Raw genomic sequence first — 55745 nt, 5'->3', positions numbered from 1 at the left:
CGATGTCCTCGCCCAGCTCGGTGAGCGTGCCAGGACCGTTGAGGGGAAGCTGGTCGACCCGGCCCACCGCGTCGATGGCGGCCGAGATCTCCCGGTCGACCGGCGGCACGATCTGCGAGCCGTCACCCCAGTAGACCTTGTAGCCGTTGTCCCTGGGCGGGTTGTGGCTGGCGGTGACCGTCACGCCCGCGTCGGCCCCGAGCTGGCGGACGGCGAAGGCCAGCACCGGCGTGGGCAGCGGGCGCGGCAGCAACGAGACGTGCAGCCCAGCGCCGGTCAGGACGGCGGCGGTATCCCTGGCGAACACGTCGGACTTGTGCCGGGCGTCGTAGCCGATCACGACGTGCTTGCCGGCGCCCAGCACACTGGCCAGACCGGCGGCGGCGCGCATGACGGTGACCCGGTTCATCCGGTTGGGGCCCGCGCCCAGCTCGCCGCGCAGGCCGGCGGTGCCGAACTCCAGCTTGGCCTGGAACCGCTCGCGCAGGGCGGGCAGGTCGTCGTCCTCCAGCAGGTCGGACAGCTCGGCCCGGGTGTCGGGGTCGGGATCCTGGGCCAGCCACTGGCGGGCGCGGCGCAGCAGGTCGGCGTCCACGGGCGGGAGCGGGACGTCCCCGTCGGCCTCCGGCGGGATGCCGGCGGTCACAGGCGGTCCACCACCTTGGCCAGCAGCACGCCCATGCGGGCGGCCGTGGCGCGGCCCACCTCCAGGACCTCCTCGTGGTTGAGCGGCTCGCCGGACAGGCCCGCCCCCGGGTTGGTGACCAGGGAGACGCCGAGCACCTCCAGGTTCGCCTCGCGGGCGGCGATGGCCTCCAGCACGGTGGACATGCCCACCAGGTCGCCGCCGAGCGTGCGCAACATCCGGATCTCCGCCGGCGTCTCGTACGTCGGGCCGCGGAAGGCCACGTAGACGCCGTCGGCCAGGGTCGGGTCGATCTCGCGGACCAGGGCGCGCAGGCGGCGCGAGTAGACCTCGGTGAGGTCGATGAAGGTGGTGCCGGTGATCGGGTTGGCGCCGGTCAGGTTGATGTGGTCGCTGATCAGCACCGGGTCGCCGACGTTCTGCGTCTCCGGCCGCAGGCCGCCCGCCGCGTTGGTCAGCACGACCGTGCGCACGCCCGCCGCGGCCGCCGTGCGCACGCCGTGGACGACCGCGTCGACGCCGAGGCCCTCGTACAGGTGCGTGCGGCCGAGGAAGACCAGCGCGTGCCGCCCGGACGGTGTGCGCACGACGCGGATCTTGCCGCCGTGCCCGGCCACGGCGGGGGCGCGGAAGCCGGGCAGATCGGTGAACGGGATCTCGGCCACCGTCTGCCCGATCGCGTCGGCGGCGGGGACCCACCCCGACCCCATGACGAGGGCCACGTCGAAGGTGTCGAGGCCGGCCGCGCCGGTCAGGGCGGCGGCGGCCTCTGCGGCCAGGGTGTATGCGTCGTTGCTCACATCTCAGTAGTTTAGGAGCAGCCTGTCCAGAACCCGCACCCCGAACTGCAGCGCGTCCACCGGCACCCGCTCGTCCACGCCGTGGAACATCGAGGCGAAGTCCATGTCGCCGGGCAGCCGCAGCGGCACGAACCCGAACCCGCGCACGCCCAGGTCGGCGAAGAAGGTCTTGTTGTCGGTGCCGCCCGACATGCAGTACGGCACCGCCCGCGCGGTCGGGTCCTCGGCCTTCAGCGCCGCGATCATCGACTCGACCAGCGCGCCGTCGAACGTCGTCTCCAGCGCGATGTCGTGGTGCACGAACTCGCGGCGCACGTTCGGCCCGATCAGCGAGTCGACGGTCTTGAAGAACTCCTCCTCGAAGCCGGGCAGGAAACGCCCGTCCACGACGGCGGTGGCCTGGCCGGGGATGACGTTCGACTTGTAGCCGGCGTCGAGCTGGGTCGGGTTGGTGGTGTGGCGCAGCGTCGCGCCGACGAACCGCACCAGCGGGCCGAGCTTGTCCAGCAGCGGGGCCGGGTCGTCCTCGTCGAACGGCAGGCCGAAGGCGTCGGCGACCTCGGTGAGGAACTGGCGCACGGTCGGCGTGTAGGTGAGCGGCCACTCGTGCCCGCCGAGCCGGGCCACGGCCTTGGCGACCTCGGTGACCGCGTTGTCGGAGTTGAGCATCGAGCCGTGCCCGGCGGTGCCGTCGGCGACCAGCTTCATCCAGGCCAGGCCCTTCTGGGCGGTCTCGATCAGGTACAGCCGCAGCGACGGGTCGACCTCCAGCGAGTAGCCGCCGACCTCGCTGATGGACTCGGTCACGCCCTCGAACAGCTCGCGGTTGTTGGCCGTGAGGTACTTGGCGCCGTACACGCCGCCGGCCTCCTCGTCGGCGACCCAGGCGAAGACGATGTCGCGGCGCGGACGGCGTCCCTCGCGCTTCATCTGGCGCAGCACGGCCAGCATCATCGCGTCCATGTCCTTCATGTCCACGGCGCCGCGGCCCCAGATGTAGCCGTCCTTGACCTCGCCGGCGAACGGGTCGACCGACCAGTCGGCGGCGTTGGCGGGCACCACGTCGAGGTGGCCGTGGACGAGCAGCGCGGGCAGCGACGGGTCGGTGCCCTCGACGCGGGTGACCACGTTGCCGCGGCCCGGCTCGCTCTCGACGTACGTCGCCTCGATGCCGACCTCGTCGAGCCTGGCCATGACGACCTCGGCCGCGGCCCGCTCGCCGGGGCCGCTGCCGTCCCCGTAGTTGCTGCTGTCGACGCGGATCAGCTCCACGCACAGGTCGGCGACTTCCTTCTCGGCAGGTGTCATGGCGTCTTCTCCAGGGTGAGCAGTCCGGACTTGTGGAGGTGACCGCGCTTGTACGCGCGGGTGATGAGGGTCAGGTCGCTGTCGGTGATCTCGTCGAGCCGGCCGAGCACGTCGGTCATGAAACGATAGAGGTCGGCCTCGTGGGCCACCGCCACCTGGACGATGAGGGAGTGGGTGCCCGAGGTGGCGGCGCAGTAACGCACGTTGGGGTGCTCGGCCAGGCGCCGGCCGGTCTCGCCCAGCCCGTACGGCCGCACCTTCAGCCAGAGCATGGCCTCGACCTCCAGCCCGAGCAGCGCGGGCTCGACCTCGGCGCGCGGCAGCAGTAACCGCCGGTCGATGAGCGAGCCGACCCGCCGGCGTGCGGTCGGGACGGACAGGTCGAGCCGTTCGGCGATCGTGGTGAAGGCGGCCCGGCCGTCGGCCGCCAGCAGCTCGGCGATCTCCTTCTCCAGCGGCGACAGGCCGTCCTCGTCGGGCAGGTCGGGGGGCGGCGGCGCGGGGCGCAGCTCGGCCACCTCCCGCTCGGTGAGGAAGGGCGCGTGCCATTCGGCCACGGTGGTGAACGTGTGCAGCACGACCTGGGTCTGCGTCTGGAGCACGCCGTCGATCTCGCTGATGTCGTGGGCCAGGATGGTGTGCAGGTCCTGCCGGGACGGCGGCACCAGCTCGCAGGCCAGGTCGGCGGCCCCGGTCAGCGCGTAGACCGACCGCGTGTCGCGCCGGTCGGTGAGCGATCTGGCCACCTGGGCCGCCGTGCCGGGCCGCACCTGGACGTGCAGGTGCGCGGGGCGGCCGTGGCCGGTGCGCAGGTCGTCGTAGATCGCGGTGACGCGGACGACGCCGTCGGCGATGAGCCGCTGGAGCCGGCGGGCGACCGTGCGTTCGTGCTCGCCGACCGCCCTGCCGATCTCGCCCCACGAGGCGCGCGGGCTCACCTGCAGCGCGGCCACGAGCCGCCGGTCGAGAACGTCCACCTGCAACCGCTTCCGTGTCGGGTTTGTAAATAATTGCCCAGACATTTGACTGTTTCGGTCTTCCGAATGCACAGTAAGCCATTACTCCACGTGTCAGCAAAAGGAGCACATGCCGTGTCGACCTCCCCCGTCGTGCAATCGCCGCTCGGCATACCGAAGAGCAGGGTCCGTCAGCTCATGGCGGCCAGCATCGGCAACGTGGTCGAGTGGTACGACTGGTACGCCTACACCTTCCTGGCCACGGTCTTCTCGGCGCAGATCTTCCCCGACAGCTCCGGCAACAGCCTGGTGCCGCTGCTGAGCTCGTTCGCGGTGTTCGCGGTGGGCTTCTTCATGCGGCCCCTGGGCGGCCTGCTGGTGGGCGCGTTCGCCGACCGGTACGGCCGCAAGTCCGCGATGACCTTCACCATCATCCTGATGGGCGGCGGCTCGCTGCTGCTCGGCCTGACCCCCACCTACGAGGCCGTGGGCCTGCTGTCGCCGGTCATCCTGACGCTGGCCCGGCTGATCCAGGGCCTGTCCGTGGGCGGCGAGTTCGCCGCCGCCACCACGTTCCTCGTCGAGTCGGCCCCGCCGCGCCGCCGCGGCCTGTTCTCCTCCTTCCAGTACGTCAGCACCACCATCGGCCAGCTCATCGCCTCCGGCCTGGCCGCGGTGCTCACCTCGACGCTGGTCAAGGAGGACATGAGCTCCTACGGCTGGCGCATCCCGTTCCTGGTGGGCGCGCTGCTCAGCCTGGTCGGCCTGTGGATCCGCAAGGGCGCCGACGAGACCTCGGCGGTCGCGGAGGAGATCCAGCGGGGCGAGGCCAAGCGGCCGGGCATGTTCGAGTTCCTCAAGCTCCACCCGAAGTCCGCGCTCACCATCGTCGGCATCACCATCGCCGGCACCGTCGCGTACTACACCTGGACCAGCTTCCTGCCCACCTACGCGCAGATCACGGTCTCGTTCGACAAGGCCGAGTCGCTCCAGGTCGGCACGATCTCGCTGGTGTTCTTCATGCTGCTGCAGCCGCTGCTGGGCCTGCTGTCGGACAAGATCGGGCGCAAGCCGATGCTGATCGCGTTCGGGCTGGGCTTCCTCATCCTGCCGGTGCCGCTGCTCGGCCTGCTCACCGACTCCTTCGCCAGCCTGCTGGTCGTGCAGATGATCGGCATGGTGTTCCTGGGCTGCTTCACCTCGGTCTCGGCCGCGGTGAACTCGGAGCTGTTCCCGACCCGGGTGCGGGCGGCGGGGGCCGGGTTCCCGTACTCGCTGACCGTGGCGATCTTCGGTGGCACCGCGCCGCTGATCGGCACCGCGCTGCAGAAGGCCGGCAACCCCGAGATGTTCCCGTGGTATATGTCCGCCCTGGCGCTGATCTCCACGCTCGTGTACGTCTTCGTGCTGCGCGAGACCAAGGACGAGCCGCTCCGCTAGGGCGCCGAGGTGCAGGGGCGCTCCCGAAGCTCCTTGACGTAGTCGTCGGGGGCGCCCGCGCGCTCGGCCGCGTCGGCCAGGTTGCACAGGTAGCGGGCCGAGGGCAGGCCGCCCTCGTAGCCGTCGAGCACGTAGAACCAGGCGACGACCTCGCCGTCGAGGGTCTGCACCCGCAGCCGCACCTTGTGGTAGGCCCCGCGGACCGCGCCCTCCCACTGGTCGAGCGAGGTCTCCTCCCACTCGGGCACGTCGTAGAGCACGACGAAGACGTGCTCGTCGGGGTCCTCCACGATGGTGGCGAGCGAGCTCTCCCACTTGCTGTCGGTGCGCCCGAAGGTCAGCCGCCAGCCCGTCAGCCAGCCGACACCCCAGATCGGGGAGTGCGGGGCGCGCATGGCCATCTGCTCGGGATCCATGTTCATCCCGTAGGAGCCGTAAAGCCGTAGATCATTCGGCTTCCCTGATTGATCCGAAAGCCACGCCACGATCCACCCCTCTCGCCGGGTGCCGCTCGTCATCCAGCTACCGCGCCATCCTGCCACGCTGACCCGGCGTGTCGGTCCATCAAGCCGGGCACGGAAGGCCCATGTGTCCCCCATGTCCGCCGGAACGTGATCCCGTCATGGGTCGGTTGCGGCTTCCGGGGGCACGTGCGGGAGAATGGGACACGTGACGAGGATCGTGATCATTGGTGGCGGGCCGGGCGGCTACGAAGCGGCGCTGGTGGCGGCTCAACTAGGCGCACAGGTCACGATGGTCGAGCAGGACGGGCCGGGCGGGGCCTGCGTGCTCACCGACTGCGTGCCGTCCAAGACGCTGATCGCCACCTCCGTCCGCAAGCAGGCCCTGCTCGACGCGCCCTCGCTCGGCGTTTCGTTCTCGGGCGGCCCCGACGGCGACGCCGGTGTGGTCGGCGTCGACCTGCCGCTGGTCAACAAGCGGGTCAAGGAGCTGGCCCAGGCCCAGTCGGCCGACATCGCGACCCGGGTCGAGGCCGAGGGCGTCGAGATCGTCAAGGCGCGGGGGCGGCTGGTCGATCCGCAGGTCGTGCGCGCGGGCGACCGTACGATCAGGGCCGACGTGGTGCTCGTGGCCACCGGCGCGACGCCGCGCGTGCTGCCGGGGGCCGAGCCCGACGGCGAGCGCATCCTCACCTGGCGGCAGCTCTACGACCTGGAGGAGCTGCCCGAGCACCTGATCGTGGTCGGCTCCGGCGTGACCGGCGCGGAGTTCGCCGGCGCCTACCGCTCGCTCGGCGCTGAGGTCACGCTGGTCTCCAGCCGCGACCGGATGATGCCCAACGAGGACGCCGACGGCGCCGAGGTCCTGGAAGAGGTCTACCGGCGGCGCGGCATGAACGTCATGGGCCGCTCGCGCGCCTCCTCCGTCAAGCGCACGGCCGACGGCGTGGTGGTGACCCTGGAGGACGGCCGCACGGCCGAGGGCTCCCACGCGCTGATGACGGTCGGCATGGTCCCCAACACCGGCGGCATCGGCCTGGAGGAGGCCGGCGTGCAGCTCGACCGCAACGGCTTCGTCAAGGTCGACAAGGTCTCGCGCACGTCCGCGCCCGGCGTCTACGCGGCCGGCGACTGCACCGGCGTGCTCATGCTGGCCTCGGTCGCCGCCATGCAGGGCCGCATCGCCGTGTGGCACGCCCTGGGCGAGGCCGTCCAGCCGCTGCGGCTGGCCACGGTGGCCTCCAACATCTTCACCGATCCCGAGATCGCGGCCGTCGGCGTGGCGCAGCGCTCGATCGAGGCGGGCGAGATCGACGCGAACGTGGTCAAGCTGCCGCTGGCCACCAACGCGCGGGCCAAGATGCAGGGCTTCAACGACGGCTTCGTCAAGCTGTTCTGCCGCCCTCACACCGGCATCGTGCTCGGCGGCGTGGTCGTGGCCCCGCGCGCCTCGGAGCTGATCCTGGCGGTGTCGCTGGCCGTGCAGCAGCGGCTGACGGTCGACCAGGTCGCCCACTCGTTCGCGGTCTACCCGTCGCTGTCGGGCTCGATCACCGAGGCGGCCCGCCGCCTCATGCAGCCCGAGGCCGCCATCGGCATCTAGCCGTCCCCTCCTCAGCGCGCGCGAAGCCGTGCGGGTCGCCCTGACCCGCACGGCTTCTTGCTGTCCGCGCTTGCTTCCGCGGTAATTGGATAGTACTGTTATCCAAGTTCGGATAACGGTACTATCCAATGGGGTGTTCCGGTGACGGTGATCGTTCTCTTGGTGGCCACGCTGGGCTTCCGGCTGCTGGGCGTGCTCGGCGTGCGGCGGTTCGGCACGTGGCAGGTGTCGGTGGCGCACGGGCTGGCCGTCATGGTGGTCATGACGGGAAGCGCGCACTTCGTCCCTGAAGGGGTGACCTTCATGCCGAACCACGGCGACCTGGTGCGCATGGTGCCGCCCTTCGTGCCGTTCCCCGCGGCGGTGGTCTACCTGACCGGCGTGCTGGAGCTGGCCGGGGCGGTCGGGCTGATGCTGCCCGCCACCCGCCGGGCGGCCGGGATCTGCCTGGCCCTGCTGTTCGTCGGCCTGCTCCCGGCGAACGTCTACGCGGCGGTCTCCGACGTGCCCTTCGCGGGCGGGGAGGCCACGCCGCTGTGGGAGCGCGTCCCGGAGCAGGTGCTGTACATCGCCGCGGCGCTCTTCGCCGCCGGGCGGCGGGCCGTGCCCGGCCGGGAGGGAGTGCGGCCCGTGCCCGCCGCCCGCTGACCCGGCCTCTCCTCCGCGGATGGACCGGTCAGGGCTTCCAGGCCGGGTCGCGGCCGATCAGGCCGAGCAGCCGGTCGAACGGCGGGGCGTCGTCCGGCACCGCCACCGGCGGCCCGAACGCCCCCCTCTGCCGGCCCATCTCCACCGACTGCTCCGTGAACCCCAGCGCGCGGGCGACGGCCTCGGCATCCGGCTCGTACGCCTGGTCGGTGGCCCTGGCCAGATCCCAGCCGTGCACGACCATGTCCACCAGCCACAGGTGGGCCACCATGGTCATCGGCAGGCCGCCCAGCGCGGCGCACGTGCCCTCCCACGCCTGCGGCCGCGACCAGGCGGCCAGCATGCGCTCGGCCCGCTCGGGGAAGTCGCCCGCGTACGGGCCCTGCTCGGTGCGCTCCCCGCCGTGCGCCAGCGACGCGAACATCTCCGCCACCCACTCCAGGTGGTTGACCAGCGCCTTGACGTCGAACTCCGCGCACGGCGTCGGGGAGCCGAACTGCTCGGGCCGCACGGCGGCCACCAGACCGGCGGTCCGGTGGGTGGCCCGGGTCATCAGCGGCATCATGTCTTCCATGGCAGACATGATGTCCCGCCTGCCTCGGGCACGGCTTGTAGAAACGCGACAGCGCGGCTGGGTCAACCCCTACGCGGGGCTGGCCGCCTTCGACTTCGCGCGCTGGGCGCCGTCGCCGGAGCTGGCGGCGTACGTCGCCCACTTCTGGGTCGTCACCTGGACCGACCTCGCCGAGCCGTACGAGCAGCGCATCCTGTCGCACCCGACCGTGAACCTGACGATCGCCCAGGACTTCCACCGGATCGCGGGGGTGATCGACGGCGGGTTCTCGTACACGATGCGGGGGACCGGCCGCGCGCTCGGCACCCGCTTCCGCCCCGGCGGTTTCCGGACGTTCCTCGGCGGCCCGGTGTCCGAGCTCACCGGCCGGTTCGTGGAGATCGGCGAGATGTTCCCGGCCACCGGCCCGGCGCTGGTCGAAGGCGTGCTGGCCGAGCCGGACCCGGGGGCCGCCATCGCGCTGGTGGAGGCGTTCCTGCTGGCGCTCGGGCCGGCGCCGGACCCGCCGGCCGAGGAGGCCGCGGCCCTGGTAGGGCTGGCCGAGGACGACGTGACCGTGACCAGGGTCGACGAGCTGGCCGCGCGGGCGGGCCGGTCGGTGCGCTCGCTGCAACGGCTGTTCCGGGACTATGTCGGCATCGGCCCCAAATGGGTGATCCGCCGGTTCCGGCTGCACGAGGCCGCCGAACGCGTGCGGCAGGGCCTCGACCTGGCCACGCTCGCCGCCGAGCTGGGCTACACCGACCAGGCCCACCTGACCCGCGACTTCACGGCCGCCGTGGGCATGCCGCCCGCCGCCTACGCCCGGCTCAACCCGCACGCCTGACGCGTCACCATTCGCGGGTGGCGATCAGCTCCTCGACGTCGGCCTCCGGGAAGCCGTAGGTGGTGGCCACGAACCAGAACTCCTCGGCGATCGCCTCGCGCGCGACGGTCTCGATCTCGCTGCCGGCCTCGTGGAACTCCTCGTCGAGCGCGTTGAACTCCTCCGTGGCGGCATGCGTCAGCGCGTAGAGGGAGGCCAGGTCGCCGGGCCGCTCGGTCTCGACGCGCTCGCACAGCCGCAGCAGCACGGCCCTGCCCTTGTCGACGACGTGGTCGGGGTAGTAGCCGTCGTCGTAGAGGGCCTTGAGGAAGGCGTGGCCGATCACCTGCGGATGCGTGGGGGACAACCCGATCTCCATTTCGTGCGGACGCGGTCGGACGCGGTCGGACGGCTCGATCATGCCCGCCGCCACCGACAGAATCCGCCGGACGCGCCCAGGTCAGCGCATCAGCTCGTACGCCGCGTACGCCGTGATCCCGTACGCGAGGTGCGGGACGACGTCGGACACCCACGCGCCCGCCGGCCACTCGCTCGGATGGGTGACGTCGAGCAACGTCAGCGGCACGTTCGAGCCGGACATGGCCAGAGCGGTGAGCGCCAGCACCCCGACCGGCCACGACCTGCGCCGCCCCGACAGGAACCCGTAGGCGATGGCCGAGGCGACGCCGGTCGCGTACCCCATGAGCGAGCCCAGCGCCTCCGTGCGGTTGGCGGCCCGGTCGCCGTCGCCGAGGTCGGTGTGCGTCAGGCCGGACAACTTCGCCACGGCCTGCCGCGGCGTGCTGCTGGCGGCCCGCGCCCGGACGAGCATGTCCAGGTAGGAGACGGTGTTGAGCGCCGTGGTGCCCGCGGCTCCTGCGATCAGTCCCTTGACGAGTGTGTGCATGCCCTGGCCGCTACCCCGACCGGCCCGCCCGTCACCCGCACGCCGGACCTGGGGACCGGCGCGCGGCCGGCGGGCCGTACCGTGGCAGGGTGAGCGCCGATGGAATGTCCGCCGCGCTGTCGCCGTACGTGACGACGCTGGCCGCCTACGACCTCGGGCCCGGTTCGGGCGGGGTTCATCGCGGGCTGCCGTCGTCCACGCTGTCGGTCACGATCCCCGAGGACGGCCCGGTCGACATCGCCTGGCTCGGGCGGCCGGGGCCGGCGCGGCGGCTGCGGGCCGCCGTGGCCGGGCTGCACCTCGACGCGGCCGAGCTGCGGCAGCGGGCGGGCACGCGCGGGGTGTGGCTGACGCTCACCCCGCCGGGCGCCGCCGCCCTGCTCGGGGTGCCCGCCTCGGCGCTGGCCGGGGAGGTGGCCGACCTCGCCGACGTCGTCCCGGCGCTGGCCGACCTGCCGGAGCGGCTGGCGGGCTGCCGGTCCTGGGCCCAGCGCCGCGCCCTGGTCGAACACCGCCTGCTCGCGGGGCTGGCCCGCCACGGCGACCGCGCCGCCCGCCGCACCTCGCGGGCCACGCTCGCGGCCCTGTCCGGGACCGCTCGGGTCGAGGAGGCCGCCCGGCTGCTCGGGTGCTCGCGGCGGCACCTGAGCGGGGCGGTGCGCGGCGAGTTCGGGGTGACGCCGAAGGAGTACCAGCGGCTCGTCCGCTTCGAGGCCGCCCGGCGCCGGCTGGTGGCCGCCGCGCGCTCCGGACGGACGGCGCTCGCGGAGGTGGCCGCCGCCTCGGGCTTCGCCGACCAGGCACACCTGACCAGGGAGTGGCGCGCCATGGCCGGCTGCACGCCCACGGAGTGGCTACGCGCCGAAGGCCCACCCGCCCCGCCGCCTCCCGCCCCACGCTGACACCCCGGGCCTGCGACACCCGCCGTGGTCCGTGCCCATTTGTTCAAGACCCCGGCCGCCGCGCGCCGCCACGATGGCCGCATGGACCTGCACTTCGTTCCTCGCCTGATCGTGCCCGACCCCGACCGGGCGTCCGCCTTCTACCGGGACACCCTGGATGCCGAGGAGGTGTTCCGCGCCGCGCCGGGCGACGACGGGCGGCCCACCGTCATCGAGCACCGCCTCGGCAGCGCCGCCTTCCGGGTCTCGCCCGCCGTCGCCGACTGGGGCTGGCTCTCGCCGGACGACCTGGGCGGCTCCCCGGTGCTCCTGGAGATCGTCGTCGCCGACCCGGACGCCGTCGGCGAGCGCATGACCGCCCACGGCGCGCGGATGGTCGTGCCGATCGAGAACCGGCCCTACGGCCTGCGCTCCGGCCGCCTCCGCGACCCGTACGGCCACCTGTGGATCCTCACCGGCGACCTGCGCTGAGACGCCGGGCGGCGCGGTGGCCCTTTATTCCCGCTGGTCCGGCCTGTCATGCTGCTCGGCATGGACGACATGGCTCAGGCGCACGTCCGCATCCGGCCCTACCGCGAAGAGGACCGTCCGGGGGTGCTGGCGCTGGCTCCCCGGCTGGCGGAGGGGGTCGCGGCCTGGCGGGACCCCGGCGCGGCCGTACGGGCGGCGGAGCGGTGGCTCGCCGGGTCCGTCGCCGCGGCGGGGGAACGACGGGGAGCGGTCTTCGTCGCCGTGCGCGGCTCCCGGGTGGTCGGCGTCGTCTCGGTGGACCGGCAGCGGCACTTCACCGGCGACGAGGACGCCTACGTTGGCGAGCTGGCCGTCGCCCCGGACGCCGTCCGCGCGGGCCTGGGCCGCCGGCTCATGGCGGCGGCCGAGGACTGGGCCCGTGACCAGGGGCTGCGCCACCTCATCCTGGAGACGGGCGCCGCCAACACCACCGCCCGCCGGTTCTACGCCGCTCTCGGCTACAGGGAGGAGAGCGTGCGGCTGGCCCGGTCGCTGGACCGCGCCGTCCAGACCCGGCTGAGCTGAAGCACGCTGCCGGCGAACAGCAGCACGCCCAGCGGCACGTGCAGGGTCGTCACGTGCGCGATGCCCAGCGCGACCTGGGCGCTGACCAGCACCAGGAACCCGGCCGCGTGCATGATCGGCTTCGGCGACCCGCCGCCCGGCCGCCACGCCAGGATCGCGGCCACCAGGTGCAGCACCGCCACGACGAACACCGTGTACGCGGCGGCGCTGTGCAGCGGCTGCCCGTTGGGCACCGACAGCAGCAGCCCGGCGGTGACCGGCGCGGCGAACAGGGCCAGGGTCTGCAGGATGATCGCGACACGTAGCAACATGGGGTACTCCTCGACCGCCGGATGACGGCGGTCCGCTTCTGGGGCTTGCCTTCGACAAGTCCGACGACGTGACCGCCGGAAATGTGAGGTGGCGCGGTGACCTCACATCTGGGAGCGCCGCCTCGTCGGACACACTAGGGCAAAAGCGACTAAGGGAGTCGTCCACATCATGACCACCGCACCCGACCCCGGCCTGGACGCGATCATGAGCGAGCGCCGGCAGCTCATCAACCTCGCCTACCGCCTCCTCGGCTCGCTGGCCGACGCCGAGGACGTCGTCCAGGAGACCTACACCCGCTGGTACGCCATGTCACCCGGGCAGCAGGAGGCCATCGAGTCGCCGGGCGCCTGGCTGACCAGGGTCGCCGGCCGCATCTGCCTGGACGTGCTCGGCTCGGCCCGCGCCCGCCGCGAGCGCTACGTGGGCGAATGGATCCCCGAGCCGCTGCCCGACCGCACGGAATGGGCCGGCGACGACCCGGCCGACCGGGTCACCCTGGACGAGTCGGTCAACATGGCCTTCCTCGTCGTGCTGGAGTCGATGACGCCGGCCGAGCGGGTCGCGTTCGTCCTGCACGACGTCTTCCGCTACCCCTTCGCCGAGGTGGCGGCGATCGTCGGCCGCACTCCGGCCGCCTGCCGCAAGCTGGCCTCCTCCGCCCGGCACCGCATCGACGCCGCGCGGACCTCGGTGACGCCGGCCGCCCGGCAGGCCGGCATCGTCCGCGCGTTCAAGCAGGCGTGGGAGGCCAAGGACATCGACGCACTCATCGCCCTGCTCGACCCCGGCGTGGTCGGCGTCGCCGACGGCGGCGGCGTGGTCAGCGCCGTGCTGCGGCCGATCGAGGGCGCCGCACGGGTGGCCCGCTACGCCGTCGAGATCGCCACCCTGGCGCCGGCCATGACGCTGCTGGAACGCACCGTCAACGGCCGCCCCGGCCTGGTGGCCCAGCGCGACGGCGTCACCGTGATGGTCATGGCGTTCGACGTGACGGAGGGCCGGATCAAGCGGCTGTGGGCGGTGCGCAACCCCGACAAGCTGCACCCCTGGACGGCGGCCTGACCCTCACATTTCCGGACGCTGCGTCGTCGGACCTTCGAGACAGGATTCGCAGAAGAAGGGAAGCCGATGTCCACGACGACCGAGCAGGAGAACCCCCAGTCGCGTCTGCCCGATCCCTCCCAGTTCTTCCCCGAGCTGGGGGAGATCGCGGTGGCCATGACCAAGGCCACCCGCAACGGCGCGATCCCGGGGAGCACCGTCGGCCTGGTGCAGCTGCGCGCCGGGCAGATCGTCGGCAGCACCTACCACACGGTCCGGCAGGCCGACCTGCTGCGCCGGGCGGGGGAGCCGGACGAGCGCCTGACCGCCGTGGCGTCGTGGCGGGACGCCCCCTACTTCTCCGCCGCCGAACGGGTGGCGCTGGAGCTGGTGGAGGCCGTCCTCACCGCGAACCCGGCCGGGGAACGCGTCCCCGACGAGCTGTACGCCAGGGCGGCCGAACACTACGACGACAAGGCCCTGTGGACGCTCGTCCTGGCCATCAGCCAGATCTGCTTCTTCATCCCCGTCGCCGTCATAGCCAAGCCGATCCCCGGCAGGCCCCCCGGCAAGAACTACACCGGCTGACGCCGGGCGGCTACGCGACCGGGGCGGCGGTCCCGGCGAGCAGGCGGCCGACCTCTTCCCGGTCGGCCTTCCTGCCGTAGCCGGCGAACTGGAACGTCTCCTCCTTCAGGAACTCCGCCCAGTGTTCGAGCACGAACGCCCGTCCGGCGGCCACGTCACCGGGCGGGGGAGCCTGGTCCAGGAAGCCCCGCTGCCACGGCGCGAACTCCAGGAACTGGGAGGCGTGGGCCAGGCACGCGTCGAGCTTGGCCGTCAGCACCGAGGACACGTCCACCACCACGTCGGGCCGGTGGACGGGGGCGGAGGCGTAGTCGGTCATGAGCAGGCACACCGGCATGCGCCGCAGGGCCGGCTTGCCCACCTCCAGATTGCGCGTCATCGCGAACTCCACCGCGTGCGCGGCCAGTTGCCCGGCGGCCCGGTTGTCGGGGTGGCCGCCGCCGTCGGCGTGCAGGGCGATCACCAGGTCGGGCCGCCAGGCGCGGATCTGCGCCAGCACCCGCAACCGCAGCTCGACGGTGGGTTCCAGCATGCCGTCGTGCACGTCGAAGATCTCGTAGTCCACCACGCCCAGCGCGTCGGCCGCGCGCCACGCCTCCTCGGCGCGGCGGCGCGCCAGCGGGCCGCGCTCCAGCTCGTGGTGCCCGGCGTCGCCGTTGGTGAGCGTCAGGAACTTCACCGCGTGGCCGGCCCGTGCCAGCAGCGCGGCCGTGCCGCCCGCGTAGATCTCGGGCTCGTCGGGATGAGCGGCGATCACGAGGGTTCTCAACATGTGCGTCCTTAGGGGTTGGATTCACCGGTACGACCGGCCGTACCGGCTTGGAAGACCCGCTCGCGGGTCAGGTCCAGGGCGTAGCTGAGAGCGCCGCCGAGCACGGCGTTGCCGTTCACGGCGCTGAGGGCGACGGTCACCGGCACCAGCGGCGTCGAGGCCAGACGGTCGGCGACCCGCGCCCTGAGCGGCTCGCCTCCCGCGACGCACAGCGGGCCGGCCAGCACGACCAGGCCCGGGTCCAGCACCCCGATCGCGGCCGTCACGCCGAGCGCCACCCGCGCGGCGGCGTCGTCGAGGAAGCCCTGGGGGGCCTCGGCCAGCGTGCGGCTCACGGCGGTGAGCGTGGGGTCGCCGGGCAGGCCGTGCGCCTGCGCCAGCGCGGCCAGCGGCTCGGCGCCGAGCAGCGCGCCGAGCGGCCCGCCGTCCTGCCCGTAGCGGCGGCCGGTGGTGACCGGGTCGGGCACGATGACCGAGCCGACCTCGCCGCCGCGCCCGGTGACGCCCCGCCACAGCGCGCCGTCGAGCACGACTCCCGCGCCGACCCCGCCGCCCACCCAGAACAGCACGAAACTGCTGTCGTCGTGCTCCTGGAGCTCGCGGATGGCGACCAGGTTGACGTCGTTCTCCAGGCGCACGTTCCCCGGCAGGTCGTCCAGGCCGGACCAGCCCGACAACTGGACGGCCTGCCGCAGCCGCCGGCCGTCGGCCTCCACCACTCCCGGCACGCCCACCACGACCTGGTCGAGCCGGTCCAGGTCGAAGCCGGCCGCGGCGACCGTCTCGGCCAGCAGCCGCCGGGCGTCGCCGGTCGCCTCGGCGCGATGGGTGCCGAGCACCCGGCCGGTCAGGTCGGCGACCGACACCTCGATCGAGCTCGTGGTGAGATCGACCCCCGCGACGCGCGCGGCCGAGCCGTCGAGCTGCCACATCTGCGCGGCCGGCCCGGCGTTGCCCGGCTTGAGTCCGGCCTTCCTGGCCAGCCCGCTGTTCTCCAGCCTGCGCAGCACCTCGGCCGCCGACGCCTTGGACAGGCCCGTGTGCAGTTCCAGCTCGGCGCGGGTGAGGCCGCCGTGCTCAAGGAGCAGGGTGAGCGCGGCGCGCTCGTTGAGCGTGCGGAAGACGGTGGGGTTTCCTGAAGACATTCCTACTTCAGCGCTCCTGAGGTCAGCCCGGACTGGATATGTCGCTGGAAGACGATATAGATCAGCACGACGGGAAGCACCGTCATGCTGAGCGCGGCGAACAGTCCGGGCCAGTCGGCCTCGTACCCGGCGATGGTGGAGATGTCGGCCACGCCCTGGGTGATGACCCACAGGCTCTTGTCGCCGGGCAGCAGGACCAGCGGGATGAGGTACTGGTTCCACTGGCCGAGCACGTTGAAGATGGTCAGGCTGACCAGCGCCGGGCGGGCCATGGGCAGCATGACCTGGAAGAACGTGCGGGTGTGCGAGGCCCCGTCGATCATCGCCGCCTCGGCCACCGCGTCCGGCAGCGCCCTGAAGAAGGACGTCAGGAAGAACACCGTGAACGGCAGCGAATAGGCGATGTAGACCAGGACCAGGCCGACGTGGCTGTTGAGCAGCCCGAGCCCGTCCACCACGAAGAACAGCGGCACGAGCGCCAGGAAGACCGGGAAGGCCATGCCGGAGACGAACAGGAAGTAGACCAGCCGGTTGCCCGGGAAGCGGTAGCGGGCCAGCACGTACGCGGCCATCGAGCTGAGCAGCATCGTCCCGGCCACGCCGAAGAAGACGACGATGACCGTGTTGAGCAGGTAGCGACCGATGTTGGCCCGCTCCCAGGCCCGTGCCCAGTTGTCCCAGCGCAGCTCGCCGGGCAGTTGCAGGGCGTCGCCGAAGATCTCGGCGTTGCTCTTGAACGAGGCCAGCAGGGTCCACAGCAGCGGGGCGATGATGAGCAGCGCCCAGAGGCCAAGAACAGCGTGGATGCTGATTTTTCGGAACATTTCAGTAGACGACCTTCTGGCGGCGGGTCACGCGCAACGTCAGCGCGGCGAAGGTGAGGGTCAGGAAGAACAGCGCCACGCCCATGGCCGAGGCGTAGCCGAACCGGGAGTAGGAGAAGGCGTTCTTGTAGATCTCCGTGGCCAGCACGGTGGTCGCGCCGTCCGGCCCGCCCTGCTCCACCGACAGGACGTTGACCAGCGCGAACCCGTCGAACGCGGCGATCCCCAGATAGACCCAGGCCACCTGGACGGTGTCCCACACCAGGGGCAGCGTGATGGAGAAGAACGTGCGCAGCCGCCCGGCGCCGTCGAGGGCGGCCGCCTCGAACACGTCCTTCGGAATGGCCGCCATCCCGGCCGAGAACAGCACGACGTAGAAGCCGACCGCCTGCCACACCATCACCGCGATGATCGACCACAGCGCCAGGTTCTGGTCCGTCAGCCAGCCGACCGGCTCGACGCCCAGCTTCGCCAGCGCGCCGTTCAGCACGCCGCTCGCGTCCGGCCGGTAGACGGCCTTGAACAGCACCCCGACCACCGCGACCGCCAGCACCTGCGGCAGGAAGAAGATCACCCGGTAGAACCGGGCCCCCGGCGTGCCCGCCGAGTCGCCGAGCAGGTAGGCGAAGACCAGCGCGAGCGCGATGGTCGCCACCGGCAGCGTGACCAGCAGGATCGCGTGGTTGCGGACCGCCTGCCAGAACGTGTCGTTGCCGAGCATCCGCCGGAAGTTGTCCAGGCCGACGAAGTTCAGGTTCGCCGACACCCCGCGCCAGTCGGTCAGCGCGATCTGGAACGCCTGGACGTACGGGCTGATCACGAACACCGCGTAGAGGACCACGGGCAGGGCGAGGAAGCCCGCGACGAAGCCGTGCCGCCTCATCGCTCAGACGCTCCTGGTCTGCTTGGCGATCGCCGAGTCCGCCTTGAGCTCGTCGGCCTTCTTCTGCATGTTCGCGCAGAACTGCTCGGGGGTGATGCGTCCGGACATCACCGAGTTGGTCTGGACCTGCCCGTGGTCGAACAGCTCCTTGTACCAGCCCTCGAAGCGGGCGTCGGTGATGATGTTCGTGCCGGCCGCCTCCTGGGCCTTGGCCGCGCTGCGCACGGCCGAGGTCAGGTCGAGGCCGTCCACCACGCCGTTGACGACGGTGAGGTTCTTGGTCAGCTCGGTGTAGCCGCGCGCGCCCTCCCGCGACAACATCAGGCGCAGGTACTCCAGGCCGCCCTGCGGGTTCTTGCCCTTGGCCGCCACGAAGAACGCCTCGCTCACCCCGATCATGATGGCCTCGTACGGCATCGCGTCGGCGGCGGTGATGCTGGGCACCGGGGCGATCGCGTACTCGAACGAGGCCGGCCGGTCCTTGGCCATCTCGTTCTCCAGCCAGGAGCCGCAGGGGTAGAACAGCACCTTGTCCTGCAGGTGCTTGACCTGCGTCTGGGTGTGGTCGAGCCCGAAGTACGCCTTGTCGCCGAAGTCGCGCTGCACCTGCGCCCACGCCGCGACGGCCTGCCGTACGGGCTCGGCCTGCCAGGCGCCGTCGGCGAGGTTGTCGATGTCGACGATCACCTTGTTGCCGCCGATCTTGGCGGCGCTGTAGACCAGATTCCAGAGCTGGTAGAACGGGCCGACCTGGCCCGGGTAGGCGAACAGCGCGATGCCCGCCTTCTTGGCCTCCTCGCCGAGGGCGTTGAACTCCGCCCACGTCTTCGGCGCCTGCCAGCCGCGCTGGTCGAACAGCTTGGCGTTGTACCACAGGGCGCGGTGGGCGACCGTGTACTGCAGCACCCGCGGCACGCCGTCGATCAGCGAGTTCTCGTAGACGCCGCCGACCAGGGTGTCGCGCACCTTCTTGGCCGGGTCTGCCAGGGAGGGGGCCTCGAACAGCGGCGTCAGGTCGGCGAGGTGCCCCTCGGCGACGAGCGACTGCAGGTCGAGGGCGTCGGGGCCGGAGTTGTTGACCACGTCGGGCGCGTCGCCGCTGATGAAGCGGGGGCGCAGCTGCGTGCCGACCTTCTGGGTGGGCACGTGCTTGATCTTGGCGGTCTTGTACGCCTTGCTGTAGAGGGCCTCGTGCAGGTCGGTCGCGTAGCCGTCGCCGTTGCCGCCGCTGAAGATCACGACTTCCAGCTGCCTGGCGGCGTCCACGCCGAGGGGGTTGGCGGCAGAGGTGGGCGCGGCCGAGGTGGAGGCGACCGGAGCGGCGGAGCGGCCCGTGGCGCACGCGGCGAGCAGCCCTGCGCCGGGGCCCGCCGTCAGGGCGGTGAGTCCGATACGTCGAAGAACCTCACGTCGGCTGGGGTTGGTGGACATGGGGGGCCTCCTTGACCGCCAACCGTCCGGATACCTTCCAGACGGTTGGCGGCTGACTCTAGACTTACCGCTCCACGTGCGTCAATACCTCTCTAGAACTGCGCTCGGATCCTCAGGACCCTGCCCGGACCTTCTGGAACTGTGCTCGAAGGTGAGCCTTGGCCTCCTCGGGGGCCCCGATGCGGTCCAGGCCGTTCAGCGCCGCCCCGACGATCGGCGGCTGGTCCGGGATCACCTGCTTGGCCAGCGGAGCCCGTACGGCGAACCGCTCCTCCAGCATCGCGACCAGCAGCGGGATGCGCGCGTGCAGCACGCCGCCGCCCAGCACGACCTCCGTCGGCGTCTCCAGCAGGTCCAGGCGGCGCAGGCACACCTCGGCCATCACCACGATCTCGTCGGCCAGCCGGGTGACCAGCTCCAACGCGATCGCGTCAGCCGACGCTGCGGCCTCGAACACCTTGGGGGCGAGCGCGGTCAGGTGATGCCGCTCGATCTGCCCGAAATGCACCCCGAGCACCACCTCCTCGACCGTCCGCGTGCCGAAGTGCTCCTTGATCAGGCCGGCGAGCGCGGTCGGCGCGCCCCGGCCGTCCTCGGCGCGGATGGCGTGCCACAACGCCTCCTCGGCCAGGCCGCCGCCCCCGCCCCAGTCGCCGCTGATCCGGCCGAGCGCGGGGAAGCGGGCCACCCCGCCCGTGGGCGAGACGCCGACCGCGTTGATGCCCGCGCCGCACACCACCGCGACGCCGCTGGGCCCGGACGCCCCCGAACGCAGCAGCGCGAAACTGTCGTTGCCCACGACGACGTCGGCCGCCATCCCGCGGGCGCGGAACTCGGCCGCCAGCGCCTCCTCCTCCACCGGCAGGTCGGCCCCGGCCAGGTAGGCGTAGAGCTGGTCGGCGTACGGGGGAGCGGCCGCCGGTCCGAGCGCCCGCCGCACGGCCTCCTCCACGACGTCCACGGCCGCCGGCACGCCGACGGTCTGAGGCTCGAACGGCCCGCCGTCGCCCTGGGCCAGGATCGTGCCGTCGCCCGAGAGCACGACGACGTGCGTCTTGCTGTTGCCCGCGTCCACGGCGATGATCACCATGGCAGGTACCGCTCGTTCGCCGCCAGCAGCAGGCCGGTCAGCTCGTCCGCGACGGCCTCCTGGCCGATCAGCGGATGGGCCAGCAAGGCGTTGCGCACCCGGTCCGCGCCGCCGTGCAGCGCCGCGTCGAGCGCCAGTTCCTCGTACGCGGAGACGTTCGCGATCAGGCCCGCGTACAGCGGCTCCACCGGATCGACCGGCAGCGGCGCGGCCCCGGACGCCGAGACCCTGGCCGGGACCTCGATGACCGCCTCGTCGCGCAGGAACGGCAGCGTCCCGTCGTTGCGGGTGTTGACCACCTGGACGTCGCCCCGGTCGCCGAGCAGCGAGGCGATCAGCGCGACGGCGGCCTCGGAGTAGTAGGCACCGCCCCGCTTGTCCAGCAGGTCCGGCTTGGTGTCCACGGCCGGGTCCGCGTACAGCTCCAGCAGCTGCCGCTCCATCGCCGCGACCTCGGCCGCGCGCGACGGCTTGGCCCGCTGCTCGCTCACCACCAGGTCATGGGCGTAGAAGTAGCGCAGGTAGTAGGACGGGACCACCTGGAGCCGGCGCAGCAGCCCGACCGGCAGGCCGATGTCGTCGGCCAGCTCCTGCCCGTGCTCGGCGAGCAGCCGCGGCAGCACGTCCACGCCGTCGACCACGACCGACCGCTCCCACGTCAGGTGGTTGAGCCCGACGTGCCCGAGCGCGACCCGCTCCGGCGGCACGCCGAGGTGCCGGGCGAAGCGGCGCTGGAACCCGATGGCCACGTTGCACAGGCCGATCGCGCGGTGCCCGGCGTCCAGCAGCGCCCTGGCGACGATGCCGACCGGGTTGGTGAAGTCGACGATCCAGGCGTCGGGGGCATGGGCGCGGACCTGCTCGGCCAGGTCGAGCACGACCGGGACCGTGCGCAGGGCCTTGGCGAGCCCGCCCGCGCCCGTCGTCTCCTGGCCGACGCAGCCGCACTCCAGCGGCAGCGTCTCGTCCACGTTCCGCGCGGCCTGGCCGCCCACCCTGAGCTGGAAGAGCACGGCGTCCGCGCCCGCCACGCCCGCGGCCACGTCGGCGGTGGCGATCACCTTCGCCGGGTGCCCGGCCCTGCGCAACATCCTGCGGGACACGCCCGCCACCAGGTCGAGCCGCGTGGCGTCCGGGTCGATCAGCGCGATCTCGGTGAGCGGCAGCTCGTCGCGCAGCCTGGCGAAGCCGTCGATGAGCTCGGGGGTGTACGTCGAACCGCCCCCGATCACGGCGAGTCTCATGTGCAACTCCTCAATTAGGAAACTTTCCTAACCGCCGAACCTACCCGACCTCCTCCGATTCGACTCCTCCCACCCCGTTCCAGGAAATTTCCGCTCACCGTGTAGAGAGCCCGGCATCGGCTCCGACTCCCTGGTGAAGGCGCCGGACGGGCGCCACGGACCACAGGAGACGAATCAGGATGAGCAAGGTCACGTGCGACATGGGGATGTCCGTCGACGGCTACGTGGCGGGGCCGAACCAGAGCCTGGAGCAGCCGTTCGGCGACGGCGTGGGCGACCGGCTGCACGAGTGGATGTTCGCGGAGCCCGAGAAGCACGCCGAGGTCATCGAGGCCATCACGGCGGCCGGGGCGTTCATCATGGGCCGCAACATGTTCGACCCCGGCCGCGGCGCCTTCGACCCGAACTGGACCGGCTGGTGGGGGGAGGAGCCGCCGTACCACGCGCCGGTGTTCGTCCTCACCCACCACCCGCGCGAGCCGCTGCCCATGAAGGGCGGCACGACGTTCCACTTCGTCACGGACGGCATCGAGGCCGCCTTCGCCATGGCGCAGGAGGCGGCGGGGGACCGCGACATCGCCATCGCCGGCGGCGCCGCCACCGTCAACCAGTACCTGGCCGCCGGGCTCATCGACGAGCTGCGCCTGCACGTCGCGCCGGTGATCCTCGGCCGCGGCGAACGCCTCCTGGCCGACGCCGGCGACATCACCCTCACCCCCGCGGCCCCGCCCACGGGCACCGCCCTGGTCACGCACCTGACGTACCGGGTGGTCCGCTAGGCGCGGTCCAATCCAGGTCGGCCCATACGACACGGTGGCCGTGCGGTCCGGCAATGTGCGTGCCGCTCCTGACCGACAGCGCGGCCACCAGGCCGAGGCCGCGACCTGATTCCTGTAAAGATCCCGGGTCCAGAGCGGCGAAGCGCGGCTCTCGCTCAGCCGTCCCGGGATCGACCACTTCGAGCCGTACGAATGCGTCCCCGATCCCGAGCAGCACCGTGACCCAGTCACGTCCGGGGCCCGGTGGCACATGCCTGACCGCGTTGGTGACCAGTTCCGAGACGATCGTCAGCGCATCGTCCAGAACCAGCGGGTCCACGTCGTCCAGCCAGCGCCGAATCACCCGCCTGCTTTCTCCGGAAGCGCGGTCACCGCGCTCCAGCGTTATGCCTTTCCATCTGGAGACGGTCTGGAGAAGTGACATGAATTCCCTTCGAAGCGAATCCGAGCGTTTCTTGCGACAACAGTGCCGTCGCCTGAATCCAGCATGAAGGGTCGCGGGCGCCCGCAGTTCTCATGCCTCGCGAAACCCGTCCGACAAGGCGCGACGCCTTTCCTGTATTGATTGTCGGAAGGGCGTCGCAGTTGCCTTCCGGAAGACAATCCCCCTGCCCCTGACCTGCGGAGGTGCAATGGCCCTAGATGGCGGCGACCAGTTGTCGCCCAGAGCGCGTTTCGCCCGTGATCTCGCGGAACGACGTAAAGCGGCTCGAATGACACAGTTTGCGCTTGCGCTACGCATGCACTGCCACGAATCACTCGTCAGTCATGTCGAGAAAGGCAGACGGGTCCCCACCCTGGAATTCGCGCTTGAGGCGGACAAGGCGCTCGACACCGACGGTCATTTCGCCGCCCTCCACGAGCGGATCTCTCAGTCACCCGCTCTGGGCTGGTTCGCACGGTGGGTGGAGGAGATCGAACCGCAAGCCGTCATCCTGCAATCCTGGGATCCGCTGTTGATCCCCGGCATCTTGCAGACCGCCGGTTATGCCCGTGCCATCTTCTCCACCGCCACCCCGCCGGATCGGGTCGAAGAGCGGGTCCAAGCCCGCATACAGCGCATGAGAATCTTCGACGGCAACAGCCCTCCGGCCTTTCTCGCCCTCATCGACGAAGGGGTGCTGCACCGCCCGATCGGAGGGCCGGAAATCCTCGCGGAACAGCTCCGCTACCTGCTGGAGCTCACCTGCCATCCCCACATCACCATTCAACTGGTGCCCGTCGCCGCCGGTTGTGTGGCCGGAACAATGAGCGCGTTCGCACTGGCACGGCTGCGGGACGGTTCCGAGGTGGTCTCCGCCGACTCGGTCCTCTCCGGTCAGGTCACCGGAGATCACGAAGCGGTCATGAGCCTCAAGCGGCGGTATGACACCATCAGAGCGGACGCACAGCCGAAGAACGTCTCACCACGGGCGATTGAGGATGCGATCAAAAAATGGACCCAGTAGACCTCGGCGCAGCGGAATGGCGTAAATCCAGCGCCAGCGGCGACAACGGTCAGTGTGTCGAGGTCGCGACCAACCTCCCGGGGATCGTCGCCGTCCGTGACAGCAAGAACCCGCAGGGCCCGGCGCTGATCTTCACTCCTGAGGAGTGGAAGGCGTTCCTGCACGGCGCCAACCAGGGCGAGTTCGACATCTGAGAGCAGGCGTTGTGTGCGCCGAGGGCTCCCCACATGGGCGCAGCCTGAGCCCCGCGTCGCGCGAAGCGCGCTCATCGGCGGAAGCCTCTGCAGGGACCATACGAGAACCGGATCCGACCCATCGGGTGAAAGGGGGTGTTCAGTCCGAAGAACGGAGTCGAGAGTTTGACGCAGGACACCGAGGTGGACGACGCGGAGGTGATCAGACGTGCCCGCAGCGACCCCGGCGCCTTCTCGGCGTTGTACGACCGGCACGCCCCCGCGCTCCACAGATACGTCACCCGCCGCCTGGGCGATTCGCTGGCCGACGACATCGTGGCCGAGACGTTCCTGGACGCCTTCCGCCGTCTCGCCCGCTACGACACCGCCCACCGCGACGCCCGCCCCTGGCTGTACGGCATCGCCGCCAACCTGATCGGCAAACACCGCCGTACCGAGATCAGGGCCTACCGCGCCCTGGCCAGGACGGGCCATGACGCGGTGGCCGAGAGCTACGCCGACCGGGTGGCGGCCCGCGTGTCGGCCGGGGCGGCGCACCGCGAGCTGGCGGGGGCGCTCGCGACGCTGTCGCCGCAGGACCGCGAGGTGCTGCTGATGATCGCCTGGGCGGACCTCAGTTACGAGGAGGTCGCCCGCGCGCTCGGCGTCCCGATCGGGACCGTGCGGTCGCGCCTGCACCGCGCCAGGAGGAAGACCCGGGCGGCCCTGGGCGGCATCGACCCGTCAGCCCTCCACGACGCCACACCTCCGGCCATCCACGACGCCGCGCGCTCAGCCACCCACGACGCCGCCCCGCCGGCCGCCCGCGACGCCGCGCGCTCAGCCATCCACGACACCGACGAGGAGGATCCCGGCCGTGGACGATGACCTCACGCTCCTGCGCGAGCTGCGCGCGGACGCCCCCGAACCCGACGCCGGCCGCCTGCGTGCCGTGCGCGCCCGAGCCCTCGCCCCGGCCCAGGCTGAGGCCCCGGCCCCGGCCCGGAAGCGGCGCCGGTTCTGGGCGGCGCCGTCGCTGCTGGCCGCCGCGACGGCCGCCGCCGCCGTCGTCGTGGCGGTGAACGGTTCCCACACCCCGGCCCCGGCCCCGCCGGGCTCCGTGACCACCATGCCGGTACGGGCCGAGACGGTGCTGCGTCAAGCCGCCCTGGTGGCCGAGGGACGCCGCCGGCAGCACGAGCCGCGGCCCGACCAGTGGTTGTACCGGAAGGACCTGGTCAAGCAGCCCTCCGAGGAGCGAGGCACGGTCCAGGAGTACTGGACCCGGTACGACGGCACCCGCCAGGCCCTCAGCCAGAACGGCGGCCCCCTGGAATTCCAGGACATCACCCCCGAGCCGGACGACGACGACCTGACACCCCGGCAGTACGCGGCCAAGTTCGCCCGCCTGCCCACCGACCCCGCCGCGCTGCTGGACCACGTCAGGGGCGACCGGCACTGGTCGACCCTGCCGAAGGGCGCGGACGCCGAGCAGCCGGACGCGCGGGCGTTCCGCGTGTTGTCGGTCTACCTCGACGCGGGCGTCCCCATGCCGCCGCGGGTCGAGGCCGCCATCTTCCGCGCGCTCGCCGAGCTGCCCGGAGTGCGGGTGGACCTCGGCGTACGGGACGCGGCGGGCCGGGCGGGGATCGGCGTCGCCTACGAGCCCGCCGCTTCCGTCCCCGGAGGGCCGATGCGGGACGCGCAGGGCCGGATCGTCTCGCGGTCGTACCTGGTGCTGGACGCCGAGACCTACCGTTTCCTCGGCAGGCGCGTGGACAACCTCCAGGACGAGGTCCTCGGCGGCGAGGTGACGGCCCGCAAGGGCACCTTCTACGCGAGCGCCGACCTGGCGGCGGGCGTGGTGGACGAACCAGGCCGGCTCCCCTGACCGCAGGCCGCTACGGACGTGCGCCCAGGCGGTCGACCCAGCCCGTCTGCTCGTACGTGGTCCGGATCAGCGGCTCGGACCGCCCCGGCGAGCGGAGCTCGTAGGCCAGCAACCGCGCCGTCGCGACGTCCACGACCAGGCGCGACTCGCCCGCCCCCTCACCGCTGCCCGGCGGGGTCAGCGTCAGGGCGACGCCGGTGCGGCCCAGCGGGTCGGTGACCTCGCCCAGCGACCTGATCGCGGGCTGCCCGGCGAGCAGCCGATACAGGGACGACCGGGTTCCCGGGCTGATGGGACCGGCGAGCAGGTCCTGCGCCGTCGTCCACACATAGGAGGTGAACGTCGGCCTGCCGGGCCACCAGTCGCCGGACCTCTCCTCGTCGAACAGCCGCCGCAGCAGGCCCGCCAGCCGCTCCTCGTCGGCCGGGAGCGCGAGCAGCTGGCGGAGCGTGTAGCGGTGGCTGCCGATCAGGAAGTGGAGCTGCATGGCGTAGTCGTTGCTCGACGGCTTTCCCCCGCTCAGGTCGGGGGAGCCGAGCCGCCGCCATCGAGCCTCGTCCTCGGGGGAGGCGAAGGTGACCTTCGGGTCCTGGCCGGTCACGGTCCGGCTGGGCGCACCCGGGCGGGCCGCGTACCAGGTGTCCTGGGTGTGCGTCACCCTGGCCGCGAACGGCGGGTTCTTCGCCTGCGGTTGGCGTACCGGCTCGGTGGTGCGCGCGCGAACGTGCCAGTACCGGCCGGCGGCGGCGGGCCCGTGCCTGGCGGACTCGGCCGCGGCCAGCAGCACGGACCGCGCGTCCAGCGCCTGGCGCGCTCCTTCCGAGGACGCCGGCGTACCGGCCGGACCGGCGCTCGGCGGCGCGCCCGCAGTGCCGACCCCAGGGCCTACCCCGGGGCCGATTCCGGTGCCGCCGAGGATCACGACGGCGGCCGCCGAGGCGAGCAGCGCGCCCGCCGCGGCCCGCGTCGCGGTGCGGAGCCGCCTGGCCCGGCGCCCTCGTCGCACCAGCGCGGGCACCGGCGGGGGCGTGGGCGCGGGCCCCTCGCGCCGGGCGAGATCACGCAGTGCCCGCGCCAGGAGTTCCTGGTCGTCCTTCATCGTGCTGCCTCCTGATCTTCGCGCAGAGCCGTGCGCAGGCGCGCCATCGCTCTGGAGTGCTGGCTCTTGACGGCGCCGACCGAGCAGCCGAGGACGGCCGCGACCGTCTTCTCCGTCAGGTCCTCGTAATGCCGCAGCACCACCACCGCCCGTTGCCTGGGCGACAGGGAGAGCAGGGCGCGACGCAGGTCCTCGTGCGGCTCGTGGAGCTGCTGGCGGAAATCGGTGTGCTCGGGCGGACTGGCGGTCGGCACCTCCCGCCGTCGCCGCCGCCACCGGCTGACGTTGCCGTTGGCGAGCATGCGCCGCAGGTAGGCGTGCGGGTCGGCGGACCGCACCCGCCGCCAATGGACGTACAGCCGCACCAGGCAGTCCTGCAGCAGCTCCTCGCCCCGGTGCCGGTCACCGGAGAGCAGCACGGCGACGGCCATGTGCCTGTCCCAGGCCGCCGCCACGAAGGCGGCGTAGGAGGCGTCGTCGGATGGATCACTCACATGGCCTCAACGCGGAAGCAGGCCGCGAAGGTTGACACCGGACCGCGAAAAGGGCGCGCCCCCCGGAAAGGGAGGGCGCGCCCGTCAGGGTCGGCGCAGGGGTTTACCAGTCGCCGCCGCCGAAGTCACCGCCGCCGAAGTCGCCGCCGCCGCCACCGAAGTCGCCCCAGCCGCCGCCTCCGCCGCCGAAGTCGCCGCCGCCACCGAAGTCACCGCCGCCGAGGTCGCCGCCGCCGCCGTCCTGGTAGCCCTCGGCGTAGCCGGCGCCGTAGCCGCCGCCGCCCCAGCCGCCGTGGAACATGCTGCCCATCATCGTGCCGATGAACATGCCGGTCATGATGTCGCCGAAGCCGCCGTAGTAGCCGTAGGCGTACGGCTGGTAGGCCGGGCCCGCGTCGTAGTAGGGGCGACGGTGACCGTCGACCATGACCTCGCGCATCTGCGGGTCGAAGCCGCGCTCGACGGCCTCGGCGTCCATCGCGCAGGCCGGCACGTCGCGCACCGCGCCGCCGGCCGGGGCCCAGCGCACGTCACGGACCGACGGGCCGTGCTGCGGGTTGAAGAAGCAGGGGGCGCGCCGCTCGGGGATCGGCTGGTTGTTGACCTTGGCCTTCACCACGGCCAGCGCGTAACGGCCGTCCTCAAGGGTCTGGGTGACCTCGCGGACCTGGTCGGGCCGCTGGACCGCGTTGAGCTGGACCTTGGCCTTCTCGTAGGAGTCGAGCGCCTGCTGCCACTCGGTGATGTGCCCGCCGCCCTGGCCGGCGAGGGTGACGTCGGTGTCGAGCTCGGTGATCTCCTCACCCAGCTTGGTGACGTCCTCCTCCACGGTCTGCTTGACCGCGGCGAGGTCCTTGGCCTCCTGGATGGCGCGCTTCTTCTTCTTGTTCTTGGAGTAGAGGAAGTAGCCGCCACCGCCGACCACCAGCAGGCCGAGCAGGGCCACCAGCGCGAACTGGCCGCCGGCGCCGGGGTTGGCCTGGCTGCTGGGGCTGAGGGCGCCGCTGCGGTCGTTCTTGCCGGCCGCGTCGACCCGGTTCGCGAAGTCCTTCACGCCCGCGACGATGTCGCCCGAGTTGGCGTCCACCGAGAGCTTGACCAGCTGGCCGGCGAGGTTGTTCCGCAGGGCGTTGGACCCGGCGAACATCGTCTCGCCGTCGAACACCACCACCGTCACGCGGGGACGGCCGGCCTCGACCAGCGCCTTGCCCAGCGACGACAGGTACGGCCCCACGGTGGAGTTGTCAAAGGTGCCGTCGGGCAGCGCGACAGCGTAGATCTTGCTGTCGGCGTCCTTCAGCGCGTCGTTGATGTCACTCTGCTGGCTGGAGCTCAAGGGGGAGCCCGACACCACGTAGAGCGGGGCCTTCTTCCAGTTTTGCACCACAGTCTGTGCGTCAGGTGGCGCCGCCGCCGCGTTGGCGGCAGGGGACAGCGTGAGAACGACGAACAGCCCGGCGATCAGAGCCGCGATCGCGGCCCCTGCTCGGCGCAGCGAATGGGTCATTGGCAGCAAGCCTCCTTCGCCCATGAGGACGAACGGGCGGTCGGCAAAGTTCCTCACTGGGCACGTTACCTGCCCGCGACGGCGCGCAGGCACAGGGGGAGCGGGCTCAGGCGTCCTTGATCTCGCAGATCGTGGCGCCCGACGTGACGGTCTGGCCGACGGCGGCCGACAGGCCCGTGACGGTGCCCGACTTGTGTGCCGTCAGCGGCTGCTCCATCTTCATGGCCTCCAGCACCACGACCGTGTCGCCCTCGCTCACCACGTCGCCGTCGTTCGCGACGACCTTGACGATCGTGCCCTGCATCGGGCTGACCAGCGCGGCGCCGCCGGCCGTCGCGTGCTTGCGCGCGCCGCCGGCGCGGCGCGGCGCCTTGGCCGCGGCGGGCGCGGGCCCGGCCATGCCCAGCCCGGCCGGGAGCACCACCTCAAGACGCTTGCCGCCGACCTCGACCGTCACCGTCTCGCGCACCGCCGGGGCGGCCGCAGCCGCGGCCACCTCGCCCGCGTACGGTTCGACGGGGTTGTCCCACTCGGTCTCGATCCACCGCGTGTGCACGGCGAACGGCTCGGACGTGAACGCCGGGTCGGTCACGACCGCCCGGTGGAAGGGCAGCACGGTCGGCATGCCGTCGATCTCGAACTCGGCCAGCGCCCGCCGGGCCCGGTCGAGGGCCTCGTGACGGGTGCGCCCGGTCACGATCAGCTTGGCCACCAGCGAGTCGAACGTCTGCGGCACCGTCATCCCGGCCTCGTAGCCCGAGTCGAGGCGGACGCCGGGCCCGGCCGGGGTGCGCATGGCGGTCAGCGTGCCGGGGGCGGGCAGGAAGTTGCGGCCGGCGTCCTCGGCGTTGATCCGGAACTCGATCGAGTGGCCGCGCAGGGCCGGGTCGTCGTAGCCCAGGAGCTCGCCGTCGGCGATCCGGAACATCTCGCGCACCAGGTCGACGCCCGCGACCTCCTCGCTCACCGGGTGCTCGACCTGCAGGCGGGTGTTGACCTCCAGGAAGGAGATCGTGCCGTCCTGGCCGACGAGGAACTCGCAGGTGCCGGCGCCGACGTAGCCGGCCTCCTTCAGGATGGCCTTGGAGCTGGTGTAGAGGATGTGGATCTGCTCCGGCGACAGGAACGGCGCGGGCGCCTCCTCCACCAGCTTCTGGTGGCGGCGCTGAAGCGAGCAGTCGCGGGTGCTGACCACGACCACGTTGCCCGCGCGGTCGGCCAGGCACTGGGTCTCGACGTGCCGGGGACGGTCGAGGTAACGCTCGACGAAGCACTCGCCCCTGCCGAAGGCGGCCACGGCCTCGCGCACGGCGGACTCGTACAGCTCGGCGACCTCCTCCAGCCTGCGCGCGACCTTGATGCCGCGGCCGCCGCCGCCGTACGCGGCCTTGATCGCGATCGGCAGCCCGTGCTGCTCGGCGAACGCCACGACCTCCTCGGCGCCGGAGACCGGGTCCTTGGTGCCGGCCACCAGCGGCGCGCCGACCTTCTGCGCGATGTGCCTGGCCTGCACCTTGTCGCCCAGCGCGGCGATGGCGGCCGGGGGCGGCCCGATCCAGGTGAGGCCGGCGTCGATGACGGCCTGCGCGAACGAGGCGTTCTCGGCCAGGAAGCCGTAGCCCGGATGGACGGCGTCGGCGCCGGCGCGCGCGGCGACGTCGAGCAGCTTGGCGATGTCGAGGTAGGTCTCGGCGGGCGACTGCCCGCCTAGCGCGTACGCCTCGTCGGCCACCCTGACGTGCAGGGCGTCGATGTCCTGGTCGGCGTAGACGGCCACGCTGCCGATCCCCGCGTCCGTGCACGCGCGGGCAACCCGTACGGCGATCTCGCCGCGATTGGCGATCAGAACCTTCCGCACCGACCTTCGTCCCTTCCTCGTGGTCCTCGTGAGTGCTCAGCGGCCGAGGTACGCGCCGCCGTTCAGATGCAGCACCTGCCCCGTCATGTGCCCGGCTCCCGCGGACGCCAGGAAGAGAACGGTATCGGCCACGTCGGAGGGGGTGCCAGGGCGGCCGTTACGCGTGTTCCGCACGCGGGCCCTGATGCTTTCCTCCGTGAGCCTGCCGCGGAAGAACTCGGTCTCCATCACCAGGCCGGGGGCCACGACGTTGGCGGTGATGCCCCGGGGGCCCAGCTCGGCGGCCAGGTCGGCGGTCCAGGACTCGACGGCGGCCTTGGCGGCGCCGTACGAGCCGGACCCGGTGCCGCGCGCGGCGATCGAGCCGATGGAGACGATCCGGCCGCCCTCGCCCATGCGCGGCGCGAGCGCGGTCGTGACCAGCACGGCGGACAGCAGGTTGGCGTTGAGGTTGGCCCACCACGCCTCGGCGACGTCCGCCAGGTCGCCGGACTGGTCGCGTTCCAGGTTCGTGTTGCCCCCGGCGTTGTTGACCAGGACGTCCACGTGGGCGGGCAGGCTGCCGAGCGCGCCCTGGACGGCGGCCGGGCTCGCGGCGTCGAACGGCACGTACGCCGCCCCCAGCCGCGCGGCGGCCTCCTTCAGCACGTGCTCGCGCCGGCCGGTGATCGTGACGCGGTCGCCGAGGGCGGCGAACGCCTCGGCGATCGCGTAGCCGATGCCGGTGCCGCCACCCGTCACCACGACCTCGCGCATGAGTGGATCACTCCTTAGATCCGAATAATCCTCTGGACGACCATAGCCGCTCGGCATAACGGGGGCGACGGGCGGTGGCCCGCTTTATGGTGAGGGCGCTTTCACCAGTTCCAGGAGGTATGCATGAGCCAGAGTATGCTCGGCGGCAACCCCGCGGAAATGCAGCAGATGGCCAGCCAGTTCACGCAGCAGTCCGAGGCGCTCCGCACCATCATGACCGCGCTCGACCGCGAGGCGGCCAAGGTCGGCACCGCGTGGACGGGCCCCGGAGCCCAGCGTTTCAGTCAGGCCTGGCAGAACTACCGCACGGCCTTCCAGCGCATGACCGAGGAGCTGCAGGAGGCTTCCCGGGTCATCGGCACGTACCAGCGGAACATCGAGTCCGCCACGCAGTGAGCACGGACAGGGGCCCTGGTCCGCCGCCGGGGCTTCTTCCGTCGTGAGGGGAGCTTTCCTCCCGGATCGGGCAGGCTACGCTCTTTCTCCATGATTGGTCGCGCCTTGGCGGCGAGCGTGCTCGCCCTGCAGTTCGCGGCGGCGCCGGCGCAGGCCGCGCCCGTGCGGTGCACGCCCAAGAAGGCCACCATGGCGATCGCCGAGACCTGGGCGCAGCGGCGGGTCAACGCCGAGAAGGTGTGGCCGCTGACCACGGGCCGGGGCGTCACGGTCGCCGTCATCGACAGCGGCGTGGACGAGACCCACCCCCAGATCCGGCTGAGCGGCAAGGCCGACCTCACCAACACCGGTTTTCGCGACTGCGTCGGCCACGGCACGGCGGTCGCCGGGCTCATCGCCGGCCTGCCGCGCAAGGACATCCCCTTCCACGGCGTCGCCCCCGGCGTGAGCCTGCTGTCGATCAAGTACGTCACCGGCGACAGGGGCGACGTGGGCCTGCTGGCCAAGGCCATCAAGACGGCCGTGGACGAGCACGCCGACGTCATCAACGTCTCCGTCGAGGCATCCAACACCCCGGACCTGAAGGCGGCCGTCGACTACGCGCTGGAGCGGGACGTGGTGATCGTCGCCGCCGCCGGCAACCTGACACAGGACGACGGCACCTCGACCCCCTCCTACCCCGCCGCGTACGACGGGGTGCTGTCGGTGGGCTCGGCGACCCCGGACGGCGGGCGCTCGACGTTCTCCAATCCCAACGCGGTCGCCGTGCTCGGCCCGGGGGAGGGCGTCAGCTCGACCTGGCCGCTCAAGGGGTACCAGTCCGCCCTGAAGGGCACCAGTTACGCCGCCCCGTACGTGGCGGGCGTGGTCGCGCTCGTCCGCGCGCGGCATCCCGGGCTGACGCAGCTCCAGGTGCGCAGGCGCATCACGCTGACCGCCGACGGCGCGTCGGGGACGGGCACCGGCGCCGGGATGGTGAACCCGCTGCTCGCGGTGACCGCGGTGCTGCCGTCGGAGCAGGTGGCCGTGGCGCCGCCGGTGCCGCCGCCGCTGCCCGCGACCGTCGTGCGCAAGGCCGTGCCGCCGGACCAGCGGTCGATGGAGGTCGCGACGGTGGTCGCGGCGGGCGGGTTCTCGCTGGTCGGGCTGGCGTTGGCGGCCTGGGTGTTCGTGCCCATGGGACGCAGACGGCGCTGGCGGCCCGGCTCGCCGCCGGATATCGGAAGAATTGACGGTTAACTGTAAGAGTGGGTGCCCGAAACTGCTGATGCTTATGGGGCTTATTTGGTTAAATGTCTCTGATCATGACGGACTCCTGAAAGGACGGTCATGGTGGAGAAGGACTCCCCCCAGGCAGCAGTACCGGAGCGGATCGGCGATCACGAGATCGTGAGCCTGTTGGGACAGGGCCCGCGTGGCGCCGTTCATCTGGGCAAGGAGTCCGAGGACGCCGATCCGGTCGCCATCAAGACGCTGACCGTGGACCCGGCGGCCGACCCGGACTTCGTGACCCGGCTCAAGGACGTCGGCCGGGTGTCCAGCTCGTACGTGGCCCGCACGCTCGACGCCGGCGTCCAGGACGGCCTGCTGTACGTCGTACGTGAGCACGTCGAGGGACGTTCGCTGGCCGAGACCGTCGCCGCCGACGGGCCGCTGACCGGCGACGCGCTCGAACGCGTGGCGGTCGGCATGCTCACCGCGCTGACCGCGGTGCACCTGGCCGGATTCGCGCACCGAGGACTCACCCCGAACAACGTGATCCTCACCGGCGAGGGGCTGCGCGTCACCGACATCGAGATCGGCGACCCCGCCGGCGAGATCGGCTACCGCGCCCCCGAGCAGATCAACGGCCTGCAGTACGGGCCCTACGCCGACGTCTTCGCCTGGGCGGCGACCGTGGTGTTCGCCGCCACCGGCTCCGCGCCGTTCGGCCAGGACGCGCACGCCGTGCTCACCGACGAGCCCAAGGTGGACGGGCTGCCCGACCCGCTGCGCCAGACCGTCCTCGCGGCGCTGTCCAAGGACGTGTCCGGACGGCCCACCACGTACACGGCGCTGCTGCGCCTGCTGGGGGACGACAAGGCCCCCATGCCGGCGGCGCCGATCGAGGGCGTGCCCGTGCAGGCGCCGATCGACGGCGTGCCGGTGCAGATGCCCCCGTCCCCGATGCCGCCGTCCGACCCGGCGGACCTCGCCACCCTGATCGACGGCCAGCCGCCCGTCCCGGGCCAGCCGCCCGTGCCGGGCCGGCCCCCGGTGCTGCCCCTGGCCATCGAGGGCGCCCCGATCCCGAACGGCCCGATGCAGCCCGGCCCGTTCCCCAACGGCCCGATCCCCAACGGCCCGTTCCCCAACGGCCCGATGGTGAACGGCCCTGTCCCGAACGGTCCGATCCCGAACGGTCCGATGGGGCACGACCCGATGCAGCCCGGCCCGTTCGTGCCCGGTGTGCCGCCGCAGGGCCCGATGGGGCATGAGCCCATGCAGCCCGGCCCGATGCAACCAGGCCCGATGCAGCACCTTCCCGTGGACGACGAGCCGGTGCAGGGCGTCCCGGTGCAGTACCCGCCGGTGCCCGTGCAGGCCGCCTGGGGGCCGCCGCCCGGACCGCAGAACCCGCCCGTGGAGCCGGCCCAGCCCGCGATGGCCGGTGCGGGCAGCACCGGACCGGCGCGCAAGCCGTTCCCCATCGGCCTGGTCGCCGGTGTGGTCGCGGTCATGCTGCTGTCGGCGATCGGCCTGTGGGGCGCGAGCCGCTACTCCTCCAACGTCACCTTCGAGCCCGCCGCCGCGGCGGGCTCCGCGTCGCCCAGCTCGGGCGCGGCGGCGGCGGCCCAGAAGGCGGTCACCGCCGTGCCCACGCAGCCCGAGCCGGAGGTCACCGCCCCCTGGGCGACCACGCCGTCCCCTGACGACGACGGCGTGGGCCCGCTGGTGCTGCCGGACGACGACACCTCCGCCGACACCCCGCAGGTGCCGGTGCTGACCACGGTGCCGACGCCGACGGCCACCCAGCAGCTGACGGTCCCGACGATCCAGCCGACCGCGCAGGAGCGGAAGACCACCAAGGAGCCCGAGCCGACGGCCACGGTCACCAAGACGGTCACCCCGACCCCCTCCGCGACGCAGACGCAGCAGCCGACCGAGACGCCCACCCAGAAGCCGACCGGGAAGCCCACGGACAAGCCGAACGGGAAGCCGACCGAGGAGCCGACCGAGACGCCCACCCCGACGCCCACCGCGACGCCCACCCCGACGCGCACTGCCATCCCCACCGCGACGGCCACCGCCACGCCCACCCCGACGGTGACGCAGCAGCCGACCCAGACCCCGACCCAGAGGCCCACGCAGGCGCCGGAGCCCACGCAGAAGCCCACCCAGGAGCCGGAGCCCACGAAGACCTCCACGCCTCCGGCCACGTCGAAGCCGAACCCCTACTCGCCGGTTCAGGTCTGCGGATCCGGTTTCGTGGTGCAGCGGTCGGCCCCGTTCACCGGCGGCACGACGTACCAGCTCTACAACAGCAGCACCGGGATGAACTGCGTGGTCACCCTCAAGTCCGGCCCCGACGTCGGCAAGGCGACCCCGGTCAGCGCGACCCTGGAGGTGCAGGGCGGCACGAGCAGCACCGACCGCGGCAACTACGAGTACTACGCAGGGCCGGTCAGGCTCCCCGCCAAGGGCAAGTGCGTGCGTTACGCGGGCAGCGCGGGCACGGGCAGCACCAGCGCGGACTGGGCGAACTGCGGCTAGGTTTCAGTATCCGCGGTAGCCGGAGCCGGTCTTCATGCCCACGACCCCCGGCACCGCGGACACACTGCCGTAGCGCTCGATCGAGTAGCGCACGCCCGCGATGATGTTGTCCACCGGGTTGTAGATGTCCCGGTGGCCGTCCAGGGCGTGGGCGTTGAAGGTCGGGTCGATCGTCTGCATGAGGCCCTTGGAGGGGTGCCCGGCGGTGGCGTTGGAGTCCCACAGGTTGATCGCGTGGGGGTTGCCGCCGGACTCGTGCTGGATGATCATCCAGATGTCGTCGACGTTCATCTTCCCGACCGGGTAGCCGTGCTCCTTGAGGATGGCGACGGCCTCCTCGATCCACTGCTTCACCTTGCCCGTGGGCGCCGGCCCGCCGCCCGCGGGAGGGGGCGGGCCGCTCGGGCCGTAGCCGCCGATGATGGGGCTGCCGCCGGTGCCCGAATAGGGCGAGGTGTAGCTCTGGGTACGCCGCCAGTCGAACCGGTGCCCGGCGTCCGGCACGAACTCCTGGTCGCCGGCCACCTTGATCTGGGCGAAGGTCGTCGCGCGCTCGCCCAGCGCCGTGCCGATGGCGGTCTTGGCGTCGGTGACGGCGTCCTTGGCGTCCTTGACCGGTTTCCTGGCGTTCTCGGTCTCCTCGCGCACCAGGCGGCCGATCTCGGCGTCCAGGTCCTCCTGCTTGGCGTCGGGGTTGGCCGTCCGGTGGTTCTGGACGCGGGTGAGCAGGCGGTCGCAGATGCCGTCCACCTGGCGCTGGGAGCTCTCCAGCACGCCGGCGGCGGCGTCGAGCGCGTCGGCGCAGGAGTTGAGCGCGTCGTGCAGGCCCTGCCCGGCCCTGCCGTAGTCCCCCATGTAGCGGACGAACGCGTCCGCCGAGTCGCCCTCCCAGGCCAGGTCCACGGTGGTGACGGCGCTGCCGAGCTGGCTGGAGTCGGCGAGCACCTTGCCCGCGGCCGTACGCCAGCGCTTGGCGATGCCGCGGATCGCGCCCGGGTCGCCGCTCACCTGCCCGGCCAGCGCGGCCAGCGTGGGACCGCCGGGCAGGGCGTTGATCGCCTCCGGTGCGCTCATGCCGGGGAGTTCGCCTTCCGCACGTTGCTCTCCACCAGGTCCAGGGCCCGTTCGACGCTCTGGACGAGGCTCTTGGCCTTGCCGAACTCGCGGTCGGCGACGCTCTCCACCTGGTCCACGGCGGTCGCGAGGGCCGCGGAGTCGGCCAGCTTGCCGAAGATCGAGGGGTCGGCGGCGCCGGCGGGGAAGCTCTCCGCGAGGTCGCCGAACTTGCCCGCCACGGTCTTGGCCGCGATGCGGCAGTCGTCCAGGGCCTCGAAGTGGATGTCCAGTCCTGCCATCACTCCTCCTCCGCCGGCGGCCAGAACGCCGTCTGCGCCAGCCGCGAGCCGAACCTTCTGTCCACCACGAAGCCGCGTCCCGGGGGCTGCGGCTGGGCGCGGACGTTGCCGAACAGGAAGCCCTCGTCCCTGCTGCCGGACAGGATCACCGCGGGGCTGGCCATGTCCTTGATGCGCTGGATCACCGGGTCGAACATGGCCCGGCCCAGGCCGCCCATGGCCCGCGACATGATCAGGTGCAGTCCGATGTCCCGGGCCTGCGGCAGCAGCTCGACCAGTGGCAGCAGCGGGTTGTTGGACGTGGCCACCAGGTCGTAGTCGTCGACCACGATGTACAGGTCGGAGCCCTTCCACCAGTCGCGGGCGCGCAGCTGCTCGGGCGTGAGGTTGGCCGGCGGCAGGCGCTTGAGCAGGGCGTTGCGGGCGTCGTTGACCAGTTCGAGCGCGGCGGCGCTGGAGGCGGCGTAGCCGATGCGGTTCTCGCTGACCGCCGTGTCCAGCAGCGACCGGCGGTAGTCGATCACGATCATCATGGCCTCGCGCGGCGTGTGCCGGGCGACGACGTTCTCGGCGATCACCTTGAGCATGTTGGACTTGCCGCTCTCGGTGTCGCCGACCACGACGAAGTGCGGGTCGGCGTCGAAGTCGATCAGCACGGGCGCGAGCGCGGCCTCGTCCACGCCGATCGCGATCCGCGACTTGCCGGTCTCCTCCACGCCCGGCAGCGACGCGGCGGGCAGCACCGCCGGCAGCAGCCTGACCTGCTTGGCGGGCGGGCCCTGCCAGGAGTCCCCGATCGCCTGCACCAGGCCCTGGAGGCCGGCGGCCAGGTCGTCGGAGTCCTGCACGCCGTCGATCCTGGGCAGCGCGCCGAGGAAGTGCAGGCCGTCCTTGGTCAGGCCGCGTCCGGGCACGCCTTCCGGCACGGCCAGCGACTTCTTCCTGTTGATCTCGGACTCGTACGCGTCGCCGAGCTTGAGCTCCACGCGCGTGCCGAACAGGTCCCGGATGCCGGGCCGGAACTCCGACCACTTGCCGGTGGCCGCCACCACGTGGATGCCGTAGCCGAGGCCGCGCGCCGCCAGGTCGGTGATGACCGGCTCCAGGGCCTCGAAGTCCTGCCGGATCGTCAGCCAGCCGTCCACGACGAGGAAGATGTCGCCCCAGCCGTCGCCCTGGAGCGAGCCGTCGGCGACCCGCCTGCGGTAGGTGCTCATGGAGTCGACGCCGTTCTCGGTGAACTCCCGCTCCCGGTCGCGCAGGATCGAGGCGATCTCGGCCACCGTGCGGCGCACCCGGTCGGCGTCCAGCCTGGAGGCCACGCCGCCGACGTGCGGCAGCCCCTCCAGCGAGGCCAGCGCGCCGCCGCCGAAGTCCAGGCAGTAGAACTGCACCTCGCGGGGGGTGTGCGTGAGCGCCATGCTGGTGATCAGCGTGCGCAGGATCGTGCTCTTGCCGCTCTGCGGGCCGCCGGCCACGCCCACGTGCCCGGCCGCGCCGGACAGGTCCAGCCAGTACGGGTCCCGCCGCTGCTCGAACGGCCGGTCGATGATCCCCACCACGGCCTGCAACCGGCCGCGGCCGGTCCATCCGGCGGTGGCCAGCCCCAGCTCGGGCGTGACCGACAGCGGGGGCAGCAGGTGCGCCAGCGTGGGCGGCTCGGCCAGCGGCGGCAGCCAGATGCGGTGCGCGGGCGGCCCCTGGCCCACCAGGCGGCCGACGACGATGTCCAGGAGGCTCTGCTGCGCCTTGTTGCTCTCCTCCTGCGCCGCGGGGTCCTCGGGCGGCTCCTCGACCATCGGGACGGGCACGAAGTCGGGGCCGTACTCGACGATCTCCCGGACCGTCACCGAGCCGTCGGTGGTGGCGACGTGCCGCAGGTCGACCTGGTGGGGGCCGGACACGTACGCGGCCTTGAACCGGGTCATGCCGGACGTGTCGAACTTCAGGTACCCGTTGCCCGGCGCGGACGGCAGCTCGTAGGCGTCGGCCACCCCCAGCACGACCCGGCTCTCCATGGCCGAGAACGTGCGCAGACCGATCCGGTACGAAAGGTGCGTGTCGAGCCCGCGCAGCCGTCCCTCCTCCAGCCGCTGCGAGGCCAGCAGCAGGTGCACGCCGAGCGAGCGCCCGAGCCGGCCGATCATCACGAACAGGTCGATGAACTCGGGCTTGGCCGTCAGCAGCTCGCTGAACTCGTCCAGGATGACGAACAGCGTGGGCAGCGGACGCAGGTTGGCGCCCTGCTCGCGGGCCCGCTCGTAGTCGCGCAGGGAGGCGTAGTTGCCGGCCGCGCGCAGCAGCTCCTGGCGGCGCACCATCTCGCCGTGCAGGGCGTCGTGCATGCGGTCGACGAGCGGCAGCTCGTCCTCCAGGTTCGTGATGACCGCGGAGACGTGCGAGAGGCCGTCCAGGCCGAGGAAGGTCGCGCCGCCCTTGAAGTCCACAAGCACGAAGTTGAGGATCTCCGAGGAGTGCGTGACCGCCAGGCCGAGCACCAGCGTGCGCAGCAGCTCGCTCTTGCCCGAGCCGGTCGCGCCGATGACCAGGCCGTGCGGGCCCATGCCGCCCTGGGCGGACTCCTTGATGTCCAGCTCGACCAGCCGGCCGTCGGCGCCGAGGCCGATCGGCACCCGCAGCCGGTTCCGGCCGGCGCGGGGCCGCCAGGTCACCGACGGCTCCAGCCGGGTCGGGTCGCCGACGCCGAGCAGCTCGGTCAGGGTCGTGTTCACCGCCAGCACGTCCTGGGCGTCGCCGCCCTTGGCCGTGGAGGCGCGCAGCGGCGCGAGCTGGCGGGCCAGCCCCTCGGCGCGCAGGTAGTCCAGCGCGTCGGGGTCGCCGAGCCGGTTGGTGTTCTCGCGGCCCGCGTGGTCCAGCTTGACCATGTGGAAGCCGGCGGCGTCGATGCGCAGCCGCAGCGTGCTGCGCTCCTCGACGGTCCCGGCCGAGTTCGACAGGTCGATCACGGTGACGCCGTCGATGGCGTCCGCGCCGAGCTGGGAGTCCTGCGGCACGTGCCCGCCGTCCAGGATGAGCACGTGGTACGGCAGCGCGTCCGGCGAGGCGCCCGGCTTGAAGCGGGCCCGCTCCTTCAGCTCCGCGCCCACCAGGCGGTCGAGCTGGGACAGGTTCTCGGCCATGAGCCTGACCTGGCCGGCGCCGTCGGTCTCCTCGGGGTGCAGGGCGTGCGGCAGCCACTTGACCCATTCCCAGTGGCTCATCCACTCCTTGCTCGCGCACACCATGATCCGCATGTCGTCGGGGGAGTGGAAGACGGCCATCTGCGCGATCATGGCCCGGACCAGGTCGCGGACCAGGGCGGGGTCGCCGTCCAGCTTGATGCGGGCGAAGGAGTGCAGCGCGACGGCGACCGGCAGGCGTTCGACGGTCGAGTGGGTGCGGATGAAGCGGCGCAGCGCGCCGGCCGACAGGGCGTCCAGGTCCTCGACCGGCTTGGAGTCCGGGGGGATGAGCTGGACGGCCAGCTTCTGGATGCCGGTGCCGAGGCGTACGGTGCTGAAGTCCTCGTCGCGGGGGCGGCGCTCCCACAGGCGCGGGCCCATCGCGGTCCACCACAGGGTGTCGGGGGCCGGGCCGCTCCACTCCAGGGCCTCGCGCTGCTGGATGGCCGCCTTGCGCACCTTCTTGCGGATCTGCGCCAGGTAGCGGAAGTAGTCGCGGCGGGCGCCGTTGAGCCGGGCCTTGCGCTCGCCGGCCTGGCGGCCCATCTGGCCGACCGTCATGCCGACCATCGAGAACGCGAACAGGCCGCTGGCGACGTACATGATGGGGTTGGCGTTGGTGCCCCCGGCGGTGAACATCAGGCCCATCGCCGCCGCGCCCGCCACCATCGGCAGGTACGTCAGCACCGCCATCATGCCCTGCGACTGGACCTCTGGGATCTCCGGTGGGGACTCCAGCAGGATCTCACCGCGCGGCGGCTTGGGGCTGGGGCGGCGCTCCGGGCGCCGTACTACGACGATGCTCACCCTTGTGACAGGCCCTTCTGGTGCTCGGAAGAACCTTCTTACCAGATGTGCCTAACGTCCGAGTTGAGGTCTGAGTTAACTCTGTCTCGCTATGTTGTGTTTGTGACATCGCTGGCCGAAATCCCCCCTCCACAGCAGGGCGCGTTGCACCAGGTGCCCGCTCCGCTCCCGCCGCTGTGCCACGTGACGGTGGTAGGGCCGCGCAGGAAGGCCGACCTGGCACTGCCCGCCGACATCCCGCTGCCGCACGTCCTCCCGGGGCTGCTCAGAGCCATGGGCGAGCTGGGCGGCGACATCGCCACCGCGCCCGGCTGGACGCTTCAGCGGCTCGGCGGCCCTCCCTTCGACCTGGGACAGAGCCTCGGCGCGCTGGGCGTGCTGGACGGCGAGATCCTCTACCTGCGCCCGCGCGCGGTGTCGCTGCCGCCGGCCAGGTTCGACGACGTCGCCGACGTGGTCGCCACCGGCGTGCGCGAGGGCAAGGGCAAGTGGTCGCCCGACCTGACCCGCGGGCTCGGCGGCGGGGCGGCCTGCGGGCTGCTCGTCGCCGGCGCCGTGGCGCTGGCCTTCGGCGGCCTGACCCCGATGGTGACCGCGATCGTGGCCGGGTCGCTCGCGCTGCTGATCGTCGGCGTGGGGACGGCCATCTCACGCGCGGTCGGCGACTCCGGCTCCGGCGCGCTGATCGGCTACGCCGCCCTCCCGTACGCGTTCCTGGCCGGGCTACTGGCCCCGGCGGCCGGCGGCGGGCTGTTGACCGTCGGCGCGCCGCAACTCCTCGGGGCCCTGGCCTGCACCGCGCTGGTGGCCACGCTCGGCGGCACCGCGATCGCGGACGGCGTGCCGGGTTTCCTCGGCACGGCCATCGCCTCGATGGCCGGCGCGGTCTGCGCGGCCGTCGTCATGGTGACGGGGGCGTCGCCCGCGGGGGTGGCGGCCGTGGGCGCGGCCGTCGTGATGGCGCTCAGCCCGCTGGTGCCCGTGTTGTCGTTCCGGCTGGCCCGCGTGCCGCTGCCGGCCATGCCCACCAACGCCGAGGAGCTGCGCGGCGACAACCAGCGGCTCGACAGCGCCTCGGTGCTGGAGCGCACCGGCGCGGCGCGGCGGTACGCGACCGGCATGGTCGTGGGCGTCGCGCTGGTCGGGGCCGGGGCGCACGCGCTGTTTGTCGCGGACGGCCGGTGGATCTCGGTGGCGATGTCCGTGGTGCTGGCGTTCACGCAGATCATGCGGGCCCGGGTGTTCCAGGGCGTCGGGCAGCGGCTTTGGCTGCTGCTGGTCGGGCTGGGCGCGCTCGGCGCGGTGGCCGTGTCCGTCGGGATCGGCGTGGGCGGCGTGGCCTCGGTGGCCGTGGTGCTCGGGTTGCTGTGGGCGGCCATGGTGGTCGTCGGCATGGGGGTGTGGCTGCCCGGCGGCAGGCCCTCGCCGTTCTGGGGGAGGGCCGCCGACATCCTCGAATGGGCGTTGATCGTCGCGCTGGTGCCGCTGGCGCTCGGGGTGCTGGAGGTCTACGCCTGGGTACGCGGACTGGCCGGTTAGCCGGTTCGTCCCGAAGTGAACATCACGAAGCCTTGATTGTGGTTAACTCGCACCGATGTGCCCTATGGGAGGGATGGTGTCGGTGACGGATTTCGGGGACTTCGGCAACATCGACATGGACCGGCTCCTGGACAGCATGGACGAGCAGCTCAGCAAGTCCGAGGAGCTGCAGAAGGCCATGTCCGCCCTGGTGGGCAGGGGAGAGGACGAAGGGCACCTGGTCGTCGTCGAGTACGCCCAGGAGGGCCTGCGCACCCTGGACATCCAGCCGAAGGCGATGCGGCTGAGCGCGGCCGAGCTGTCGGAGCGGATCAAGGAGACCATCGCGGCGGCGACCGCCGACCTGCAACGTCAGGCCGACGAGCTGCTGACCGAGATGTTCGGCGTGCACGGCAATCCGATGCGCATGATGGAGAACCCCGGCCGGGCGCTGCGCGAGGTCCGGAAGGCCGAGGCCAGCTACGAACGGGCTTTTGAGGACGTAATGGGAGAACTCGACAGAATCCGCCGCGACCTGGACCTGTGATTGACCAGGGCGTTTGCTGACATGTCGAGAAGTTGTTACATCTTGGCCATTGGGTCTGCTGTTACTCATGGGCTGTTTGGTGCTTATATGGGTTAGCGACCGAAATGATCGTTACGGAGGTGACGAGTGTCCGAATTCTTTGGGGCAAGCCCGAGCCAGATCAAGGTGGCCTCTGGCCACGTGGTGGACACCGCCGAGTACATCGAGGGTCTGAGGGTGTCGGTCGAGACGACCGCCAACGGTCTCCTCAACACCGGCTGGCTCGGCCCGGCGGCGGCCAAGTTCAAGAACGCCATGACCAACTGGGACAACTCCATGCGGAACGTACGGACCGACCTGGAGGGGATCGCCGAAAAGATGGGCGCCAACGCGGTCGTCTACTCCGCGGCCGACCAGGACGTCCAGGCCGGTATGGGCCGCGTCGAGTCCCTGATCAACGTCGACATCAAGTAGGAGGGGGACCGCGGTGTCCGCTGAGCTCGACTTCACCAAAGTCAACTTTGGGCACATGGAGCTCGCCCAGGGCGACTTCGTCAAGATCGTCGGTTCCTTCGAGAAGGCCACCGAAGACCTGATGACCCGGCTGAAGACCGACCTGGCCGGCCATTGGGAGGGCCCGGACGGCGCCGAGACGTTCTTCCGGCAGCACGAGCAGAAGTGGCAGGCCGCGGCCGCCCAGATGCGCGGGCAGCTGGACGAGCTGCAGAAGGCCGTCCAGATCGCGAACGAGAACTACCGCGCGGCCGAGAACCGCAACAAGTCCATCTGGTACGACGGCTGACGTCTTCTGCTCGGCCACCCGCGCGGTGGCCGAGCCTGGTGAGGGGAGGATCATGGCCGGGCTCGAACCCGAACCGTGGCCCGGGCTCGACGACACCGACGCCGAGCTCTACTACAACGTGGGCAAGATGCGGGCCATCGCCGACGACCTGGAGATCGCCCTGGCGCTCACGCAGGGCGCCGGCGGGAACAGGGACGGCGTCACCGGCTCGGTGGAGACCCTCACGAGGTACTTCGCGCTGGGCGAGGAGCACATAGGGCGGTGGCCGGCGGCCAGCGCCCTCGCGCACAGCGTGGGCAGCACCGGCGCGGACCCCGGCGGCCAGGTGTCGATGGAGGGCCGCGGAGCGCTGCTGACCGCCCTGTACCAGGACTATGTCGAGTGCTGCCAGAAACTGGTCAAGGCCATCAGGGACAGCGCCGACAGTTACGCCAAGACGAACCCGGGCCGGGAGTGAGCAGCGTTGGCTGAGCGCAAGGTCGACATCCGTGACAATTCCCGGCGGCCGAAGAGCGAGCCGGTCACCGCGTCGCGGGAGCAGATCGAGGGATGGCTCAAGGCCACCTCCGCCATGGAGGTGCACGACCGGGGCTTGTCCTACAAGCAGGTGGCCAAGGTCGTCCGCGGGGTGGCCGACGCGCTGCCGCAGATCGGCAAGGATCTGTCCGGCGCCTGGCGGTCGGACACCTCCGCCCAGGCGCAGCGGGCGCTCCAGCTGCTCCACGCCTCCGGGCGCGAGATCGCCGAGGCCATGGACAAGATGTCCGAGGCGCTGATCCTGTACGGGCGCGACTACCTGCCCAAGGCGATCGAGGAGGTCGAGGCCGCCAAGAACCAGAAGACGGCGGTCCCGTCGCCCTCGCCGGGCGCGGCGCCGAAGCCGCCGTCCGCGACGCCGTCGCCGTCGGTCACGCCGCCGGTGCTCGGGCCCCAGACCTCGCACAACGTGCCGGAGCCCACGCCGGGCCTCACCAAGTCGCCCACGGAGATGCAGGCCGACGTGGCCCGGCGGGCGCTGGAGAAGCTCAACAACCACATCGTCGACCTGTACGACTTCCGGATCCCGGAGAGCGTCGTCGTCGAGCTGCCCGAGGTGAAGCCCGCCGAGGCGCCGGCTCCCGAACGGGACATGCCGCTCACCGACCGCTCGCCGTACACGAAGGGCTCCTACTGGACCGGCGGCGGCCATGACAGCGGCGGCACGGGCGGCTCGACCGGCGCCGGCACGCACGGCGGCTCCGGAGGATCGGGCGGCTCCGGCGGTTCGGGCAGCGGCGGGACCGGCGGTACCGGCGGCCACGACGGCGGCACCGGCACCGACCCCCGCCCCGGGGACCAGACCCCCGGCGGCGACAACCCGGGCACCGACCGGCCGGACACCCCCGGGACGGACACCCCCGGCTCCGACCAGCCGGGTGGCCAGGGCACCGGACCGGGGACCGGCGGCTCGACCACCACCGGCGACGGCACCACGCCTCCCGTGCTCGACAACAACACCACCGGCGACCGCGCCACCCAGTCGCAGGACGTGAACGTCCACGACCCGCGCGCCACCGAGACCGCCGGGTACCACCCGACCACCACCCCCGGGTACCCCGGGACCCCGAACCAGCCGTTCGTGACCCAGCCCGCCTACCCCTCGCCGTCCGCGGGGACGCCCGCGGTGATCGGCGGCCCCGGGTCGTACGTCCAGGGGAGCGCGCCCGCGGCGGCGGCCAGGGCGGGCGCGATGGGCGGCGCCGGCATGCCGTTCATGCCGTTCGGCGGCGGCGGCGGACCGGCCCCCGAGGAGGGACAGGTCGAGACCTCGACCCTCCTGAAGGAGGACAACGACGTGTGGAGCCACCACGAGGGCTCCATCTCACCGGTGATCGGCTAAGGAGGCGGCCATGGCGCTCGAACTGGACCCCAACTGGCCCGGCCTCGACGGGGACAAGGACAACTACACCAACCGCACGGAGATCAAGCGCATCGCCGGCGAGCTGGGCGAGCTGCTCAAGAAGCTGAAGACACCCACGCTCCCGCCGGTGACGCAGTTCCTGACCGCGCCGGGGCAGCCGGTCCCCGGGCCGAAGCTGCCCGAGGGCGCCGGCTCGCTGCCCGATCTCCAGCGCTACTGCGCGCTCAGCCAGAACCAGATGGGCGAGTGGCCCGCCGCCATGCACTTCGGGCTGGCGGTCAACTCGGCCTACTCCCAGCTGATCGGCGAGCCGGGCTCCACCAGCGGCCTGTACGCCGCCATGGTCGGGCAGGGCGACAGCACGGTGGAGGCGCTGCTCGAAATCTCCAAGGCGTCCGACGGCGCCGAGCAGGCGACCGAGGAAGCCGCCGCGCGGCGGGAGGCCTGACACCCATGGCCGAGCCCAGGAAGCAGACGTTCAAGCTCGTCTACAACACCGGCCCGGTCGACACCTCCACCCCGGAGGTGTCGTTCCTGGGGAGCATGTTCTCCGACACGCTCGAAAAGGTCATGAAGTGGATCGACGCCACCGACCCGGAGTCGATCAAGCTCGCCGGCCTCTACTACACGCGGGCCGAGACGCTGCTGAACGGCTTCGCCGGTGACCTGAAGGCCAAGGCGGCCGAGCTGGCCAAGAACTACACGGGCCCGGCCGCCGTCGAGACGCAGAAGCAGCTCCAGACCCTGCACGCCAGCGTGCGCGAGCTGGCCAGGAAGCTCGGCGAGATGGGCCGCCCGGTCCATGGGTACGGCGAGACGCTGAACTGGGCGCAGGCCAACGTGGTCGAGTCGATGGACCACGACTCGCGCACCGACCGCGACGTGGACTGGGCCGGACGGGTGCCGTTCTACCGGCTGTACCGCGGGGACAAGCGGGCCGTCGAGCACCTCAAGAAGGTCAACGAGCGCATCGTCGAGCACTACAAGCAGCTGCCCGTCGAGGTCCAGACCGCGTTGCCGGACCCGAGCGTCCCGGAGCTGCCGGACTTCAACAACGGTGGCGGGAGCGTGCCTGGCGCGCCGGACCTGAGCGGCAAGGGCGGGGCGGGCAACATCCCCGTCTCCTCGTTCGGTCCGGACGCGGTGCCGGGCGGCCCCGGGTACATCGACGGCAAGATGCCGGGTGACGGGGGAACGGGCGCCTACCCGGCGGTCCACTATCCCGACGGCTCCGGCACGAACGGCTCCGGCGTGAACGTCGGCGGCGTCCAGGGCTACGACGCCGGGGACAACCCGTACGGCGGGGCCGACTCCTCGGCCCTGAACGGCGCCTCGCTGGGCTCGGTGCCGCCGGTTTCGACCGCCGGCCTGCCGTCCGGCGCCGGCGACGGCACCGCGAACCTGGCCGGGTACGACCCGTCCATGTCGGGGATGCCCAACGGCGCCCTTCCCACGACGACGACGGGCGGCTCGCCCTACGCCGGTGGCGGCGGCGCGGGATCGGGAGCCGGCGGCGGCTTCGGAGCGGCGGGCATGGGCGGGGCGGCGGGCGCCGCCATGCGCGGCGCCGGCGGCGGCCCCGGGTTCGTCGCTCCCGGCATGATGGGCGGAATGCCCGCTCGTGGCGGCGAGGGCGGCGAGAAGCACGACAACGAGAACTCGACCTGGCTCGCCGAGGACGACGACGTGTGGGGCGGCCCGGAGGGCACCACGCCGAGCACGCTCACCTGAGGCCGCGCTGCGCGCTCGCCCGGCGCCCGGAGCCGCCGCCCCTAGCCTGCGGGCCGATCCTCGCGACCGGCCCGCCCCTGGCGCGCGGCCCACGGCCCGCCCGCAAGCCGTTCCCCGTGCGGGGAAGGGGGGTGCGGGGGGCGCCCGGAGGCGCCGCCCCGCGCATGGACGCGCGGCCGCGTCAGCCGCAGTGCTCGAAGGGGCTGTCGTACGCGGTCGAGCCGATCGCGCCGCCCCACTTCACGCAGGTACGCAGGGCCTTGGCCCGGACCGGACCGGCGTAGTACTGGTAGCTGCCCGCGTCGGTGCTCCTGGCCTTGCCCTTGACCTCCAGGTAGGCCCGCACGGCGGCCTTGCCCGAGCCGCTGTTGCGCAGCGTGGTGACGCAGTTCTGGCCGGTGGAGGCCGAGTACAGCAGCACGACCCGGCCCTGGTTGCCGAGCGGCGCGGAGTCGATCTGCTTGTAGCCCGCGCCGCAGACCTGCTCGGCCGAGTACGGGTTGCCGCCGCCGGTGCTGGGCTTGCCCGGGTTGGCGGGCGCGGGCGTGCCGCCGCCGCCCTGGCAGTTGTTCGACTTCAGCGTCTGGTGGCTGTAGCCGAAGGTGGTGCCGTTGAACCTGGCCGGCACGATCGTGCCCGACGACGTGCGCTGCTCGTAGTGCAGGTGGGCGATGATGCCCTTGTACTTGGCCGAGGTGTTGCCCACCTGGCCGACCTGCTGGCCCTGCGCGACGTTCGCGCCCGCGGAGACCGTGCGCTTCTTCATGTGGGCGTACAGCGAGACGCTGCCGTCGGAGTGCCGGATCTTGACCACGTTGCCGAAGCCGTCGGTGGTGCGGTACTCCGACATGATCACCTTGCCGGCCGCCGAGGCGACCACGGTACGGCCCATGTCGGCGTTGCCGTCGTTGTACGAGCCGTTGAAGTCGATCTCGTAGCCGCCGGTGTGCGCGCTGCTGTCGTTGCTGTCGCCGGTCCAGGTCTCGCCACACGGGAACGGAAGCTGGTGGACGACGGCGGCGCTGGCGCTCGCCGCGCTCGTGCCGGTGAGGGGCAGCGCGGCGATGCCACACACGCCCACAATCAGGGTCTTGATCCGCATGTGGGAAAGGCTGCCATCCTGATCAACGGCCAGTCTAGATCATTCGCAAAGTGTTCACGCTAAAAGTTGATATTTGTCGATATTGTAGCCAGGACTGTGCAAAACGCAGTTTTCGGACAGGGAGGGTCAGATGGGCGCAGGGGAGAGCACCACGCCTGGTCTGGGGCAATACCAGCCGGGGGGCTCCCTCACCGGGGCCACGATCCAGTTCAAGGACAAAAAGATCAGCGAGCTCGGCACCAACATGGCCGAGCAGGAACCCGGCATGGGCAAGATCGAGACGAACACCAAGGGGATCCACGTCGACTTCCCCGGGTTCGGCATCGTCGGCATCGGCCTCTCGTACGCCCACGAGCAGGTCAAGGGTGGCGCGAGCGGCGCGATCAGCATGGCCAGGACCGCCCTGCGCGACTACGAGACCGCGCTGCAGCAGCTTGAGAAGAACTACCAGCAGGTCGACAAGGACAACGACGGCCTGATCAGCACGACCGGCGACGACAATCCGCTCGGGCCCACCGGGCCCACCGGGCCCGGTCCGGGCGGCATCGACCCGAACAGCCTGGGTGGCCTGGGCGGCGGGGGCGGCAAAATGCCACCGATGGACCTGCCGGACGACAAGTTGCCGGACAACAAGCTGCCGGACAACAAGCTGCCCGACGACCTGCTCCCGGACGACAAGCTGCCCGACGACAAGCTGCCGAACGACAAGCTGCCTGACCAGAACCTCCCGAAGCCCGACTATCCCGACCCCAGCAAGCTGGACCCGAACCTGCCGGGCTCGAACCTGCCGGACCCCAACGCGGTGAACGCGAACCTGCCGAAGACGCCGTCCATCGAGGACCAGCTCAACCACAGCGTCCCGGACCCGTCCCAGACCAAGCTGTCCGGGCTGGACCCCACCGGCCTGAACTCCGCCATCCCCAGTACCGGCAACATGAACGGCCTGCCGACCGGCTACCCCACCTCGGGCGGATACACGGGCGGCTCGGGATCTGGCGGGACCATGGCGGGAGCGGGCGCGGGCGCGGGCGGCCTGCGCGGCGCCGGCGCGAACGGCATGTCGGGCATGCCGTTCATGCCCATGTCGGGCGGCGCGGCCGGCAACGAGCAGAACCGCGAGCGGGAGAAGCCGGAGTACGTGCGCGGCGACGAGAACGACTGGCTCGACGACATGGACATCGCACCGCCGGTCCTCGGCGAGTGAGAAGGGGCAGGACGAGATGGCCCAATACGACAGCGACCGGTGGCAGATCCTCTCGGCGGCCGCCATGGCCAGCGCGTCCGCCCTGGTGCTGAGCCAGTACCCGATAGCCAGGAACCTCGCGCTGATGATCGGGACGCTCGTGTCCAACCCGGGGGACATGGCCAAGGCGGCCAAGGAGTGGGAGGCGCCGGCCGACGGCCAGGCGGGGATGGACTTCGAGTCCATCAAGACCGAGCTCGTCAGGCTGAAGAAGGAGATCGAGGAGAAGGGGTACTGGAAGGGGCCGGCCTGGATGGTGTTCAGCGAGGCCGTGGACCAGTTCGCCGAGCAACTGGACGTCACCTCGGCGTACTTCAAGGGCGTCGGCGGCGGCATGGACCACATGGCCACGCTCTACCACTGGGCCGTCCAGGTCGCCGTCTACGTGGCGTTCGCCATGGCGCTCGCGGCCGTGTGGGAGGTGGCGTCCTACTTCATCCCCGTCGCGGGCAAGCTCACGGCCAGGGTCACGATCAGCGGCTTCCTCACCGCGCTCGGACAGGCCCTCAGGAACGTCGTCAGCAAGAAGGTGAAGTCCGTGGCGATGCTGACCGGCGTCCTCGTCATGGTGAACGGCATGTGCGCCATGATGACCCAGTCCATCGACAAGGGCCGCCCCAAGCCCGACTTCGCACCCACCGCCGTGGAGTACGCGGCCCCCACCACCGACGGGGCGCCCGGCACCCTGCAGCGGAAGAACGGCGGCATGCCGAGCATGAACCTGCCCGGCGGCGGCCTCATCTAGCCCTGTCCCGCCCCCGCCCGGCGCTCTCCGGGCGGGGTGTCGCTCACTGGGCCGTGACCTGCACCGGGGAGCGCGCCGCCGTCGGGTCGAGCGTCGGGCCCTCCGGGATCAGGTGGACGAGGTTGTAGGGCACCGGCGTGACGTCCTCGGCGCCGTACCCCAGCTTGTTGATCTGCTCCCCGGTCTGCAGCGGGAACTTCCTGCCCTGGTCGGTGAGCAGGAAGTAGGTCTGCACGAACGCCTTCTGGCCGTCCCCGGGCAGCAGGCCGCCCAGGGCCGCGCCGCCGGCGGGCAGCAGCACCTGGTCGAAGTGCTCCTGGTCGCTCCGGGACGCGGGCACGGGGATGGTCATCGTCGCGCCGACCGTGATCTTCGCCTGCGCGGAGCCGTTCTGCGTGTCGGCGTACACCGCGCACAGCGCCGCCGAGGACGTGACCGTCCTGGGCAGGCTCGTCGGCAGGCCGCCGACCGTGAGGGTCTGGCGGGAGGTCCTGCTGTTCGCGGTGGCGGCGTCGATCTCGAGCGGGACGGCGGCGCGCCTGCCGTACGCGGCCTTGGTCCTCGGGTCGGCGAGCAGCAGCGTCGCCTGGGTGAGGTTGACGGGGGCGAGCCCGTCGGCGAGCAGCACGTACCAGCGGTCGGGAGCCCCGCCCATGCCCTTCACGGTGTAGACCTGACCGATCGCCCCCTTGCCGCCCCCGGGGGCGACGGCGCGCCGGCCCAGGCCGGTGATGGCCGGCGGCATGAAGTCGGGGCCGGGAGGGATCGCGTTGATCCAGGTCGAGGGCACTCTTCTGGGATGCGCGTTGAGCGCGCGCACACCCGTCTCGGTCACCTTCATCCGCCGGTCGTTCCAGACCACCCAGCCCTGCTGGCCGTCCGTGACGACCAGCGCGTCGCCGCCCACGGGTGTCCCGCCGACGTCCTGTCCGCCCACCAGCGTGACGTACGGCCCCCGCGCCCCGGCGGCCTGCGCCGGCTCGGTCACGCAGGCCGACCACGGGCCCTTCACCAGCTTCTCGCGGGCCGGAAGGCTGTCCGGCGCACCCGCGATGCCCACCAGCGGCCCGCGCGGCAGCGTCGCCAGCGACGCGGCGGAGACGTTGCGCACCTTGAAGTCGGTCGCGTCGAGCAGCAGCAGCGCCGAGACGTAGTTGGCGGTCGGCAGCAGCCGCGCCTGCTCCTGGCTGTAGACGTAGGTGGCGCCCGTCTCCTCCTCGACCAGGAGCTGGCCGGCTTCGGTCAGGTTCGTCGCCCCGCCGGGCTTGAGCAGCCCCAGGATCCCGAACACCGCCGCGATCAGCACGCCCACGAGCACGCCGCAGAACATCGCCACGTTGTGCCGCCGCATGGGCGTCTCCGGCACATCGGGCTCAGCCTGCAGCAACGCCATGCCCAGGCGCTGCTGCATCAGCCGATGAGCCTGGTAGAGGTCCTTCCGGGTCTGCATCTCACCTCTCCCGTATCGCAGGGATCAGCATAGAACGCTCTTGTGTCATGAACCCCTACGGAAGTAGCAAACCCCAATAGAACGCCCACGGAACGAAGGCCACACCCGCCGCGACGAGCAGGCCCAGCCGTACCCGCTCGCCGGACGCGCGTTCCCGCCGCCACGTGCGCGCTGCCGGCACCGTCGCCACGACGGTGGCCACCGCCACGGCCTGCAGCGCCAGCCAGACGAGCGGCCTGCCGAGGAGCATCGGGCCGGGCGCGGCCAGCTTTCCGCCGGTGGAGATCAGATAGAACAGGTAGGCGAACCCGCCGAGCGCCGCCGCGAGCCCTCCCGCGCTGACCACCCGAGCCGCCGCCGTCCCCTTGCCCGCCGTCGCGTTGCCCGGCGTCGCGTTGCCCGGCGTCGCCTTGCTCGGTGTGCCTCTGCCTGCTGTCCCCCTGCTCGCCGTCCCCTTGCCCGGCGTCGCTCGGGCCGCGCCGCGGCCCCGGATTCGCCGGATCACGGCGACCGCCGGATAGCCGGCGAACCCGGCCAGGAACAGCGCCAGGACCGCCGTCTGCGCGAAGGCCGACTCCCACCACGCGGGAGGCGGCGTCCCGACGGAGTCCTCCGCCTGGACGGGCGCCGGACCCGACACCTCCGCGACCGGCGCCTGACCCGAGGTCGCCTTCGCCACCCAGCCGCCCACCAGCTCGGCGTAACCGGGAGCGAGCTCGGGCAGACGCGTGACGCCGCCGTCCGGGGTCACATGAGCCGCGTGATCGGCCTTCTCGAAGAACCGGAACGTGTACCGCCTGTTGCCGCCCTTCTCCAACGCCGCGCGGAAGATCGGCGGCGTCTCGCGGGGCGGGGTCAGCAGGTCGTGCACGCCCCAGATCGCCAGCACCGGCTGCCGCACCGCGGCCAGGACCGGCTCGGGATCGTAGTAGGGCTCGGGGAACATGTCCCCGTCCGCGATCACCCGGTACAGCTTCGGCTCGGCGTGCTCGACCAGCGACCCGCCGACCCCCGCCTTGCGCAAACCGGCCGCCACGGCCCACGTCTGCTGCCGCAGGGGCTGCAACGCGTTGGCCCCGACCACCACCACGAACGCGATGTCCTCGGACTTCGAGGCGGCGAGCGGCGCCACCCACCCGCCCTCGCTGAGCCCCCAGATGCCGACCTTGCCGGGATCGACCCCGGGCTCCTTGCGCAGCGTCGCGACCGCGCCGAGCGCGTCGTCGGCGAGTTGCGCGTACGACCGGTGGAACAGCGAATAGTTCACCGAGCGCTTGTCGTAGATCAGCACGGTCAGGCCCTGCCGGGCGAAGGCGACGGCCTCACCCAGCAACTTCTCCCGAGACGTCCCCGTCCCCGCCCCATGCACCAACACAACCCCAGCCCGCCCACCCACACCGTTCGCGCCCTCCCCGGCGAGGTAGCTCCGGCTCAGCCCGACCGCGCCGCTCCGTCCCTCCCCGGCCCCGCGCCCGGTCTGGGCCGTGCCTCCGGCCTGGGCCGTTTTTCCGGGCTGGCCCTTAGCCCCGACCTGGGCTGTACCCCCGACCTGGGCTGTACCCCCGACTTCGGCTGTACCCCCGACTTGGGCTGTGTCTTCGACCTGGGGCGTCCGACTCTGGGCTGTACCTCCGACCTGCGCTGCGCCTCCGGACTGGGGCGTAGTCCCGGACTGAGCCGCGCTACCGGTGCCTGAGGGGCTGATCGTGCTGGTCGATGGGCTGATCACGCTGCCGTGCAGCTCCAGCCCGCCGCTGCCACGGAACGTCACCTCATGGACCGTCAGGTCACCCGGAACCGCGAGGCCACCGGGACCTCCTTGGCCGCCACGAGCTGCCTGCCCACCAAGAGCCGCCAAGCCACCGGAAGCCGCTAGGCCACCGGGAAAGGCGAAGCCCCCCGGAACCGCCAGACCCGCGCGATCGAGCTTCACCGCCCCGGCCCCAGCAGCGCGCCATCCTTCACCGGTCGTTGCGGCCGTCGACGCGAGATCAGCCGTCGTCGCGGCGTTCGAGGTGACGCCGGCGGTGGGGGCGGCGGTGGGGGCGGCACGACCCAATCCGGGCGTACTGAGCCATAACGCGGCGCCGGCGACGGCGCTGAGGGAGACGGCGGCAGAGGCCGTGAAGACGTTTCGCATATTGCCGACAGTAGTCTGCAGAGAGATCTCGGCAAAGACATGTCTGCAGATATCGTCCTCAAGGACTAGCCTGCTCCTCATGAAGGACGACGAGCCCCTGGTGCTCCACGATCCCGACCGGCTCAAGGCCCTGGCCCACCCCATGCGCCGCCGCATGCTGACCCACCTGAACATCCACGGCCCAGCCACCTCCACCACCCTCGGCGAACTGCTCGGCGCCAAAACCGGCACCACCAGCTACCACCTGCGCCAACTGGAGAAGTACGGCTTCATCGAGGAGATCCCCGAACGCTCCTCCGGCCGCGAACGCTGGTGGCGCCGCGCCAGACTCCCCAGGGACATCCGCCTCCCCGAGCCCGGCGACCTGGGCCCGGAGGATCAGGCGGTCCTGACCGAGTTCCACCGGATCGGGCTGGAGGAAGACCGCGCCCTGCTGGACCGCGTCCCCGCCGCCTTCCAGACCGACCCAGACTGGGTCAAGGGCTCCCGAGGCCTCGCCCGCATGACCAAGGACGAGCTCAGGGAGTTCCACGACGCCTACGTCGCCCTGCTCCTCAAATACAGCCACCCCGCGGACGAAGCCCCACCCGACGCCCGCCCCCTGTACGTCCGCATGTACACCCTCCCCGCCGACGACTCCTGACCCAACCCCCCACACCCCCGCGCCCCACACGCGTCGCAACCCGGGGAGGCCGAGCGCGGTGGCGTGGGCCTGCACCCCCTCCCCGCCCGACGCCCCCGACTCCGGACGCCAGCCAAGAGCCGCCGAAGGGCTCGCACGCGGTGGGTCAGACTCTTGGCGGGAAGCGCTCATCTCCATCATCACTGTCAGGGGGTGTCGGGGAGGGCTGTTTGGATGGGGGTGATGGTGCCGGTGGTGACCAGGAGGCCGCGGCCAGGTGGGCCGCCACCGGCCCCGCGGGGCAGGCGGATGCTGAACAGGTCGCCGTCGGTCGGGCCCTGGACCGACAGGAGCACACCCGTACGGGACTTGCGGGTCTCGGCCACGAACCCGCGATAGGCGACCGCCAGGTCACCGGTGGAGCCGGCGATCAGCAGGCCATGATCGCCGTCCCTGCCCGAGCGGAGTATCTCCTCCAGGGACGTGCCCAGCGGTGAGTCGGGGTTGACCAGTTCGGCGTCGTCCACGACCACGACGTACTGGTCCAGGTCCGCGACCAGTTCGGGGAGGTTGGCGGCGTTCCCGTCGAGGACGGCCACCGCGTCCGCCAGGTCGCGCAGCGGGCTTCGTCTGGGGGCGACGGCGACGACCGGCGTGCCGGCGGCGATGAGCGACCGCGCCGCCGTCACCAGGACGGACGACCGCCCCGACCGCGACGGCCCCGCGATCACCGCGCCCGGCCCGTGGGCCAGCAGGTCGACGCCGAGCGGGGTGAGCGCGTCCCCACCCGCGCCGACCAGCGCCCACAGCGGTGACGGCGGGGTGAACGCCGGATCGAGCTCCATCGTCTGGGACGCGGTGACCCGCATCGGCAGCGCGTCGACGCGCAGCGGCTGTTCGCCCTCCCCGCGACGCCCCCCACGCCCGGCGGCCTGCGGGCTCGCGCTGCGGGCCAGGGCCTGCAGGGCGGCGACCTGGGCGGGGCCCGCGGGGTCGGCGGAGAGGAGGGCGATGTGGTGTTCGGTGATGCCGTGCTCGCCCAGCGACAGGGCG

General features: G+C 71.9%; 57 protein-coding genes (2 of these 57 running past the window's edge). 28 read left to right on the top strand and 29 right to left on the bottom strand.

The features are described 5' to 3' along the window. The 4 genes in view from ABT158_RS37885 to ABT158_RS37870 are tightly spaced (at most 47 nt apart) and all read right to left on the bottom strand, a layout consistent with a single transcriptional unit that may run on beyond the window. Positions 1 to 595 carry the 5' end (the start) of a phospho-sugar mutase gene (locus ABT158_RS37885; RefSeq protein WP_352362106.1) on the bottom strand. It extends 1040 nt beyond the left edge of the window, so 595 of the gene's 1635 nt are visible here — the first part of the coding sequence; its start codon is at positions 593 to 595; its stop codon lies off the left edge, out of view. 47 nt (positions 596 to 642) lie between these two features. Beyond that, positions 643 to 1446 (bottom strand): purine-nucleoside phosphorylase, encoded by an 804-nt coding sequence (locus ABT158_RS37880; protein WP_352361985.1) that lies wholly within the window; start codon positions 1444 to 1446, stop codon positions 643 to 645. A 3-nt stretch (positions 1447 to 1449) separates the two neighbouring features. Then, entirely contained in the window at positions 1450 to 2754 is a 1305-nt protein-coding gene (locus ABT158_RS37875; RefSeq protein ID WP_352361983.1) for a M20/M25/M40 family metallo-hydrolase, read from the bottom strand. Beyond that, positions 2751 to 3731 carry an Lrp/AsnC family transcriptional regulator gene (locus ABT158_RS37870; protein WP_352361981.1) on the bottom strand — a complete coding sequence of 327 codons (981 nt, stop codon included), beginning with the start codon at positions 3729 to 3731 and terminating at the stop codon, positions 2751 to 2753. The genes ABT158_RS37875 and ABT158_RS37870 overlap by 4 nt, the downstream gene beginning before the upstream one ends. A 114-nt stretch (positions 3732 to 3845) precedes the next feature. On the opposite strand from ABT158_RS37870, the gene ABT158_RS37865 reads away from it, so the two are divergent. After that, positions 3846 to 5150 carry an MFS transporter gene (locus tag ABT158_RS37865; RefSeq protein ID WP_352361979.1) on the top strand — a complete coding sequence of 435 codons (1305 nt, stop codon included), beginning with the start codon at positions 3846 to 3848 and terminating at the stop codon, positions 5148 to 5150. Here the strand turns inward: ABT158_RS37865 and ABT158_RS37860 are convergent. Beyond that, positions 5147 to 5566 carry a gamma-glutamylcyclotransferase family protein gene (locus tag ABT158_RS37860; RefSeq protein ID WP_352325470.1) on the bottom strand — a complete coding sequence of 140 codons (420 nt, stop codon included), beginning with the start codon at positions 5564 to 5566 and terminating at the stop codon, positions 5147 to 5149. The two genes, ABT158_RS37865 and ABT158_RS37860, sit on opposite strands and share 4 nt — an antisense overlap. Before the next feature lie 253 nt (positions 5567 to 5819). Here ABT158_RS37860 and ABT158_RS37855 point away from each other — a divergent pair, with 253 nt between their 5' ends. Together ABT158_RS37855 and ABT158_RS37850 are read left to right on the top strand one after the other, a co-directional pair. After that, complete coding sequence (locus ABT158_RS37855) at positions 5820 to 7214, top strand: NAD(P)H-quinone dehydrogenase (protein WP_352361977.1); 1395 nt, start codon at positions 5820 to 5822, stop codon at positions 7212 to 7214. A 147-nt stretch (positions 7215 to 7361) separates the two neighbouring features. Continuing rightward, positions 7362 to 7862: a DoxX family protein gene (locus ABT158_RS37850; protein ID WP_352361975.1), complete on the top strand. Its 501-nt coding sequence runs from the start codon at positions 7362 to 7364 to the stop codon at positions 7860 to 7862. Between the two features lie 28 nt (positions 7863 to 7890). Here ABT158_RS37850 and ABT158_RS37845 read toward each other — a convergent pair whose 3' ends face one another. Then, positions 7891 to 8436, bottom strand: a complete 546-nt coding sequence (locus tag ABT158_RS37845; protein WP_352361973.1) for a TIGR03086 family metal-binding protein — start codon at positions 8434 to 8436, stop codon at positions 7891 to 7893. Here ABT158_RS37845 and ABT158_RS37840 point away from each other — a divergent pair. Next, positions 8435 to 9262 (top strand): DUF6597 domain-containing transcriptional factor, encoded by an 828-nt coding sequence (locus ABT158_RS37840; RefSeq protein WP_352361971.1) that lies wholly within the window; start codon positions 8435 to 8437, stop codon positions 9260 to 9262. The two genes, ABT158_RS37845 and ABT158_RS37840, sit on opposite strands and share 2 nt — an antisense overlap. Before the next feature lie 4 nt (positions 9263 to 9266). Here the strand turns inward: ABT158_RS37840 and ABT158_RS37835 are convergent, their stop codons facing one another. Together ABT158_RS37835 and ABT158_RS37830 are read right to left on the bottom strand one after the other, a co-directional pair. Continuing rightward, positions 9267 to 9608 carry a DUF5713 family protein gene (locus ABT158_RS37835; protein ID WP_352361969.1) on the bottom strand — a complete coding sequence of 114 codons (342 nt, stop codon included), beginning with the start codon at positions 9606 to 9608 and terminating at the stop codon, positions 9267 to 9269. Positions 9609 to 9701: 93 nt separating this feature from the next. Then, complete coding sequence (locus ABT158_RS37830; protein ID WP_352361967.1) at positions 9702 to 10148, bottom strand: hypothetical protein; 447 nt, start codon at positions 10146 to 10148, stop codon at positions 9702 to 9704. 89 nt (positions 10149 to 10237) lie between these two features. On the opposite strand from ABT158_RS37830, the gene ABT158_RS37825 reads away from it, so the two are divergent. From ABT158_RS37825 to ABT158_RS37815, 3 genes are all read left to right on the top strand, one after another. Next, positions 10238 to 11050, top strand: coding sequence for a helix-turn-helix domain-containing protein (locus ABT158_RS37825; RefSeq protein WP_352361965.1), 813 nt, complete (start codon positions 10238 to 10240; stop codon positions 11048 to 11050). An 81-nt stretch (positions 11051 to 11131) separates the two neighbouring features. Further along, entirely contained in the window at positions 11132 to 11521 is a 390-nt protein-coding gene (locus ABT158_RS37820) for a VOC family protein (protein ID WP_352361963.1), read from the top strand. 60 nt (positions 11522 to 11581) lie between these two features. After that, complete coding sequence (locus ABT158_RS37815) at positions 11582 to 12085, top strand: GNAT family N-acetyltransferase (RefSeq protein ID WP_352361961.1); 504 nt, start codon at positions 11582 to 11584, stop codon at positions 12083 to 12085. Here ABT158_RS37815 and ABT158_RS37810 read toward each other — a convergent pair. Then, the gene (locus ABT158_RS37810) at positions 12019 to 12396 is read right to left on the bottom strand and encodes a hypothetical protein (RefSeq protein ID WP_352361959.1); all 378 of its coding nucleotides are present in this window, start codon (positions 12394 to 12396) and stop codon (positions 12019 to 12021) included. The genes ABT158_RS37815 and ABT158_RS37810 overlap by 67 nt on opposite strands. Before the next feature lie 169 nt (positions 12397 to 12565). On the opposite strand from ABT158_RS37810, the gene sigJ reads away from it, so the two are divergent. Next, positions 12566 to 13459, top strand: a complete 894-nt coding sequence (gene sigJ, locus ABT158_RS37805; RefSeq protein WP_352361957.1) for an RNA polymerase sigma factor SigJ — start codon at positions 12566 to 12568, stop codon at positions 13457 to 13459. A gap of 66 nt (positions 13460 to 13525) precedes the next feature. Further along, positions 13526 to 14026, top strand: a complete 501-nt coding sequence (locus ABT158_RS37800; protein WP_352361955.1) for a carboxymuconolactone decarboxylase family protein — start codon at positions 13526 to 13528, stop codon at positions 14024 to 14026. A 10-nt stretch (positions 14027 to 14036) separates the two neighbouring features. Here the strand turns inward: ABT158_RS37800 and ABT158_RS37795 are convergent, their stop codons facing one another. From ABT158_RS37795 to ABT158_RS37765, 7 genes are all read right to left on the bottom strand, one after another. After that, on the bottom strand, positions 14037 to 14798 hold the full coding sequence (locus tag ABT158_RS37795; protein ID WP_352361953.1) for a PIG-L deacetylase family protein: 762 nt from the start codon (positions 14796 to 14798) through the stop codon (positions 14037 to 14039). Between the two features lie 8 nt (positions 14799 to 14806). Then, the gene (locus tag ABT158_RS37790) at positions 14807 to 15943 is read right to left on the bottom strand and encodes an ROK family transcriptional regulator (RefSeq protein ID WP_352361951.1); all 1137 of its coding nucleotides are present in this window, start codon (positions 15941 to 15943) and stop codon (positions 14807 to 14809) included. Positions 15944 to 15945: 2 nt separating this feature from the next. Further along, the gene (locus tag ABT158_RS37785) at positions 15946 to 16767 is read right to left on the bottom strand and encodes a carbohydrate ABC transporter permease (protein WP_352361949.1); all 822 of its coding nucleotides are present in this window, start codon (positions 16765 to 16767) and stop codon (positions 15946 to 15948) included. A 1-nt stretch (position 16768) separates the two neighbouring features. Next, entirely contained in the window at positions 16769 to 17650 is an 882-nt protein-coding gene (locus ABT158_RS37780) for a carbohydrate ABC transporter permease (RefSeq protein ID WP_352361947.1), read from the bottom strand. Positions 17651 to 17653: 3 nt separating this feature from the next. Continuing rightward, positions 17654 to 19081, bottom strand: coding sequence for an N-acetylglucosamine/diacetylchitobiose ABC transporter substrate-binding protein (ngcE, locus tag ABT158_RS37775; protein WP_352361945.1), 1428 nt, complete (start codon positions 19079 to 19081; stop codon positions 17654 to 17656). Between the two features lie 112 nt (positions 19082 to 19193). Beyond that, the gene (locus tag ABT158_RS37770) at positions 19194 to 20171 is read right to left on the bottom strand and encodes an N-acetylglucosamine kinase (RefSeq protein ID WP_352361943.1); all 978 of its coding nucleotides are present in this window, start codon (positions 20169 to 20171) and stop codon (positions 19194 to 19196) included. Next, positions 20165 to 21415, bottom strand: coding sequence for a 6-phospho-beta-glucosidase (locus tag ABT158_RS37765; RefSeq protein WP_352361941.1), 1251 nt, complete (start codon positions 21413 to 21415; stop codon positions 20165 to 20167). Before ABT158_RS37765 ends, ABT158_RS37770 begins: the two co-directional genes overlap by 7 nt. 179 nt (positions 21416 to 21594) lie before the next feature. Here ABT158_RS37765 and ABT158_RS37760 point away from each other — a divergent pair, with 179 nt between their 5' ends. Beyond that, positions 21595 to 22194, top strand: coding sequence for a dihydrofolate reductase family protein (locus ABT158_RS37760; protein WP_352361939.1), 600 nt, complete (start codon positions 21595 to 21597; stop codon positions 22192 to 22194). Here the strand turns inward: ABT158_RS37760 and ABT158_RS37755 are convergent. Next, on the bottom strand, positions 22163 to 22618 hold the full coding sequence (locus tag ABT158_RS37755) for an ATP-binding protein (RefSeq protein WP_352361937.1): 456 nt from the start codon (positions 22616 to 22618) through the stop codon (positions 22163 to 22165). The two genes, ABT158_RS37760 and ABT158_RS37755, sit on opposite strands and share 32 nt — an antisense overlap. Positions 22619 to 22826: 208 nt before the next feature. On the opposite strand from ABT158_RS37755, the gene ABT158_RS37750 reads away from it, so the two are divergent. From ABT158_RS37750 to ABT158_RS37735, 4 genes are all read left to right on the top strand, one after another. Further along, positions 22827 to 23642: a helix-turn-helix domain-containing protein gene (locus ABT158_RS37750; RefSeq protein ID WP_352361935.1), complete on the top strand. Its 816-nt coding sequence runs from the start codon at positions 22827 to 22829 to the stop codon at positions 23640 to 23642. Next, positions 23630 to 23836 (top strand): DUF397 domain-containing protein, encoded by a 207-nt coding sequence (locus tag ABT158_RS37745; RefSeq protein WP_352361933.1) that lies wholly within the window; start codon positions 23630 to 23632, stop codon positions 23834 to 23836. Before ABT158_RS37750 ends, ABT158_RS37745 begins: the two co-directional genes overlap by 13 nt. A 165-nt stretch (positions 23837 to 24001) precedes the next feature. Continuing rightward, positions 24002 to 24703: an RNA polymerase sigma factor gene (locus ABT158_RS37740; protein WP_352361931.1), complete on the top strand. Its 702-nt coding sequence runs from the start codon at positions 24002 to 24004 to the stop codon at positions 24701 to 24703. Continuing rightward, a complete protein-coding gene (locus ABT158_RS37735) occupies positions 24693 to 25706 on the top strand; it encodes a CU044_5270 family protein (RefSeq protein ID WP_352361929.1) in 1014 nt (337 codons plus the stop codon). The genes ABT158_RS37740 and ABT158_RS37735 overlap by 11 nt, the downstream gene beginning before the upstream one ends. Before the next feature lie 10 nt (positions 25707 to 25716). On the opposite strand, the gene ABT158_RS37730 is transcribed toward ABT158_RS37735, so the two are convergent. From ABT158_RS37730 to ABT158_RS37710, 5 genes are all read right to left on the bottom strand, one after another. Further along, complete coding sequence (locus tag ABT158_RS37730; RefSeq protein WP_352361927.1) at positions 25717 to 26805, bottom strand: CU044_5270 family protein; 1089 nt, start codon at positions 26803 to 26805, stop codon at positions 25717 to 25719. Further along, complete coding sequence (locus ABT158_RS37725) at positions 26802 to 27299, bottom strand: SigE family RNA polymerase sigma factor (protein ID WP_352361925.1); 498 nt, start codon at positions 27297 to 27299, stop codon at positions 26802 to 26804. The genes ABT158_RS37730 and ABT158_RS37725 overlap by 4 nt, the downstream gene beginning before the upstream one ends. A 103-nt stretch (positions 27300 to 27402) precedes the next feature. Beyond that, the gene (locus ABT158_RS37720) at positions 27403 to 28812 is read right to left on the bottom strand and encodes a hypothetical protein (RefSeq protein WP_502911602.1); all 1410 of its coding nucleotides are present in this window, start codon (positions 28810 to 28812) and stop codon (positions 27403 to 27405) included. A gap of 100 nt (positions 28813 to 28912) precedes the next feature. After that, on the bottom strand, positions 28913 to 30664 hold the full coding sequence (locus ABT158_RS37715) for an acetyl/propionyl/methylcrotonyl-CoA carboxylase subunit alpha (RefSeq protein WP_352361921.1): 1752 nt from the start codon (positions 30662 to 30664) through the stop codon (positions 28913 to 28915). A gap of 36 nt (positions 30665 to 30700) precedes the next feature. Beyond that, on the bottom strand, positions 30701 to 31420 hold the full coding sequence (locus tag ABT158_RS37710; RefSeq protein ID WP_352361919.1) for an SDR family NAD(P)-dependent oxidoreductase: 720 nt from the start codon (positions 31418 to 31420) through the stop codon (positions 30701 to 30703). Between the two features lie 123 nt (positions 31421 to 31543). Here ABT158_RS37710 and ABT158_RS37705 point away from each other — a divergent pair, with 123 nt between their 5' ends. The 3 genes from ABT158_RS37705 (at position 31544) to ABT158_RS37695 (ending at position 35569) form a co-directional block, all read left to right on the top strand. Continuing rightward, positions 31544 to 31816 carry a WXG100 family type VII secretion target gene (locus ABT158_RS37705; RefSeq protein ID WP_352326956.1) on the top strand — a complete coding sequence of 91 codons (273 nt, stop codon included), beginning with the start codon at positions 31544 to 31546 and terminating at the stop codon, positions 31814 to 31816. Positions 31817 to 31906: 90 nt separating this feature from the next. Beyond that, complete coding sequence (locus ABT158_RS37700; protein ID WP_352361917.1) at positions 31907 to 33055, top strand: S8 family serine peptidase; 1149 nt, start codon at positions 31907 to 31909, stop codon at positions 33053 to 33055. Positions 33056 to 33145: 90 nt separating this feature from the next. Further along, positions 33146 to 35569: a serine/threonine protein kinase gene (locus ABT158_RS37695; RefSeq protein WP_352361915.1), complete on the top strand. Its 2424-nt coding sequence runs from the start codon at positions 33146 to 33148 to the stop codon at positions 35567 to 35569. A gap of 3 nt (positions 35570 to 35572) precedes the next feature. Here the strand turns inward: ABT158_RS37695 and ABT158_RS37690 are convergent, their stop codons facing one another. Genes ABT158_RS37690 through eccCa form a run of 3 tightly spaced genes read right to left on the bottom strand, consistent with a single transcriptional unit; the run spans position 35573 to position 40913 of the window. Next, positions 35573 to 36643 carry a transglycosylase SLT domain-containing protein gene (locus ABT158_RS37690; protein ID WP_352361913.1) on the bottom strand — a complete coding sequence of 357 codons (1071 nt, stop codon included), beginning with the start codon at positions 36641 to 36643 and terminating at the stop codon, positions 35573 to 35575. Further along, positions 36640 to 36924, bottom strand: a complete 285-nt coding sequence (locus ABT158_RS37685; protein WP_352361911.1) for a hypothetical protein — start codon at positions 36922 to 36924, stop codon at positions 36640 to 36642. The genes ABT158_RS37690 and ABT158_RS37685 overlap by 4 nt, the downstream gene beginning before the upstream one ends. After that, positions 36924 to 40913, bottom strand: coding sequence for a type VII secretion protein EccCa (eccCa, locus tag ABT158_RS37680; RefSeq protein WP_352361909.1), 3990 nt, complete (start codon positions 40911 to 40913; stop codon positions 36924 to 36926). The genes ABT158_RS37685 and eccCa overlap by 1 nt, the downstream gene beginning before the upstream one ends. Positions 40914 to 41015: 102 nt before the next feature. On the opposite strand from eccCa, the gene eccD reads away from it, so the two are divergent. The 8 genes from eccD (at position 41016) to ABT158_RS37640 (ending at position 47390) form a co-directional block, all read left to right on the top strand. Beyond that, complete coding sequence (gene eccD, locus ABT158_RS37675; RefSeq protein ID WP_352361907.1) at positions 41016 to 42452, top strand: type VII secretion integral membrane protein EccD; 1437 nt, start codon at positions 41016 to 41018, stop codon at positions 42450 to 42452. Positions 42453 to 42534: 82 nt separating this feature from the next. After that, positions 42535 to 42978, top strand: a complete 444-nt coding sequence (locus ABT158_RS37670; protein ID WP_352361905.1) for a YbaB/EbfC family nucleoid-associated protein — start codon at positions 42535 to 42537, stop codon at positions 42976 to 42978. 126 nt (positions 42979 to 43104) lie between these two features. After that, positions 43105 to 43431, top strand: coding sequence for a WXG100 family type VII secretion target (locus ABT158_RS37665; protein WP_352361903.1), 327 nt, complete (start codon positions 43105 to 43107; stop codon positions 43429 to 43431). Positions 43432 to 43444: 13 nt separating this feature from the next. Continuing rightward, a complete protein-coding gene (locus ABT158_RS37660) occupies positions 43445 to 43759 on the top strand; it encodes a WXG100 family type VII secretion target (protein WP_352361901.1) in 315 nt (104 codons plus the stop codon). 52 nt (positions 43760 to 43811) lie between these two features. Beyond that, entirely contained in the window at positions 43812 to 44216 is a 405-nt protein-coding gene (locus tag ABT158_RS37655) for a hypothetical protein (protein WP_352361899.1), read from the top strand. A gap of 6 nt (positions 44217 to 44222) precedes the next feature. Then, positions 44223 to 45638, top strand: a complete 1416-nt coding sequence (locus tag ABT158_RS37650; RefSeq protein WP_352361897.1) for a hypothetical protein — start codon at positions 44223 to 44225, stop codon at positions 45636 to 45638. Positions 45639 to 45648: 10 nt separating this feature from the next. Further along, the gene (locus ABT158_RS37645) at positions 45649 to 46107 is read left to right on the top strand and encodes a hypothetical protein (protein WP_352361895.1); all 459 of its coding nucleotides are present in this window, start codon (positions 45649 to 45651) and stop codon (positions 46105 to 46107) included. 5 nt (positions 46108 to 46112) lie between these two features. After that, positions 46113 to 47390: a hypothetical protein gene (locus ABT158_RS37640; protein ID WP_352361893.1), complete on the top strand. Its 1278-nt coding sequence runs from the start codon at positions 46113 to 46115 to the stop codon at positions 47388 to 47390. A 181-nt stretch (positions 47391 to 47571) separates the two neighbouring features. On the opposite strand, the gene ABT158_RS37635 is transcribed toward ABT158_RS37640, so the two are convergent. Beyond that, entirely contained in the window at positions 47572 to 48492 is a 921-nt protein-coding gene (locus ABT158_RS37635) for a M23 family metallopeptidase (RefSeq protein WP_352361891.1), read from the bottom strand. Positions 48493 to 48622: 130 nt separating this feature from the next. On the opposite strand from ABT158_RS37635, the gene ABT158_RS37630 reads away from it, so the two are divergent. Both ABT158_RS37630 and ABT158_RS37625 read left to right on the top strand, forming a co-directional pair. Continuing rightward, positions 48623 to 49696, top strand: a complete 1074-nt coding sequence (locus tag ABT158_RS37630) for a hypothetical protein (protein ID WP_352361889.1) — start codon at positions 48623 to 48625, stop codon at positions 49694 to 49696. A 16-nt stretch (positions 49697 to 49712) separates the two neighbouring features. Further along, on the top strand, positions 49713 to 50480 hold the full coding sequence (locus ABT158_RS37625) for a hypothetical protein (protein ID WP_352361887.1): 768 nt from the start codon (positions 49713 to 49715) through the stop codon (positions 50478 to 50480). 43 nt (positions 50481 to 50523) lie between these two features. On the opposite strand, the gene eccB is transcribed toward ABT158_RS37625, so the two are convergent. Continuing rightward, positions 50524 to 51930 carry a type VII secretion protein EccB gene (gene eccB, locus ABT158_RS37620; protein WP_352361885.1) on the bottom strand — a complete coding sequence of 469 codons (1407 nt, stop codon included), beginning with the start codon at positions 51928 to 51930 and terminating at the stop codon, positions 50524 to 50526. A 55-nt stretch (positions 51931 to 51985) separates the two neighbouring features. Further along, entirely contained in the window at positions 51986 to 53263 is a 1278-nt protein-coding gene (locus tag ABT158_RS37615) for an alpha/beta hydrolase family protein (protein WP_352361883.1), read from the bottom strand. 886 nt (positions 53264 to 54149) lie between these two features. Between ABT158_RS37615 and ABT158_RS37610 the strand changes: the two genes are divergently transcribed. Then, positions 54150 to 54713, top strand: coding sequence for an ArsR/SmtB family transcription factor (locus tag ABT158_RS37610; protein ID WP_352361881.1), 564 nt, complete (start codon positions 54150 to 54152; stop codon positions 54711 to 54713). 185 nt (positions 54714 to 54898) lie between these two features. On the opposite strand, the gene ABT158_RS37605 is transcribed toward ABT158_RS37610, so the two are convergent. Next, positions 54899 to 55745, bottom strand: partial view of an FtsK/SpoIIIE domain-containing protein gene (locus ABT158_RS37605; RefSeq protein ID WP_352361879.1) — the end only. 3854 nt of this gene lie beyond the right edge of the window; only the last 847 of its 4701 coding nucleotides appear in the window; its start codon lies off the right edge, out of view; its stop codon occupies positions 54899 to 54901.

It is taken from the genome of Nonomuraea sp. NPDC001636, from assembly GCF_040298265.1.
In the GTDB taxonomy this organism is placed as follows: domain Bacteria; phylum Actinomycetota; class Actinomycetes; order Streptosporangiales; family Streptosporangiaceae; genus Nonomuraea.
Note: the sequence above shows the minus strand (reverse complement) of the source record. Positions and strands in the feature narration are given on the sequence as shown.

Coding starts and splice junctions, on each gene's coding strand:
- ABT158_RS37875 (WP_352361983.1), bottom strand. CDS start 2,754: ATGACACCTGCCGAGAAGGAAGTCGCCGACCTGTGCGTGGAGCTGATC.
- ABT158_RS37860 (WP_352325470.1), bottom strand. CDS start 5,566: ATGGATCCCGAGCAGATGGCCATGCGCGCCCCGCACTCCCCGATCTGG.
- ABT158_RS37840 (WP_352361971.1), top strand. CDS start 8,435: ATGGCAGACATGATGTCCCGCCTGCCTCGGGCACGGCTTGTAGAAACG.
- ABT158_RS37845 (WP_352361973.1), bottom strand. CDS start 8,436: ATGGAAGACATGATGCCGCTGATGACCCGGGCCACCCACCGGACCGCC.
- ABT158_RS37830 (WP_352361967.1), bottom strand. CDS start 10,148: ATGCACACACTCGTCAAGGGACTGATCGCAGGAGCCGCGGGCACCACG.
- ABT158_RS37820 (WP_352361963.1), top strand. CDS start 11,132: ATGGACCTGCACTTCGTTCCTCGCCTGATCGTGCCCGACCCCGACCGG.
- ABT158_RS37815 (WP_352361961.1), top strand. CDS start 11,582: ATGGACGACATGGCTCAGGCGCACGTCCGCATCCGGCCCTACCGCGAA.
- ABT158_RS37810 (WP_352361959.1), bottom strand. CDS start 12,396: ATGTTGCTACGTGTCGCGATCATCCTGCAGACCCTGGCCCTGTTCGCC.
- sigJ (WP_352361957.1), top strand. CDS start 12,566: ATGACCACCGCACCCGACCCCGGCCTGGACGCGATCATGAGCGAGCGC.
- ABT158_RS37800 (WP_352361955.1), top strand. CDS start 13,526: ATGTCCACGACGACCGAGCAGGAGAACCCCCAGTCGCGTCTGCCCGAT.
- ABT158_RS37795 (WP_352361953.1), bottom strand. CDS start 14,798: ATGTTGAGAACCCTCGTGATCGCCGCTCATCCCGACGAGCCCGAGATC.
- ABT158_RS37790 (WP_352361951.1), bottom strand. CDS start 15,943: ATGTCTTCAGGAAACCCCACCGTCTTCCGCACGCTCAACGAGCGCGCC.
- ABT158_RS37785 (WP_352361949.1), bottom strand. CDS start 16,767: ATGTTCCGAAAAATCAGCATCCACGCTGTTCTTGGCCTCTGGGCGCTG.
- ABT158_RS37780 (WP_352361947.1), bottom strand. CDS start 17,650: ATGAGGCGGCACGGCTTCGTCGCGGGCTTCCTCGCCCTGCCCGTGGTC.
- ngcE (WP_352361945.1), bottom strand. CDS start 19,081: ATGTCCACCAACCCCAGCCGACGTGAGGTTCTTCGACGTATCGGACTC.
- ABT158_RS37770 (WP_352361943.1), bottom strand. CDS start 20,171: ATGGTGATCATCGCCGTGGACGCGGGCAACAGCAAGACGCACGTCGTC.
- ABT158_RS37765 (WP_352361941.1), bottom strand. CDS start 21,415: ATGAGACTCGCCGTGATCGGGGGCGGTTCGACGTACACCCCCGAGCTC.
- ABT158_RS37760 (WP_352361939.1), top strand. CDS start 21,595: ATGAGCAAGGTCACGTGCGACATGGGGATGTCCGTCGACGGCTACGTG.
- ABT158_RS37755 (WP_352361937.1), bottom strand. CDS start 22,618: ATGTCACTTCTCCAGACCGTCTCCAGATGGAAAGGCATAACGCTGGAG.
- ABT158_RS37750 (WP_352361935.1), top strand. CDS start 22,827: ATGGCCCTAGATGGCGGCGACCAGTTGTCGCCCAGAGCGCGTTTCGCC.
- ABT158_RS37745 (WP_352361933.1), top strand. CDS start 23,630: ATGGACCCAGTAGACCTCGGCGCAGCGGAATGGCGTAAATCCAGCGCC.
- ABT158_RS37730 (WP_352361927.1), bottom strand. CDS start 26,805: ATGAAGGACGACCAGGAACTCCTGGCGCGGGCACTGCGTGATCTCGCC.
- ABT158_RS37710 (WP_352361919.1), bottom strand. CDS start 31,420: ATGCGCGAGGTCGTGGTGACGGGTGGCGGCACCGGCATCGGCTACGCG.
- ABT158_RS37705 (WP_352326956.1), top strand. CDS start 31,544: ATGAGCCAGAGTATGCTCGGCGGCAACCCCGCGGAAATGCAGCAGATG.
- ABT158_RS37700 (WP_352361917.1), top strand. CDS start 31,907: ATGATTGGTCGCGCCTTGGCGGCGAGCGTGCTCGCCCTGCAGTTCGCG.
- ABT158_RS37695 (WP_352361915.1), top strand. CDS start 33,146: ATGGTGGAGAAGGACTCCCCCCAGGCAGCAGTACCGGAGCGGATCGGC.
- ABT158_RS37690 (WP_352361913.1), bottom strand. CDS start 36,643: ATGAGCGCACCGGAGGCGATCAACGCCCTGCCCGGCGGTCCCACGCTG.
- ABT158_RS37685 (WP_352361911.1), bottom strand. CDS start 36,924: ATGGCAGGACTGGACATCCACTTCGAGGCCCTGGACGACTGCCGCATC.
- ABT158_RS37655 (WP_352361899.1), top strand. CDS start 43,812: ATGGCCGGGCTCGAACCCGAACCGTGGCCCGGGCTCGACGACACCGAC.
- ABT158_RS37645 (WP_352361895.1), top strand. CDS start 45,649: ATGGCGCTCGAACTGGACCCCAACTGGCCCGGCCTCGACGGGGACAAG.
- ABT158_RS37640 (WP_352361893.1), top strand. CDS start 46,113: ATGGCCGAGCCCAGGAAGCAGACGTTCAAGCTCGTCTACAACACCGGC.
- ABT158_RS37635 (WP_352361891.1), bottom strand. CDS start 48,492: ATGCGGATCAAGACCCTGATTGTGGGCGTGTGTGGCATCGCCGCGCTG.
- ABT158_RS37630 (WP_352361889.1), top strand. CDS start 48,623: ATGGGCGCAGGGGAGAGCACCACGCCTGGTCTGGGGCAATACCAGCCG.
- ABT158_RS37625 (WP_352361887.1), top strand. CDS start 49,713: ATGGCCCAATACGACAGCGACCGGTGGCAGATCCTCTCGGCGGCCGCC.
- eccB (WP_352361885.1), bottom strand. CDS start 51,930: ATGCAGACCCGGAAGGACCTCTACCAGGCTCATCGGCTGATGCAGCAG.
- ABT158_RS37610 (WP_352361881.1), top strand. CDS start 54,150: ATGAAGGACGACGAGCCCCTGGTGCTCCACGATCCCGACCGGCTCAAG.